At 61.6% G+C, this 57,671-nt stretch carries 34 protein-coding genes and 1 pseudogene (1 of these 35 cut by a window edge); 19 read left to right on the top strand and 16 right to left on the bottom strand.

The features are described from left to right. The 4 genes in view from F8G81_RS06005 to drmB are tightly spaced (at most 46 nt apart) and all read left to right on the top strand, a layout consistent with a single transcriptional unit that may run on beyond the window. Positions 1-1,274, top strand: partial view of a DEAD/DEAH box helicase gene (locus F8G81_RS06005; protein ID WP_267278097.1) — the 3' portion only. It extends 3,376 nt beyond the left edge of the window; the window shows 1,274 of its 4,650 coding nt (coding positions 3,377-4,650); its start codon lies off the left edge, out of view; its stop codon occupies positions 1,272-1,274. Then, on the top strand, positions 1,274-3,079 hold the full coding sequence (locus F8G81_RS06000) for a UvrD-helicase domain-containing protein (protein WP_267278096.1): 1,806 nt from the start codon (positions 1,274-1,276) through the stop codon (positions 3,077-3,079). The genes F8G81_RS06005 and F8G81_RS06000 overlap by 1 nt, the downstream gene beginning before the upstream one ends. 4 nt (positions 3,080-3,083) lie before the next feature. Beyond that, complete coding sequence (locus F8G81_RS05995) at positions 3,084-6,290, top strand: helicase-related protein (RefSeq protein WP_267278095.1); 3,207 nt, start codon at positions 3,084-3,086, stop codon at positions 6,288-6,290. Between the two features lie 46 nt (positions 6,291-6,336). Then, a complete protein-coding gene (gene drmB / locus F8G81_RS05990) occupies positions 6,337-8,376 on the top strand; it encodes a DUF1998 domain-containing protein (RefSeq protein WP_267279134.1) in 2,040 nt (679 codons plus the stop codon). 48 nt (positions 8,377-8,424) lie between these two features. Here the strand turns inward: drmB and F8G81_RS05985 are convergent, their stop codons facing one another. Genes F8G81_RS05985 through F8G81_RS05965 form a run of 5 tightly spaced genes read right to left on the bottom strand, consistent with a single transcriptional unit; the run spans position 8,425 to position 25,614 of the window. After that, on the bottom strand, positions 8,425-9,423 hold the full coding sequence (locus F8G81_RS05985) for a protein NO VEIN domain-containing protein (protein ID WP_267278094.1): 999 nt from the start codon (positions 9,421-9,423) through the stop codon (positions 8,425-8,427). Between the two features lie 43 nt (positions 9,424-9,466). After that, positions 9,467-11,764 carry a 3'-5' exonuclease gene (locus tag F8G81_RS05980; RefSeq protein ID WP_267278093.1) on the bottom strand — a complete coding sequence of 766 codons (2,298 nt, stop codon included), beginning with the start codon at positions 11,762-11,764 and terminating at the stop codon, positions 9,467-9,469. Position 11,765: 1 nt separating this feature from the next. Continuing rightward, a complete protein-coding gene (locus F8G81_RS05975; protein WP_267278092.1) occupies positions 11,766-18,131 on the bottom strand; it encodes a DEAD/DEAH box helicase in 6,366 nt (2,121 codons plus the stop codon). After that, on the bottom strand, positions 18,131-22,753 hold the full coding sequence (locus F8G81_RS05970) for an Eco57I restriction-modification methylase domain-containing protein (protein WP_267278091.1): 4,623 nt from the start codon (positions 22,751-22,753) through the stop codon (positions 18,131-18,133). Before F8G81_RS05970 ends, F8G81_RS05975 begins: the two co-directional genes overlap by 1 nt. After that, on the bottom strand, positions 22,753-25,614 hold the full coding sequence (locus F8G81_RS05965; RefSeq protein WP_267278090.1) for a helicase-related protein: 2,862 nt from the start codon (positions 25,612-25,614) through the stop codon (positions 22,753-22,755). The genes F8G81_RS05970 and F8G81_RS05965 overlap by 1 nt, the downstream gene beginning before the upstream one ends. Before the next feature lie 261 nt (positions 25,615-25,875). On the opposite strand from F8G81_RS05965, the gene F8G81_RS05960 reads away from it, so the two are divergent. After that, positions 25,876-30,537 carry a DEAD/DEAH box helicase gene (locus tag F8G81_RS05960; protein ID WP_267278089.1) on the top strand — a complete coding sequence of 1,554 codons (4,662 nt, stop codon included), beginning with the start codon at positions 25,876-25,878 and terminating at the stop codon, positions 30,535-30,537. 412 nt (positions 30,538-30,949) lie between these two features. Then, positions 30,950-32,890 (top strand): hypothetical protein, encoded by a 1,941-nt coding sequence (locus tag F8G81_RS05955; RefSeq protein WP_267278088.1) that lies wholly within the window; start codon positions 30,950-30,952, stop codon positions 32,888-32,890. 288 nt (positions 32,891-33,178) lie between these two features. Here the strand turns inward: F8G81_RS05955 and F8G81_RS05950 are convergent. Further along, positions 33,179-33,986 (bottom strand): annotated as a pseudogene (locus F8G81_RS05950) (amino acid transporter); the annotation flags it as partial. Here F8G81_RS05950 and F8G81_RS23500 point away from each other — a divergent pair. Further along, positions 33,987-34,505, top strand: a complete 519-nt coding sequence (locus tag F8G81_RS23500) for an amino acid permease (protein WP_323809236.1) — start codon at positions 33,987-33,989, stop codon at positions 34,503-34,505. It begins immediately after the preceding pseudogene. A gap of 1,253 nt (positions 34,506-35,758) precedes the next feature. On the opposite strand, the gene F8G81_RS05935 is transcribed toward F8G81_RS23500, so the two are convergent. The 4 genes from F8G81_RS05935 to hisC form a co-directional block, all read right to left on the bottom strand. Next, positions 35,759-36,316 carry a hypothetical protein gene (locus tag F8G81_RS05935; RefSeq protein WP_267278086.1) on the bottom strand — a complete coding sequence of 186 codons (558 nt, stop codon included), beginning with the start codon at positions 36,314-36,316 and terminating at the stop codon, positions 35,759-35,761. Then, a complete protein-coding gene (locus F8G81_RS05930; RefSeq protein ID WP_267278085.1) occupies positions 36,317-37,093 on the bottom strand; it encodes a TIGR04255 family protein in 777 nt (258 codons plus the stop codon). Between the two features lie 462 nt (positions 37,094-37,555). Further along, positions 37,556-38,968: an amino acid permease gene (locus tag F8G81_RS05925; RefSeq protein ID WP_267278084.1), complete on the bottom strand. Its 1,413-nt coding sequence runs from the start codon at positions 38,966-38,968 to the stop codon at positions 37,556-37,558. Positions 38,969-39,022: 54 nt separating this feature from the next. Beyond that, the gene (gene hisC / locus F8G81_RS05920) at positions 39,023-40,120 is read right to left on the bottom strand and encodes a histidinol-phosphate transaminase (protein WP_267278083.1); all 1,098 of its coding nucleotides are present in this window, start codon (positions 40,118-40,120) and stop codon (positions 39,023-39,025) included. 93 nt (positions 40,121-40,213) lie between these two features. Between hisC and F8G81_RS05915 the strand changes: the two genes are divergently transcribed. Both F8G81_RS05915 and F8G81_RS05910 read left to right on the top strand, forming a co-directional pair. Beyond that, on the top strand, positions 40,214-40,717 hold the full coding sequence (locus F8G81_RS05915) for an Lrp/AsnC family transcriptional regulator (protein ID WP_267278082.1): 504 nt from the start codon (positions 40,214-40,216) through the stop codon (positions 40,715-40,717). 120 nt (positions 40,718-40,837) lie between these two features. Beyond that, positions 40,838-42,508: a thiamine pyrophosphate-binding protein gene (locus tag F8G81_RS05910; RefSeq protein ID WP_267278081.1), complete on the top strand. Its 1,671-nt coding sequence runs from the start codon at positions 40,838-40,840 to the stop codon at positions 42,506-42,508. A gap of 136 nt (positions 42,509-42,644) precedes the next feature. Here the strand turns inward: F8G81_RS05910 and F8G81_RS05905 are convergent, their stop codons facing one another. Further along, the gene (locus F8G81_RS05905) at positions 42,645-43,274 is read right to left on the bottom strand and encodes a hypothetical protein (protein ID WP_267278080.1); all 630 of its coding nucleotides are present in this window, start codon (positions 43,272-43,274) and stop codon (positions 42,645-42,647) included. A 315-nt stretch (positions 43,275-43,589) separates the two neighbouring features. On the opposite strand from F8G81_RS05905, the gene F8G81_RS05900 reads away from it, so the two are divergent. Further along, on the top strand, positions 43,590-43,907 hold the full coding sequence (locus F8G81_RS05900) for a hypothetical protein (protein WP_267278079.1): 318 nt from the start codon (positions 43,590-43,592) through the stop codon (positions 43,905-43,907). A 267-nt stretch (positions 43,908-44,174) separates the two neighbouring features. Here F8G81_RS05900 and F8G81_RS05895 read toward each other — a convergent pair whose 3' ends face one another. Next, positions 44,175-44,819 carry a hypothetical protein gene (locus F8G81_RS05895; protein WP_267278078.1) on the bottom strand — a complete coding sequence of 215 codons (645 nt, stop codon included), beginning with the start codon at positions 44,817-44,819 and terminating at the stop codon, positions 44,175-44,177. Between the two features lie 169 nt (positions 44,820-44,988). On the opposite strand from F8G81_RS05895, the gene F8G81_RS05890 reads away from it, so the two are divergent. Further along, positions 44,989-45,141: a hypothetical protein gene (locus tag F8G81_RS05890; RefSeq protein ID WP_267278077.1), complete on the top strand. Its 153-nt coding sequence runs from the start codon at positions 44,989-44,991 to the stop codon at positions 45,139-45,141. A gap of 145 nt (positions 45,142-45,286) precedes the next feature. On the opposite strand, the gene F8G81_RS05885 is transcribed toward F8G81_RS05890, so the two are convergent. Next, on the bottom strand, positions 45,287-46,363 hold the full coding sequence (locus F8G81_RS05885) for a methyltransferase (protein WP_416377133.1): 1,077 nt from the start codon (positions 46,361-46,363) through the stop codon (positions 45,287-45,289). 368 nt (positions 46,364-46,731) lie between these two features. Here F8G81_RS05885 and F8G81_RS05880 point away from each other — a divergent pair, with 368 nt between their 5' ends. After that, positions 46,732-48,369, top strand: coding sequence for a SulP family inorganic anion transporter (locus F8G81_RS05880; protein ID WP_267278075.1), 1,638 nt, complete (start codon positions 46,732-46,734; stop codon positions 48,367-48,369). A 77-nt stretch (positions 48,370-48,446) separates the two neighbouring features. On the opposite strand, the gene F8G81_RS05875 is transcribed toward F8G81_RS05880, so the two are convergent. Continuing rightward, a complete protein-coding gene (locus tag F8G81_RS05875; protein ID WP_267278074.1) occupies positions 48,447-48,767 on the bottom strand; it encodes a GYD domain-containing protein in 321 nt (106 codons plus the stop codon). Positions 48,768-49,335: 568 nt separating this feature from the next. On the opposite strand from F8G81_RS05875, the gene F8G81_RS05870 reads away from it, so the two are divergent. The 4 genes from F8G81_RS05870 (at position 49,336) to F8G81_RS05855 (ending at position 53,400) form a co-directional block, all read left to right on the top strand. Next, entirely contained in the window at positions 49,336-49,899 is a 564-nt protein-coding gene (locus tag F8G81_RS05870; protein ID WP_267278073.1) for a dihydrofolate reductase family protein, read from the top strand. Positions 49,900-50,312: 413 nt separating this feature from the next. Then, on the top strand, positions 50,313-51,125 hold the full coding sequence (locus tag F8G81_RS05865) for a hypothetical protein (protein ID WP_267278072.1): 813 nt from the start codon (positions 50,313-50,315) through the stop codon (positions 51,123-51,125). 286 nt (positions 51,126-51,411) lie between these two features. Beyond that, entirely contained in the window at positions 51,412-51,858 is a 447-nt protein-coding gene (locus F8G81_RS05860) for an iron chaperone (protein ID WP_267278071.1), read from the top strand. Positions 51,859-52,623: 765 nt separating this feature from the next. Then, positions 52,624-53,400, top strand: coding sequence for a class I SAM-dependent methyltransferase (locus tag F8G81_RS05855; RefSeq protein WP_267278070.1), 777 nt, complete (start codon positions 52,624-52,626; stop codon positions 53,398-53,400). 753 nt (positions 53,401-54,153) lie between these two features. Here the strand turns inward: F8G81_RS05855 and F8G81_RS05850 are convergent. Together F8G81_RS05850 and F8G81_RS05845 are read right to left on the bottom strand one after the other, a co-directional pair. Next, entirely contained in the window at positions 54,154-54,969 is an 816-nt protein-coding gene (locus F8G81_RS05850) for a hypothetical protein (RefSeq protein WP_267278069.1), read from the bottom strand. Next, positions 54,969-55,430, bottom strand: a complete 462-nt coding sequence (locus F8G81_RS05845; protein ID WP_267278068.1) for a hypothetical protein — start codon at positions 55,428-55,430, stop codon at positions 54,969-54,971. Before F8G81_RS05845 ends, F8G81_RS05850 begins: the two co-directional genes overlap by 1 nt. Before the next feature lie 679 nt (positions 55,431-56,109). Between F8G81_RS05845 and F8G81_RS05840 the strand changes: the two genes are divergently transcribed. From F8G81_RS05840 to F8G81_RS05830, 3 genes are read left to right on the top strand one after another with little or no spacing between them, the layout of a single operon-like run. Further along, entirely contained in the window at positions 56,110-56,802 is a 693-nt protein-coding gene (locus tag F8G81_RS05840) for a hypothetical protein (protein WP_267278067.1), read from the top strand. A gap of 32 nt (positions 56,803-56,834) precedes the next feature. Then, the gene (locus F8G81_RS05835) at positions 56,835-57,110 is read left to right on the top strand and encodes a hypothetical protein (protein ID WP_267278066.1); all 276 of its coding nucleotides are present in this window, start codon (positions 56,835-56,837) and stop codon (positions 57,108-57,110) included. A gap of 23 nt (positions 57,111-57,133) precedes the next feature. Beyond that, positions 57,134-57,439 (top strand): hypothetical protein, encoded by a 306-nt coding sequence (locus F8G81_RS05830; protein ID WP_267278065.1) that lies wholly within the window; start codon positions 57,134-57,136, stop codon positions 57,437-57,439. Positions 57,440-57,671: the final 232 nt, after the last annotated feature.

The following is a 57,671-nucleotide window of genomic DNA, read 5'->3' as shown; positions in this document are numbered from 1 at the left end:
AGAAGCCGGAGCGCGAGGAGTTCGTTGGACCGGTGGGTTTGAACCCTCTTCACCAGTACCAGGAAACAACCAGTAAGAAGATCGTTGACCTCCTCACCGGGGGCACAAAGCACAGCCGCGGTCTGGTTCAATTGCCCACGGGTGCTGGCAAGACTCGCGTGGCAGTTGAATCCGTAATCCGGGATATCAAAGCCACGCCAAAGGAGGAACACCGCCTCGTCATCTGGGTAGCTCAATCCGAAGAACTCTGCGAGCAGGCCATCGAAACCTGGACCTACGTGTGGCAGGCGGCGGGAGCTCCCGGCGAGCGGATGGCCGTGAGTAGGCTCTGGGGTGGCAACAGCGCTGTCCGAGAGGAGACCAAACTTCACCTTGTCGTGGCAACCATTCAAACGCTCGCCAGCATCCAACAGACCCGTCGCTCAATGTACGAATGGATGTCTAACCCTGACCTGGTCATCATTGATGAAGCCCATGGGGCGACCGCAACGTCTTACACTCCGGTTCTCTCCTGGTTCGGCCGCTCATTCACCGAAAAGTCCCGGTCGCTGCTCGGTCTTTCAGCCACACCGTATCGGGGCACGAACGAGAAGGAGACTGAGCGGCTCGTTGCCCGATTCGGACGAAACCTTATCGAGCCGGATGAGTTCAGCGCAGAAAACGCCCACGAGTATCTCCAGGGTATGGGCGTTCTGGCCAAGGTCAAGCATCGCGAGCTGAAGGGTATCGAGCTCAAGCTGAAAGACATGCGCTCGGCCACGGACGAGGATTCGCAAAGTGCAATGCTCGAAGCCCGGATCGACCTGCAGCACGTAGCGGACAGCAAGCAGCGCAACGAAGCGATCCTCGACCATATCAAGGCTTCTGAGACGAAGGGGCCCACCCTGGTCTTCGCTGCTTCAGTGGAACACGCCGAAGCTCTCGCAGCTGTCCTGTCCGTTGAGGGCGTTCCTGCAGCGGCCATCTCGGGAAAAACGGACTTGGGCCACCGACGCTCCATAATCGAGGATTTTCGCAACGGAAAGATCCGCGTGCTCACCAACTTCGACGTGCTTACCCAAGGTTTCGACGCACCCAAGGTCGACGCCGTATACGTTTGCCGGCCTACGTTCTCGCCGAACAAATACATCCAGATGATCGGCCGCGGGCTCCGGGGACCGCTCAACGGCGGAAGCCAAGAGGTCCTCATAGTCAACGTCAAGGACAACTTAGACCAGTACGGCGACAAGCTTGCGTTTACCCAGCTCGACTACCTGTGGAAAGACGGTTCGTAGTGCTCGCCGAGATTGAACTGGACGAAAGCCAGCGAGACGTTGCGGAAGCCGAGCCGGATGCGCGAATGTTCGTGACGGCCGCGGCCGGGCAAGGAAAAACAGAGGTCCTTCTGGCCCGGGTAAAGACCTTGGTAGAAGATGGCTTGAATCCCGCCGACGAAATCCTCGTGCTCAGCTTTTCCCGGGCGGCTGTCGAAGCTGTCAGGAAACGGGCACGCATCCATGATCTCGATGGACTTCAAATCCGTACTTTCGACTCCTTTGCGGCGCAGATTCTGATCGACATGGACGAAGAGACTCTGGGCGACAGCTTTGACGCCCGGATCCGAAAAGCCACGAAATATATCGCCGGAGACGAGACGCCCGATCGGCTCACATATCTGAAGCACATCCTGGTCGACGAAGCTCAGGACCTCGTGGGAGACCGCGCGGAGCTAGTCTTGGCGTTGTTCTCCGTCCTGGGTGACGACTTCGGTTTCACAGTGCTCGGCGACCCATTGCAAGGCATTTACGACTTTCAATTGGAAGAATCCGAATCCAAACTCACCTCGGTGGAGCTCATCGAGACCCTCGTCAAGGAGTTTGGCGCCGAGCGACAGACGCTGGCAAAGCACTACAGGGCGGTGACCGATCGCACGAGGGAGCTGATCTCCGTTGGCGACGAGATCCGCAGCCTCGGAGCGCTCGACAACCCAGCGTGCGAAGCCGCGCATAGCCTGCTCGACGACTTCCGCAGGGAAGTTTCCAGCACCTCCGTGCTGAATGAGTCCGGTGCGCTCAGTCCGAATGACGGCGACACGACCGCCCTTTTGTGTTCGACAAATTACGAAGTCCTCATCGCGAGTGAACTCCTGTGGGAGAACGGGTATCCGCACCTGATCCGGCGGAAGGCACAGGACATGAGTGTGGCGCCTTGGGTTCATCAGGTCTTCAAGGATTTGGAAGACAGGACGTACGACGCCGATGAGATAAAGTCACGCCTGCAACAGCTCTTCGGAGACGCAGCTGCCGACCGCTGGCTCGCGTTGAAGACAGCCGAGGGCAACTTCTCAGCGTACGACTCACTAAATGTCCCCCAGCTCAGCCAACGGCTGCGCAGCAGATCGATCCCGTTGACCCTCACGGTGGCCGATGTCGCCCCGTTGATCGTTTCGACAGTACATCGGGCCAAAGGGCTCGAGTTCACCAATGTCCTTTACCTGCAACCGGAGTTCGGATCTCCCGCCGCAGAACAGAACGCAGCTACCTTGAAGCAGAAGTACGTAGCCCTGAGCCGTGCCCGGGAAGAGATCGTCTCCACCAAACTGCCGAAAAAGATCCTCAAGCGCGCCGACGGGTCAACGGGACGATGGCTGGAGAAGGGTTACGGGAAATCCGGTCAATACACGGCGCGGATGGAGTTCGTGAATTCCGACATCGACGACGTTTCGCCCTATTACCCAGCAGACGAAGACGCTCAGGCGGTGCAAAACAGCCTTGTACTGGATGACCTTCTGGGAGAAGTCGTTTCCGGCCGCATTTACTCCCAGCCCGAACCCGGTGACGTTCCCCGCTACACGCTAACTACCAGCGACGGCAGCGTGCTTGGCCGAACGAGTCAATCTTTTGCGTACGCACTGAAGAAGAATTTCGGCTTCAAAGGACACCGCGGCCAAGAGTGGCCCATCGCCTTTACCGGCGCCCGGGTCACTTCCATCGAGTGCGCCACCGGTCATCCGGAGGAGACCAAACTCGCAGGACTCGGTTCCTCCGGAATGTGGCTGGTACCCCGGCTTACCGGACTTATCAGCCGGATCAAGGATTAGGAGAATGAAAGTGTCGAAACTGGACAGTAAATACGCCTTCCGCCGCGAAATCGTGGATCGCCTTGTCACCGACCTCTACGGGCCCGGTGCTTCCGATGAGCTCATCACGGAGCGGCCTTTAGAGCGGTATGTGACAGGAGTGCTTTGGCCGGCTGCAGATGACACGTATGCCGAGGCCCCGGACGAACCGGAGTCCGTAGCTGCCACTTCCGGCGAGGCCTCCGTCGACAGCCCCGTGGCGAACGCACGGCTGACCTACCCGAGCAGCGTAGGCATGACGGTCTCCGTCGACACCACGCTTTCTACCGTCCTTCTCGTCTCGCCTACTGCCGCCAGATATGCGCCAATCCCCACTGTCCGGGACAGCGATAGCAAGCGCCGCGACGTATATGACTGGCAGCGTTTGCCTGCAGAACTCCCCGAGGTGGAAATCGACCTGGCTTCAGCTGGGCCACAAAGGCATCTGTTGGAGGGCGGGGCTTTGGAGCTATACGCCTTGGTACGCATTCCCGAAGAGACTGTCGTCACCGTGACCGTGGTGCTGCGGAACACGCAGCCCAAGCCTGACCCCACATCAGATAAAGACGTGGCGTGCTGGTTTCAGGCCGGCCTTTCCGTTCATACCGAGAAGCACGCTCTTGTGGATCGTTCGAAGCTGCGCACCACCCTTCCCTCGGACCCCGACCTGGCGTCTTCCGAACTCCTCTACCGAAACCACATGGTCTTCGGCGCCGGGCACGGCTGTGCGGTCGATGTGGAGGCGTCCGACGTCGATGGCCGGCTCTGTCAGCGAGTGACCACCACGTTTGTTCCCCGGCAGGATGTCCACCGGTCCATGGCTGGCGTCAGCCATGCCAACCTGTCGCTCTCGTTCATGGGTTCGGCTACCCGCGACGACGTCGTCGCGCAGTTGAACTTGCTCGCGGAGGACTACTCTTCGTGGATCACTGCATCCAGTGACTCTGTGACAGCGGACGGCGCGGCCCAGGTCCCGCCGCACTTGCGAGATGTCGCGGCCGAACACATGAAGCAGGCCGGGACCGCTCACGCCCGCATTAGAGCGGGCATTCAGCTGCTGGTCAACGATGACAAAGCCTTTGAGGCGTTCCAGCTGGCGAATCGGGCTATGCACATGCAGCGTTCGCGCCAGGACTGGGTCCGGAAAGGTGCTGGAGGCGAGTTCGTGCTTGGCGCCCAGGCGTGGCGACCCTTCCAGATTGCGTTCATCCTCATTAACTTGCCGTCAGTAACCGACGATCAGCACTTGGAACGCGACACCGCTGATCTCCTATGGTTCCCCACAGGTGGAGGAAAGACAGAAGCCTATCTGGGGCTTGTCGCATACCTCCTGCTGCTCCGACGGCTGCGGAACACAAGTGTCCGCGGCGTGGCCGTGATCATGCGGTATACGCTCCGGCTTCTGACGATCCAACAATTCGAGCGTGCTGCTATGCTCATTTGTTCCCTGGAATCGGTTCGGCTGGAGAATAAGGACCGGGTTGGCGAAGCACCGTTCGGCATCGGACTTTGGGTGGGCGGAGGCGCAACGCCGAACGACATCGCAACTGCACGAACGAATCTGGGAAAGCTTCGCAACAATCAGGAAGTCGTCGAAGGAAACCCGAAGCAGATCGAGGCCTGCCCTTGGTGCGGCACTCGGCTAACGGTCGACGACTATCGGATCGTCAAAGTGCCGTCTGACCGGATGCTCGTCAGCTGCTCCAACACGGCTTGCGAGTTCGCGAACGGCCTACCTGTTCACATTATCGACACAGACGTCTACCGTGAACGTCCAGAACTCGTGATCGGGACCGTGGACAAATTTGCCGGTATGTCCTGGCGAGGCGAAATCGCAACCCTGTTCGGACGTATCTCGCCTGCCGATCTAGGCCCGGACCTCATCATCCAGGACGAACTGCACCTCATCTCGGGGCCCCTCGGTTCAACCGTTGGTCTCTTTGAAACCGCGGTCGACCTGGCGGCAAGCGGCATAGGACGCGAAGGTGGCTCCGCCAGTCGAAAGCCTAAAATCATTGCCTCGACGGCAACAATCCGAAGAGCCAAGGATCAGATCCGTTCCGTCTTCAACCGCGATTCCAGCCTGTTCCCGCCGCCCGGGCTTGACCCCGACGACTCCTTCTTCGCCAACAAGGCGCCCTCCGATCAGTTCGGAACACGGCAATATGTCGGCGTCCTGGCATCTGGCACGAGCCACGCCACGCTCATGGTGCGCACCTACGCATCCCTACTTCACTCATCCAACGTTATCGAAGGGGCCGCAACAGAGGACCGCGACCCGTACTGGACGCTGGTCGGTTACTTCAATAGCCTGCGCGTGCTTGGCTCCGCCTACCTGCAGGTGTACGACGACGTCCGGGCCCGCTTGAATCTGCTGGCCAAGCGAGACGGCAGGCTCGAGGGGCGTGAAATCCAATTGAGTGAGCTCACAAGCCGCGTGGAAAACCACAAGATTCCGGAGGCGCTCAAGTCTTTGGAGAAGAGCCTGATGAGTAGCCAGAGACCCGAAGACGTGGTGCTGGCAACGAACATGATCTCAGTTGGCCTGGACGTCGACCGCCTGGGTCTCATGGCGGTCATGGGACAGCCCCAATCAAGCGCTGAGTACATCCAGGCCACAAGCCGCGTCGGACGACAGCACCCGGGCTTGGTAGTAACCATCTTCAACGCAGCGCGCACACGGGACCGCTCACACTACGAATCCTTCAACGACTTCCACGGAGCCCTGTATCGGGCCGTTGAAGCAACCAGCGCGACGCCGTTTGCAGCCAGATCGAGGGATCGCGGCCTTCACGCCACGCTGGTCTCGGCGCTAAGAATGCTGGTCCCCGATTTGAGAAGCTCTGCCGGCCACGTCCGGGATGAGTCACCAGCCGTGGACGAAATTATGTCGTGGATACGCAATCGGGTCCTCGCTGTTGACCCGGAGGAAGCTGCGGCCACGAGTGAAGAGCTCGAGCGACTGCTCAACATCTGGCGGAAAGCTGCGCTTGCCGACGATGATCTCCCATACCAAGACACAAAGAAGTCCCCCCGCTCGCTCCTCATCGATTCAAGCAAGGCCCTCGAAGATCCCGACTTCGTCTACAGCACGAGCAGCATTCCTTGGCCGACACCTCGAAGCATGCGCGACGTTGATGCCGAAACCGCCCTTCGGCCAGCCCCTATGAGGAAGGACGCCTCCCTTGGCTAGAAAGACCTACGCTGCACGACGCAGCCAGTTGATCTCCACGTTCGGGGTGGGGAGCCTATTCCCGGCCGAAAACAACAGTTTCATGATCACAAGCATCGATCAATGGGACAGGAAGCACCTGAAACCGGTTAGTGAGCCACGCCTTGCCCGTAGCTTGGGGGTGGCCGAGCTTCTACTGCCGCCAGCGGGCGCGCGCGGGAAGATTCCTGTCGTTCGGTTTCCGCAAATGCTCGTATGCCCTAACTGCAACCGACTAGGACGTATTCAGCAGCTGCAGGCCTCCTACGAGGACCCGAAGTGTGGCTTGTGCAAGTCCTTGGCACCGCTCACCCCGTCCCGCTTTGTCGTCGCCTGCGAAGACGGACATATCGATGACTTCCCGTATTCCTACTGGGTACACGGCTTCACGCCGACTGAAGATGCTAACCATTTGCTCTCCCTTGCTTCTGAAGGCCGCACCTCATCGCTGGCAGACATGGTGGTGCGGTGTTCTTGCGGGAAATCCCGGACCATGGCGGACGCGTTCAATTCCGTGGCATTGAGGGAGATGAAATGCCAAGGCAATCGTCCTTGGCTCGGCTGGGGTTATCGGGAACGCGACTGCGGCAAGGCTCCTAAGACGGTTCAGCGCGGCGCGTCAAATGTCTGGTTCCCGGTGGTTCGGTCGGCAATCTCGATCCCGCCATATTCCGAATTTCTGGCCAAGGTGGTGACGTCAAAAACTTCCCAGCTCAGTCAACCGCAGGCTCTGGAGCCCGGTTCGACTTGGGTTCTCGAGGGCGTGGTTCAGGAATTTGACGGCCGCTTCTCCGTGGACGAACTTCGCTCTGAAATCAGGCGTCAATTCCATGGCAGTGAGGAAACTGAGCTTTCCGAGGACCAGCTGCGAGAGCAGGAGTTCCTAGCGCTGATGAACGGCCGCCGTGACAGCCCGGACACCGATTTTGTAGCTGAGAAAGTCGCTGTACCGGAGGCCCATCAGCACTGGATCAAGGCGGCACGAAAGGTCACCCGGCTCAGAGAGGTCCGCGCCTTGTGCGGCTTTAGCCGTCTGCACCCCAAAAGCGAAGACAAGCCTGACGCCAAGTTGTCGCCGCTGTCACCTGACGACAACCGCCCGAATTGGCTGCCCGCGATTGAGACGCTGGGTGAGGGACTCTTTGTGGCGCTGGACCGATCACAGGTTGAGGCTTGGGCTGAAACGGATTTCGCAGCCGGCAGGGAGAAAACTCTCCGCCTGAATGCGAAGCGCGCAGCTGAGCAGCGCGGCCAGGACCCGATTCCCGTGAGCATTGTTGAAACCCTGATCCACACGCTCTCCCACATCATCATCGACCAGCTTTCGCTGGACGCTGGCTACCCCGCGTCGTCGATTCGGGAACGCCTCTATGTGGGTCCGGATCAAGTCGGAGTGCTTTTGTATACGGCATCGTCCGACTCTGCAGGCAGCCTGGGCGGCATCGCAGCACAGGCGAGCCCCAAGCGCCTCGGCCCTTCCTTGGATGAAGGACTGTTCCGCACGTCCTGGTGTTCGGCCGATCCTGTCTGCATCGAGTCCCGCGGATCTGGTACCGATGCACGAAACCTGGCGGCCTGCCACTGCTGCGTCCTTGTGCCGGAAACAAGCTGCGAACTCTTCAATTCCAATCTCGACCGGGGCTCCCTGTTTGGCGTTCATGGTCAGATCGGGCTGGGCTTCATTGACTGGGCAGCACTAAACCCGGTGACCACCACTAGCGCTGGAAGACCAGGCAGCGTTTCGGACGTTTCCCACGACGACAACGTCCCTGTCAGCGTGCGTCATAGCCCCTGGTTGGCAGTCTTCGCCGAATCCGGTCCCGAGCTCCAGGAACTCATTCCCGAGCTCGTCGAGGTGAATGTGGAGCTTGGAGATTGGGGCGCCGATATCGGCCCCGAGAACCAGTGGCAAGTTGATCTATCGTGGGCACCCTCGCGGGTTGCCGTACTTGTCGAACGGGATGACGAACGCGACGACTGGCTCGCGGAACAAGGTTGGACTACCTACCACACGAACGATTTTGCACCCGCGGACCTCGCGGACAAGCTGGCCGACAAGGTCTACTAGTGCTTGCTTGGGGGGTCGGTCCTCCGACCCCCCAAGCAAACCCGGGTCTCAGTCCAGGAAGTACTCGTAGCTCAGCGGCTTCAGGTTCTCCGGCGAAGGCCGCCAATCCGGGTAGACACTCATCGTCCCGTCGTCGGTGGTGATGGAACCATCGAGGTGGCGCTCCCACTGGATATCAGCCACCACTACCAAGTCCGTCAGGCCATAGTCATTAACGTGCGTAACCTCATTACGCGTCAGGATGACTTTCTGGACGTATCCCTGAGAGCCCTTCACTTCGATGTGACGCTCTTCGCCCCCACGTATTGCCAGTAAATCGTAGGAGCGGAAGGCGCCGACGTCGTCGACACTGTAGCCTGCTGCTTCGTAGTGAACAATCGCCTGCTGGACCGCCTGCATCTCGATGGCTTTCTTGAGGACCGGATCGGCGCAGAATCCGGCGTAGCGCTGCCTCACGCCATTTTGTCCGCTTACAGGCGGTGCGACGAGTGGCCGGTCGAATCCGGCCCAGTCGCTATCAGGAAGCAAATCCGGGGCAGCCTGGAGGACCTCCGCGGGAAGCTTGAACAAATATCCCTGGTTCGGTTTCAGGCCGCTCTTGGGGTGTTTCTGGAAGGGGAAGTAAATTGTGAATTTGCCGCGCCCAGTAGGATATTCGGTTTCGAGGTTCCCCTTGATGCCAAGGATGTCCGATTGATGGTCAGCACGCAGATCCGTCAAGAGATACGGGCGCGGCAGCGGAGTGTAGTCCGTCAGCGGGATCGTGTTCGCAGGCTTGCCGAACCAGTCCCCCGCCCGTGGCTGCAACTCGCCCGCCACAATGGAGGCGCCGTACATCCCCGATTTGAATCCCATCGGATTGTTTTTCCCCACCCAGTGAAGCACGACATCGCCGATTCGGACGTCATGCATCAGGTCGTATCGGGATGTATCGGGAGCGATGAGCTCACTCCCCCACGTGTCTACGTTTACCAGCTCCATCCAGTAACGCTGCGAGGCGTCGCCGTCCCACCAGCGCGCCTTTTTCCCAGCCGTGCTGACCGCCATGGCTCCCCCAAATGTTTGTGACCGATCCTTATAAGTAATGAAACTACTTTGTACCAAGCAGCTCAGACGGTTTTCCGCTCCAGGACACGACCAAGCCGTCGCGGGCGCGTGTAGCTGCTACATATAGCAGCGACCGTTCACGTAGGATGGCGTCTGCCTGCTCCGCCGGCGCCAGGCCCTTGACCTGATAGGAAGCCGGCAGGGTTTGGTCCGAAATCCCGAAAAGAACCACTCGCGTGAATTCCATACCCTTCGACCGGTGCATCGTCATCACTGACGGCACGCCAGGGACCGTCGCTGCACTAGCTGTCCTGGCTTCGAGATCGCGTTCGTTCAGCCCGTTGACGACTTTGCCGATTTGAAAATTGGAGCGGACCAGGATTCCGACGGTCTCCAGAGGAACTCCCTCGTCTTTCCACTTCCGCAAATACTCCGCGAGGTTGTCCAGTTCCTGAGCGATCGACACAGCGGCTACTTCTTCCGGCCGCGGCCCTACCCGCGATGAGGTATAGCCATTGATCGACTCCTGATCGCCTTCAATATCCGTCACCGGAGCTCCGCTAAGTAGACCGACGGCGTAGGCCAGGTTCTGCCGGGTAGTGCGGTAATTGAGCGTCAACCGGCGTGAACGGCCGACGATGCCAATTCCGAAACGGGACAACGGGACCTTCTGGCCATAGATGCGCTGGTGCGAATCCTCCGCGATGAAAAGGTCATCCGATCCCTGCTCGACCAGCTCCCGGAGGAACAACCAGTGGCCAGCGTGCAGGTCCTGCGCTTCATCGATCAGCACATGGTCAACAAGACGTGCCCCGCTGGCCTCTGCACACTGGCGAAGCACCAGCGCTGCGAGGTGCGCCAGCTCCACGAACGAGGCATGCATCTCGATGCGGTTGTAGTACCGGTAGGCTTCCACGACTTTCCAGACAGCAAGCCGCTTCGCACGGTTCAAGGCTGTGCCGCGGCCGGCGCGGGGCACCTTTAGGTACTCGTCCTTGCCGCTGATGAAGTTGGGCAGGATCACCGTCTCGTACTCCTGCTGGAGGAATGTCGGATTGGCGAGCTCGAGTTCTAGCTGAAGATCGACGTCGGCCAGTGCTGACTCCCATTGTTGGCGGGCACCATCCGCGTCCAGAATCTTGCCCGGAGCAGCGACCTCCAGCCCGAAAAGATCCTTCATGGCGAGGCGCTGCGCAGATTCCTGTGCACCGCGAAACACCTTGCTGACCAGCGAATCGACGCCGGAGACAAAGATGCCAGCTGCGCCTGGCTTTGCAGCCCGGGGAAGGTCGGCATCCAGCTTCAATAAGCCACTTTCCAACGATTCAGCAAGGGTCGTGGTGTAGGTCGTCAGAACGATCCGGGACGCCGGTTCAGCGGCGGCCAGCATCCGGGCGCGGTGGAGAAGGACCACGGTCTTGCCCGTTCCGGCACCTCCGGAGAGGCGGAAGGAACCGTTGTAGTGGCGTTCCGAATAGACACGCTGTTCCGGATGAAGGAACGTCCGCCAGGAATCGAAATCTCCACCTTCGATGACCTTTTTGAGCTCGTTGGAGTTGTCGCCCACGAACGTAAATTGCATCTTCGTGGCGGGATGCTCCAGTGACTTCCGGATCTTCTCCTCTTCGGTCGCCTGCGGATCGTCCACGTAGCGGCTCAGCGCGAGCTTGTCTTGGACTTCCTGGACGGAGGCGCCTGCAGCCAGTTCAAGGAGTGCAGTTGCTTGCCACTCCGACGCGTCGTCCAAGACGTTCAGGAGATACTCGTCCGAGGACGCGGCGAATGCCCGGCCCACAAGATCTGCGGCGAGGCCAAGTTCTGAAACCAATCCAGCTGGATCCATGCCGCACCCAAGAAGCGGATTGGTCCAGGGTTCAGCGGTCCCGCCGCGATGGGACTCCGGCACCTCCACCGGGACCTGAGTCTCGACGTCAGGCTCCGGCCTCGGAGCATCGGGAACTACCGGAGAAACAGGAGGAAAGGACGGGGCGGCGGGTGTGTCGCTGTCGGGCGTGGAGGCCCGGATCACCTCGAGGACGCCGTTGACGGAGTTCACCTGAAGCACGCTGGAGCGGGCGATCTCGATTGCCTCGTCATGCGGCCAGGCGCCGTAATAGAAGTAGTGCGGGATGGTATCGAATGCGACCTTGAAAAGCACCGCCCGGTAGTTGAGGTCGATCCGGCCAGTTCGCACGCGGGGGTCCGCGGGCGTATGCATGGGTTCGATGTGAAGCCCGGGCGCGGTGTCGTCCTTCTGGAGCTTCTCGAAGAAGGAGTACACCTTGTTCTTCATGGTGCCGTCGATCTTGTCCTTTTGCTTGATCCATGTCACCAGCGCCATATCAAGCTCCCTTCGTCTTCAGCAGTTCGCGAATATCGTCAACGTCAGTTCCCACGAGGGTCCAGCCGGCGGCCTCAAGTTCAGCGCGCCCGTCGTCGCCGTCCAGCACGACCGCGATCTGGTACTGAGGCCAAGCGATCGAGACCGGCAGGCCGTCAACCTCGAACCCAAGTTCCGGCAGTACACCGATGTCCACGTTGGCAATAGCCAGCAGAAGAGTCTTCTCGAACTCGGTGGCTTGCTCCAACAGCTCGTTCCAGGCGGGGCTGAGCCCGCCGGACATCTCGAGGCGGGCAGCTTCTTCGTCTACTGATCCACCGGCACTCACGGTAGACATCACCGACCCAATCGTCAGACCGATGGGCTTGAACGCCAAGAGGTTTGAGAGCCGCAGCCACTCGCGCCAGGATGCTTCGTGCGCGGGCGAGCCGACAGCTTGCTCCCGGTCGTCCAGACACAGCCCGACGGCAATCGTGGACAGGCTCTTGGGGGACCCGGCCGCCGCGAACCCAAGGCTCCCCGAGCTGTACGTCCAGGCCGTGACCCCGCCAGGAGGGAGAGAGGGCTTCGCTCCTTGCGACAGCGCCGCGGCGTGCGAGTACATCACGTCGGCGTTGCCGGGCTCGGGCCGTTGCGCCACCAGCATGAGCGGCACCAGCTCCGAGAAGTTCGCCCAGGCTTCGGGATCAGGCCGGTTGACCCATTCCCAGAGCATTGTCATCGAGTCCCGGCCCAGCAAGTCCATGATCCCGGCGTTCACGGGGTAGTTGGCCATGAGCTGTGCATTGAGCTTGGCATTTGCCCAGGATGGCAGCTCAACTGGAACGTCGCGGCCAGCTTCGAATGCTTCCACGTCCTGCCACGTCACGGCCCACGGCACGGCGGCCCCGGACAATTCAGAGCTGTGACGGAGCTTGTCACGTTTGGTGGCGTCGTCCGCGATTCTGTTCTGTTCCGGGGACGCATGGAAGGCGAAGCCATCCGTGTAGATCGCCAGCACGGGGAAGTCCGGGTCCGGCGGTCCCTTGAGCAGGAAGTCGGGGCGGGTTCCGGCGACGTTCACCTGTGGGATGAGCTGCCATTGGAACTGCTGCCCGGGGATCCGGAAGGTGATGGTGTCAGCCAGCGCTCCGGGTGTCACCTTCGTGTGTGCGCCCACCGCTTTCAGCCGGTCCATCCAGGCCTTCCGGAACCGCTTTTCGAGCAGCGACTCGATCGAGGTCTCGGCGTCGGGCGCCTCTTCGGTGACCGTCCAATCGGAGAACGACGGCGGGACGGCGCCATCCGAGGCCGCCTCGCCGGAGCGCAGCAGCAAGCCAAGCAGGCGTTCGGCGCTGGCCCGCGCCACCTTGTCCACCATCCACGGATCGGCGAAGGGCAGCAGGCAGTAGTGGCACGCCAGCCGCTCCTCGACGCGGCAGCTGCAGTCCCGTACGGTCTGCCACGCGGCGTGCAGCAGCTCCCAGACCCGTTCGGGGTTGGCGAACTCGGCCAGGTAGCCGGTGCCGCCGGGCACTTTGTCGTGCAGCATCAGGGCAATCCGGCTCCCGCCGTGCCCCGGATCGTTGATCCGCAGCACTCCCAGATGGTCCGGGGCCCCGCCCAGGACTATCTGGAGGCCAAGCAGCATGGCTGCCTGGAGACTCGGCACCGAGAAGTCATCGCCGTAGGTCACGTCGAGGGGCAGATGCAGTACCACGCCCTGGGTGTTCAGTTCCCGGGCCAGCACAACTTCCCTGACGCTTTCTTGGGCTGCCTTGCGGTATTTGCACCAGAAGCGGTGCTCGGTGGGCAGATTCTCCTTGGAGGACTGGTCCAGCTGGCCGCAGTAGGAGCATAGCCGGAACATGGGTGTCCGGACGTCGTCGCCGGCGATGGTCCGCACTCCGCCGTTGGAGGCAGTCCGGCCTGTGTTGAGCCACCGGATGTCCACCCGGTTAAAATATTCGGCGCCGAAGTCGTAGCCCTCCACAAACCAGCGCTTCTGCAGGTGCTGCGGATCCACGTCCGCGGCCGCGACGATCGTGAAGCGTTCCCGCACGCGGTTGTCCCGGCGGTCGTTGATAGCTGCCTCGTCCCGGCGGACTTCGGCGGAGACCTTCTTCATGACTACGACGTCGAGGACCTGGCCCATGTCAGCGATGGCCGAGGTGCCGCAGCGCGCACAGTTCTGCACGGCCGCGGCGGCGCCGAGATCAGTCTTGATCCAGCCGCATTGCGGGCAGACCTGCCACTTTTGGATATGGCTTTGCTGCGGGCCCAGGTCCACGGCGTCGATCAGGATTTCCATGCCCTGCGCGTAGAACGTGGCACCCGGCGCGAATTCGCTCAGGGCAACCGAAGCTCCGCGGTTGTACGTAACCGTGTCCGTGACGAACTCCTGCGTGTCCGCGTCCTTCCAGGACAGCCCCACGTCCAGGCTCACCGAGTCGTCCAGGAGCGTGTAGTTCGGGAGCACACCGTAGGCCTCCAGGACCGAAATCCAGTACTGACCGCGGAGCTGCTTGAGCTGGTCTCGGATCATTTTGAGCGTGGCTTTGGCCGTCCGGACGGCCTGGTGCGCATCGGAGGTTTTGTCGTCCAGACGCTCCGCCAGGGCGGCAGCCTCCTCAAGCTCAGGCAGGGCGTTGCCGATTTCCTTGCGGCGGGTGTCCAGTTCGTCGACGTCGGCCTTCCACTCCCCCGCCGCCCGGATCAGCTGACGGGCGAGACCGCTCGGCTCGCCGTCGTCGGGCCGCGACGCCCACGCTGTCAGGCGGGCGGCGCTGTCCAGGGAAATCCGTTGGCCGAACTGGTCCAGGAACTCGGTGAGATACGCGGTAGCGTTCGTCGTGGCGTCCTCGATCAGGTCCCCGATGAACGATCCGGGCGCGACGTTCCCGAGGGCCTGGATGGCGTCCACGGGGTGCGGCCGGGCCACAGCCCGGGCGAAGCGGTCCGCGACGTGGGCCACATACTGGCGTCCCAGGATTTCTTCGGCATCCAGGTACGTGGCTGGTGGCCGGACCTCGCCGTTGATCACGGAGAGCGGTTCGTGGAGTTTGGGCAGGTGCTCGCCGCGGCCGCGTACGAAGGCAAGGACCAGCGAGTTGCCGGTCAGCCGGCCGGCGCGGCCTACCCGTTGCAGGTAGGAGGCCACGGACGTCGGCAGCGAGGCAAGCATCACGCAGGAGAGGTCCCCGATGTCGATGCCCATCTCCAGAGTGGGAGTGGCGACCAGGACGTTGGGAGCCTGCGGGTTGTCCGCGCCGGACTTGAACTGCGTTTCGTAGAGGATCCTAGTCGCGTCGTGGAGCAACGATGTGTGTTCCCGGGCCACCACCCGCTTACTCTCGCGTGAGGAATAGAGGTCCCGGTAGAAGTTGCGGGCGTCGGCGGCGTGGCGTTCCAGGGTCCCGCTGCAGCGGACCAGGGTGCAGGGGCCTCCGACCAGCTGGTCGATGACAGTGAGACTCCCGGGGGTTATGGCCTGGCAGACCTTGCACTGGACGGTGTGGCGTCCTGCGGCCAGATCCTCGGCGTCCGGTAGGGAGAGCACGATCTTCTCCGGGTCGAGCCAGTAGACATCGGCGCCGGAGTTCGTCTTCGAGCTGCTGAGAGTTCCGTCGTCGGCGAGTGCGGTGATAAGTGCCTTGGCAAGGTAGCCGCTGTCTGCGGGGGCGACGCCGAGGCAGCGGCCTGTCCATCGTGCGTACCAAGATGCCGAGGACGTGACTCCGTCCAGGTTGTCGGTGGCTGCGGCGGCGCTGCCGATCCGTGGGAAGGCCGGGGCCGGCCGGCCGGAGGGGAACGCCGGCATACCTTCGCCCTTGGGCCGCCCGCCCCAGATTTGCCAGCGCTTGCCGTCAGTCGCGATGTAGCCTTTGAGCCATTCGTGGTGGACGCCGCCCTGGAGCCGGACCCTTTCCACGGTGCCGCGGATCCACTGCAGGAGCTGCTGCTGCGTGGGCGCGGTCTCCCCGACCATGGTCTGGTGGACGGCCGAGTCGTAGGCCTTCCGGGCCACGGAGAGCATGCGGGTGGGGTTGCCGGCGTCGGTTTCGACGGCCAGGGAGCCGGTGAGTTCCAGTGTCCTGCCGGTCCGGGACTGTAGACCGAGCTCCAGGAGGGCGTCGAACTGCAGCCGGCGCTTGGCGAAGCGCCGGGCCCGGACGCGTTCCGCCGGGGAGGCCTTCGGATCCCAAAAGGGGCGGAAGCTTTGCCGGTCCACGAATTCGGGCGCGATCAGCTGGTACCGCGCACCGGGTGTGTCCGCGCGGGCAATCGCGGCGTCCACGAGTTCCGAAAGTGTGGCGGGCTGTTCGCCGAGGGCGCGCCGCAGGGCGGTGCGGAGCGTCATGGTGTGCGAGCGGGACTGGACGTACCCGGCCCGGTGCGCGGCGTCCTGGACGCTGTCGGTGAAGACGAGGGCTTTCTTTTCCTCGTCGTTCAGGCCCTCGGCGCCGAACAGGTTGGAGATACTCACGGAGAGCATGGTGGCGATAGCGCTGCCCATGAAGGCGATGCCGTCCTTGGCCAGGCAGGACGGGCAGACATCCTTCTTGGAATCATCGTCGGCGTCTTTGCCGGTGAGCATCAGGACAGGGATAACCCGCCCTTCGGCGAGGTCGGCGCTGTCTGCTTTCGGAGGGGTGGTGGAGAGGCCGCGGTTGACGGTGTGGAGCCAGTGCAGGCCCTGCACCTGCTCCGAGCCGTCCTGATGGAATTCGATGATGTCAGCCTCGGCAGCGGCCGAGATAAGAGTCCGGAAGCGCGGGTTATTGGTGACGCGCGCTTCACGGATCTTCGAATCATCCAGCTCCAAGTCCAGGCCGGTGGGGGCCAGGACAGCGCCCCAACCCGAGCGGCCGCAGTGCCGGCAATAGAGCGCCGGGAGAAACATGTCATGAGACTGGTCCACGCCGTCGTCAGCCCAGCGGAAACGCGACGACGTGTCCACAGCAGCGTCCACACGGGACATCTCACGGATCCACAAGTGCGTCTCCACCGTCAGAGCGGCCCGGCCGTAGCGGGCGCGGATGTGGCTGAGCAGAGCGATGACATGGGAGATAAATTCTTCCGCGGCGTCCGACCTTACCCCGGCGGGCAGCGAGTGGGCCGGGAAAATCGCATTGGTCAGGTCCGAGAGCGCGACGGCGGTGCTCGCATGTCTCAGCAGGGCGGCGGTCAGCGGGTGTGTGCGTATTGCGTCCAGAAGGTCTGTGGGGCGTTCGGTGAAGAGTGCGTCCAGGACGGGCCCGACGACGGCTTCCGGGCCGTCGCCGATCTCGCGCAGTTCAGCGACAGCGTTGTTGGTGGTGGTGATGTCGAGGGCGACGGCGTGAAGGTCCCGACCCTGAACTGTTCCGCTGCCGGCCCCTGTCCAGGCCTCCTGGGTGAAGCGCGATTCGGTTACGACGGAGTCGAGTGGGAACACCTCGCCAAAGACAGTCTCGGCGAAGCGGAGCATCGCGTCTGGGTCGCCTTTGCTGCCCAGGGTCGCGGACGTGGCGACGGGCGTGGCCCGGCCGAGCGGCCGGGCGCGGTCTTCCCCACTCAGCCCGTGGGGATGGTCCGTCAGGTCGTCCGGCCAGTAACTCTTGAGCGTCAGTCCGAGCCGGCGCAGCAGCATGGCTACGTCGGTGCCTTGGGCGCCGTCGTAGGTGTGGAATTCGTCGAGGACCACGTATTGCAGGCTGGTCGCGGACTTCTGCCAGAGGGGCGCGTCGGTGTGACGGAGCAGGAGCATGTCCAGCATCTTGTAGTTGGTCAGCAGGATGTCCGGCGGGTCCTGGTGGAAGACGTCACGGTCATTGATCAGGCCGTCCGGCGCGACCCGGGTGCGGTTGGTGTCCTTTTGGCCGGTGTAGATGCCCGCGGTGACCCCGGAGAGCTCCGGATGCGTGGTCAGCAGATCGGCCAGGCGCTTGGCCTGGTCGTTGGCCAAGGCGTTCATCGGGTAGAGGATGAGAGCCTTGATGCCGGTGATTCCCTCCCGTTTGGCGCGCAGCACATGGTCCAGGATCGGGTAGAGGAACGCCTCCGTCTTGCCGGAGCCGGTGCCTGTGGTGACCAGTGTGGGTTCCGGGCCACCGTATCCCCCACCGGCGCCCTTGCTGCTGAGCCGTTGGAAGGCCTTGGCCTGGTGGCCGTAGGGTTCGAAGCCCTCGCACCAGTCCAGGCAGTCATGCCAGCCAGGCACGGCAGTTTCGAAGGGAAGCCGCAGCCGGACATAGGCACCCTTGAAGAGCCCCTGCTCCGGGTCGGCGAGGAAGCCTTTGATGGCTGCCTGCGCGTTCCCGTCCGTGAGCGCGAACGTGGTGGCGAGGTAGTCGGAGAGCCCGCGGCGCAGGTCCCCGGCCTGGGACGTGGGCAGAAGCTCTGACATCAGGACCTCGCCTCCATCATGCCGGAAAAGTGCGCATAGGCCTTCCGCATGTCTTCCTCGCGGTCGAAACTCTGGAACGGAAACTCAAAGACGTACTCGACACCGCTGTGGGGGTGCGTCCAGGTGCGTTCTTCGAGGGTCAGGCTCTCGCCGACCTTACGATAGAGGCGGTTCATGTCGCCGGGAACTTTGCGGCCGTTGGCGTCGTAGAGGTCGTTCTGTTCGTAGCTTCGGAGGACCGGGAATTGAGTTCGATATATGGTGCAGAGTTCGTCGGCTGTTACCCCCAAGGACAGAGCCGTCAGCACATCCAGCTCCACTTGCAGGGCGCGCCGTTCAGCTGCTCTGCGGACAACGGATTTGCCAACCGCGGCACTGCCCGCCTCAACCCTCAGAGTCGCGAAGACCTCGGTAAGCGAGATAAGCCTCAAGAAGTTCTCCACAATAAAGTCGACAAAGGGCGACTTCATATCGATTGGAAGCCGACCGATGTCGTCGCCGGAAATTTTGGAAGCGCCGACGACTTTCATGAGGAAGTCAGCGACCAACGATGATGAAACACCAGCTACGGCCACTAGCGTTCGAGCGTCGTCCGCGACAACCAAGCCAGCAGCGTAGACGTTGTCGACATGCGCAGCGCCTGGCGGGATAACCGAAGGATGCAGCGTTCGAGCCCCCGTGACGGCGGCCATTCTTCGCCAGACCATGCGGTATTGGCTCCGTTGCTGAAGGGGTCGTCCATCGGCTGACACCCACGACCCGAAGCTGGAGTTATAGAGCGGCCCGTCGCCCACGCGTTGATAGCTAGTCCGCGGAATGAAGTCCGAGGGTAGTTCCTCAAGATCAATCTCGGTCCAGTCTTGGTTGCTCCGCATTGTGGGGTTTGGTTCCTTGAAAAACGGATTCGCTACGGAGAAGTGCGGGCCCTGCAGGATGACATCGTCCCAGCAATCAGGAACTGCTGAGCCAACCTCGAAATACCCGTTCTTCCGGTCTGTCGTCTCATTCCATCCGGATGAAAACTGAAGCCCAAGGTCCCGTATGCGAGGCGCTTTGCTCAGTTTTTCGAGCACTCGGGAGCTTGCCCGGTTGACGGGATATACCATTCGGGCCTGCACGGCGGGCGTTCCCGGCTCGTCCACGATATCCGCCCAGACGGCCAATACGGATTCGTCCACGTTAATGATGCGCTGGGCATGGGGCCTGGTATCCCAGTTGCCCTCTCCGTCCTTAAGACCAGGCACCTCTCCCGAGCCGTCGTGGACCTCTGAACGTGGGACTGTGTCGGGGTGGTACAGCGAGGCCGCCATTCGGAAGTGTGGAGACTCCTGACGCGCACCGTAGACGTGCACCCCGAAGAAGACACCGTCGTGAACTTCGTCAAAAAGAAACATCGCGTTCCTGAACTGCCAGTGCCTTCGGAGCCGGCGGTAGGTCTCGCCCCTAAGATGTGCGGCCTTCTTCTCGGTGAAATGCGATTCCGGGTGAAGAAGAGCAACGACCCCGGTCTTCGAAATTGAGACCCACGTCCGCTCCATGAAAGACCTATAAAGGTCCGGACGGAGGCCAGTCAAGATCGGGTAGGAAGCGGGCGACGTAAGAAACTCACGAACCGACACGATTCCGGCAGCTTGCGAACACATGAACTCGATCTGGGTAAGATCCGCCTTGGCTAGGCGCTGCTTTTCGGCCTTTTGCGCTTGCGTCTGTTTGTCGTTCAGCTGCCACCACGGATCAAACTCTGAGTAAATGGCGTTCTCGTCCCAGTCGGGTCGAACCCAAGGCGGGTTACCCACCTGAAGATCGAAGCCACCGCGTCCAAACACTGAAGCGAAGTCCAGCTCCCAGTGGAAGAAGCCCTGATCGGCTGCGATATCCTCGCACACCTGCAGCCATGAATTTTGTTTCTTTGCGATCTCGATGTCGGACACCAGAGCAAACTCAAGGTCGGCCCTTTCGGCGTCATTCAGTTCCGCCCAGGTCGATGCAGCGCCAAAGGTCTGCTGCCCTGCCATCTTCGACTCTTTGCCTTGCAGGCCTAGGATCATTTCCAATGCTGCGAGCCATTCGTCCAGTGTCGGCGGTTTTGCCCCGCCGGTCGCGCGATCGGTCAGAGGCCAGAACCACAGCGCGTTCCACGCATCCATGACCCGGCGGAGGCGCTGGTATGCACCGTTCGCGTCGTTGAGGGTTTCCTCGATCTGTTCGCGGGTGACGGCCTGTACCCGAGTGCATGCATCGCCAGGCTCAACAGCCGAGGGGTGTTTGCCGAAGTAGTCGATGTCCCGGCGAGCCTCAGCCTCGGCGACCTGTAGCCGGCGCAGCGTGAGCTTCCACAGGGATTCGACCCGACGCCCGAGGTTCACCATGCGGTCGATCTGCGTCTTGCTGGGTTTGGACTTGATCTTGGTGCGCCAGGCCTTGAGTTCTTGCTGGGCTTCCCCCGCTAGGTCCTTGACTTCCTTGGCGTCGGCAGCCGCGCCCCAGCCCTCGGCCGCGAGCAGGAAATGGTGGATGCGGCCCACCACATTGGGATCGTCGGTCTCGGCCGTCATGGCTTCGACGAGCCCGGTCAGGGGCGCATCCTGCGGGGCGCTCTTCAGCCATGACTTGTCGCTGACTGCCTGCCGCAAGTACGTGGCCCGGCGGGCGCCGATCAGCGAGTTTCCGCGGCGCAGACGCAGCCCGAACCACGGCGCCTGCAGGTCCTTCACCATGGTGTCGAGCCAGAGCGAGACTTCGGCGAGTTCCACCGCGGTCGAGTTCAGGTCCACGCCGTGGACCTGGTGCAGAGCGATCTGGGCCTTGACCTTCTGAAGTTCCTGCGGGTATTCGTCCGCGGGGATCCGGACGTCCAGCTCATCCTGTTTGCGCTTCAGGTACTCATCGGCGAGCTGGCGGACAGCTTCCAGGGCGAACGCGCCGGATCCCAGGGCAGGCTCGCAGACCGTCAGGTTGAGGATGTCGTCCGCTGCAGTCTTCTGGTTGTTTTGGTCCAGCAGCTCTTCGAGCGCCTGGGAGACGACGAACTTGGTCAGCACCTCAGGGGTGTAATAAGAGGCAGACTGTTGGCGTTCGCGGCCGGCGAGCCGGAAGACGAACGAGCCTCCGGGGTGCAGCACCGGGCGGCGCTCACCTGTCCGTTCGTCCTCTTCCACCACGAAGTGCTTGGCGTCAATGGACTCGGACCGGTCAACGGGGACCACCCAGGAACCCTTTTCTGGATTCCCGTCTTTGGCCACCTCGTGGAGGGGCTCTGCGGCAATGAACCCCGTGTAGGACATCAGGCCCTCATAGACGGCTCCGAGCTGGTTGATGCCCAGTTCCGCGTAGGAAATGAAGCCCCGGTCCTTGCCCTTGGCTTCTTTGCTGAGGAGCAAGTGCTGGAGGACTCGTTGCAGCTCGGCATTGCTGAGCTTGGTGCCGTTGATGAGCGACGTTGCGGCCTCGTGGAAGAGGTCGGCCTTGAGCGGCTGGAAGACCAGGCCTTCGTTCTCGCCGGAGGCATCGTCAGAAGGGTCTGATCCTGCAGGGGCGTGGCCGTTGTCCACCAGGTGGAACAGCTGGGCGAGGGATTCGTAAATGTGGGTGCCGCGCCGGGACGCCGGGGACTGGATGTTGACCAGGGTCAGTTCCCTGAGACGGTCCAGGCCGTAGCCCTCGTTGTATTCGCCCGCGCCGACGGGGAGAACGCCCATTTCCGAGGAGGCCTCCGCGTAGAGCAGGAAGAGAATCCGGTAGAGGAACCGCAGGGACTGGCGGGCCAGGACCTGGCCGTCCACGTCTTCGATGCCCAGACCTGCTGCACGGCGGCGGTTCAGGACATCGTTGGCGATGATTTCGATGGAGCGCCGGATGCCTTCGCGAAGATCCTGGGAGACGCCGACGGTGTGTTTGACGGAGGCCTCGAGGACAGCCTCCCACCAGATGGAGCCGTCCGGTGTCGGCATGAGAGAGTCACGGCCGAAGATCGCCAGGAACCGGTCCGTCTCGGCGTTTTTCTTGGTGTCGTTGCGGTCCGCGACCAAGAGCGCGTCTGCTGCGAGGTAGCGGCCCTCGGCCCAGCGTTCCTGTTCGGTCAGCACCAGCCACCGGCCGGCCATGATGACGACAAACTTCGGCGCCTTGTCCGAAAGGTAGGCCTCGGACACGGCTTTCGCCACCGTCAGCGCCGGGGACGGCTCTTTTCCATCCACTTGGACCCGTCCGAGCGGCAGAGCCGTGGACAGGACGTCTTCCAGCGCGTCAGCCGGGGCGGCCTCGACGAACAGGACCTCGGAGTTCTCCGTGGCCCACACGCCGGGGACGAGCGTTTCGGTGCCGCTGCGCTCGAAGGTGACGGCCGCCGTCGTGCCCGTGAAACCCAGGGCGCCTCGGAGGAGAGCGTAAGCTTCGGACGCGCCCGCCGGGTCTTCCGAGAGCCCAGCGAGCAGGATCTGGAGGCGTCCGCGGACCTCGGCGAAGCGGGTCGGGGTGGTTGAGTGGCCTTGTTTGCCTTCCTCGTCCCAGTGCTTGCGGAATTTCACGACCTCGGCCTGGAAGGATTCCTTGGTGGAGTCCGTGGTGAAGAAGTGTTCGCTAATCCAGTCTTCGCCTACAACGATTGAATCAAAGGACGGCATTACTGGTCAGCACCTTCCGGGATGGCGACAGGGGTTGCGCGGGGAACAACGATCAGGAGGGGTCGGACCAGGCGTTGGGCCGGGGCGAGCGACTCCGCGATGCGCTGCTCCTCGCTGACACGCTCGCGTTGCTTTTTCACTTCAGCCCGCTGCGCGAAATCGAAGGACAGCTGGGTCCAGCCCGTGGCGCGGTCTTTCCAGGCCTGCAGCCGCTGGTTGGCGGAGTCGGCGGCGGCTTCAAAGGTCAGCTGCATGGTCTGCCGGGCGCTCTCCACCGCCTGCGGCAGCAGGGCCTGCAGTCCGTGCACCGTGACCGGTCCGGGGTTGTTCGCTTTGGCGTTGACGCCGATGCTGCTCAGGTGCTCGCCCAGATCCTCGAGGGGTTCGGAGAGACAGAATGTCGGGTTGGCGGGGTCGGGGAAGTCCACCGCGATGAAGGCTTTGGAGACCACCTGCCCGCGGCGGTTCATCAACGTTCCCATGAGCAGGACCTGGGCGGCGTCGACGTCGCCGCGGACAACGAGGACTTCGCTGCGTGACATCGAGGACAGGGCCCGGTCACTGGCCCAGTCCAGGACCGGGTGGAGCGGGCCGAGATAGTGTGCCTCGGGCCAGCTCATGTCATCGGATTCGCGGGCGCGGTTCAGTTCCCGGGTGCCGGCGTCGACGGTTGTGGCGAGTTTGAGCCGCTCGGTGACCCGCCGCTCGGACAGGTAATCTTGCGGGAGGTAGCCCAGGCGGTGCTGAAGGTCGACAGGCGGGTTGAGTTCGGCGAGTCCGTGGCCAGCGTGGACGGTCCAGCCGAGGACCTTGTGTGGATCACCGAAGGCCTCGTTGAGGGCTTCATCCAGGAAGTCCAGGTCCGTGGAGTAAAGGCCGAGCGGTTTCTCGACCGGGACGGTCTCGGTTTCCCCTCCGTCCTTCATGGCCTCAAAGTCGAGAAAGTCCCAGAGGTCGCCCGAGTCCGGATCGGCGTCGGGCTCCCCGACAACGTCCTCGAAGTCCTTCTTGCCGAGCAGGACGTCGCGGATGGCGTCTTCCTCCTGCTTGACGCTGTACTGCCCCATCAGGGAGGCGACGTCGTTAAGGACCGTGTGGGCCTCGTACTCTCGTTCCATCAGGCGCGTGAGGACTTTGATGTCGCCGGAGAAGCGGGTGTTGTGCGGGTTCAGGAGCAGGGTGGTGATCTGCGGTTTCTGGCGCTGGCCAAACCGGTCGATTCGGCCGTTCCGCTGTTCGATCCGGATCAGGCTCCAGGGAATGTCGAAGTGGATCAGGTGATGGCATTCGGCGTGCAGGTTCACACCTTCGGACGCAACGTCGCCGGTGACCAGTACACGCAGCGGGCTGTTCCCGCGCTTGAACTGGTCCACAATGCTTTGCTGTTCGACGTCACTGAGGCCGCCGTGCAAGAGGCCGACGTTCTCCGGTTTGAGGCCGAGGGCCTTGGGCAGCGTCTCCTGCAGCCATTTGAGGGTGGCGACGCGCTCGGCGAAGACAACTGCCCGCATCGGGGAGCCCTTGCCGACGCCGATCTTCTTCAGGTAGGTGACGAGCTCGGTGTACTTGGCGGATTCGCCTGTGTTGGCGGCTTCGGCGAGCTTGCTGAGGCGTTTGAGGGCTTCGGTTTCCTTGGCTTCGGAGGGGGAATCGGCGTCGATCTTCCTGAGACGCTCGTTGACCGTTTCAAGAAGCGCGGCGGGACTGGAGAGGAACGCCTTGGCAAGGATCCAGGAGAACAGCGCGCCGTTCTGCCCCGAATAAGGCGCCGGTCTGCCTTCGGGGTAGAGCCAGACGTCGGAGAGTTCCTCGGCAATGCTGTTCTCCGCCGCGGATGCGGACACGAGCCGGTTGTCCGGTTCCTCCCGCTCGGCCCAGTCCGCGCCGACTTCCTGGGCGACTTCCGGGCTGTGCCGGTGCCGGCGGATGATGAGGTTCTCGACGTGTTTAGGTTCGAAGGTGCCGTCCGGGCGGACCGCCGTGGGATCCAGCAGGCGCAGGATTTCTGCGAACGACTCGTTGCGTCCGTTGTGCGGGGTTGCGGAGGCCAGGATGAGGGCTTCGGTGTTGGGCGCGAGAACCCGGGCGAGTTCGTTGTTCATGGCTTGGGTGTTAGTGACGTTGTGGGCCTCGTCAATGACCACCGCGTCCCAATGCAGCTTGCCGAGCTGAGCCCTGTAGCGCGGGCTTTTGAGCGTGTCCATCGAGATGATGGCGCGCTTGTAGTAGGTGAAGGGGTTGCGGGTGGCCGGGAGCTTCTGCCGGATCTTCTGGATGCCTGCGGAGTCGAGGCGGACGAACGGCAGCGCGAAGCGGCACCAGAGCTCGTGCTGCATCTGCTCCAGCACGTGGCGCGGGGTGACGATAAGGATGCGTTCGCCGCGGCCGCGTTTGACCAGCTCGCTGAGGATCATGCCGATCTCGAGGGTCTTTCCGAGGCCCACGGCGTCTGCGATCAGGATGCGCGGGCGGATGTTCTTGGTGTCCAGGGCCTTCGCGACGGCGATCTGCTGGTACTTGAGGTTCCGGGACAGCATACGGGGGGAAACCGTCAGGTACTCCGCTGACTGCGGTGTCGGAGTCTTGCGAAGAGTGGTCTCCAGGAACAGCCGGGCCCGACGGTAGTTGGGGGTGTCATCGGCGACGACCTTGGACTTGGCTGGGTCAACGACTTCGATGGTGTCCAGTGCGGAGTAGAAGGCGGCGGTGGTGTCCCTGACAAGCTCGCTGAGGCCCTGGACCTTGATGAGGGTGCCGTCTACCGATTTCTCGACGCTGGTGACAAGCCAGTCCTCGTCACGGACACGGACTACCGAACCGGGTGCGACGTTGAGTTCCCGGTGTGTGGCTGTAACTGTCAAGACCTGGCTCCTGTACTTCGTGGGTTCCCCATGGGAGCTTTCTTCCGGCTTGCTGCCGAAGCCTCCCGACGAAAGGCCCCTCAGTCATTATGTACTGAGGACCTTTCAGGTTGCTCATACGGCATGACCACGGCCGATGTCTCGCGGTTGTGTAAAAGTCCAGATCCGCCCCGCGCTCCTCGGATCCAAGCCCGGCACCATATAGTCTGGGCCAAACGCGGTTGCCAGTGGTTCAGGGGGAATGGAAGCCAGATGTCCCAAATGAAAGAATCCGAAGCCGCGATCCGCTTAGCTGTTGATTGGGCTGGCAGACCCGAACTTCAGGAGTCACTGGAGCGCGAGCAGAATGAAACAATCAACTCGTACGCCGCCAAACCCAAGCTTCTGCTGGAGCATTTCAATGAAGAGGACGGGTACCGAGCCGGAAGCTACGGGCAACGGCTCATCCCAGAGCTCATCCAGAATTCTTCCGATGCAATGTCTGGGTCATCAGCGGGAAGGCTTCAGCTGCTTCTCACAGATAAGTACCTCTACTGCGCAAACGACGGCGAGCCGCTCACCGAAGACGGAATGATTGCGATCCTAAATGCGCACTTGAGCCCGAAGTCCAATGAGGATCTTGGACGATTCGGCCTCGGATTCAAGTCCGTCCTAGCTGTGACCAGCAAACCAGAAGTCATCAGCCGATCCATCAGCTTTTCGTTCGATCGTGAAGTATCGAGGCAGCGTCTATCTGCCGTTGGACTCAGTGACCGGGCCGTTCCGTTGCTTCGCTTAGGATGGCCGCTCGACCCCTCGCGAGCGTTTGAACACGATACTGATTTGGCCCAGCTAGCAACCTGGGCTTCGACGATCATCAGGCTTCCACTGGAGTCCGGCACAGAACTCGTGACGACGGGCATTGAAGATCTGGACCCCCACATCCTGCTATTTTTGCCAATGGTCCGGACTCTGACCGTGACCGTACGCACGGCACTCGCGGAATCGGAAAAGACTCTGACCGTATCAACTGACGCCAGTGGCTGGGCCACCATAAGCCGCAACGAGGTCCAGCAGTCGCGCTGGCGGGTTCAGTCCAAAGTTGTGTACCCGTCCGCGGACGCTTTGTCGGCTGTCCCGAAGGCCATTGCCCGCCCAAAGATTCTTCTGTCCTACGCTGCACCGGCGGAGACAACCACCCGGGGCCATTTTTCCGCCGTATTCCCTCTCCGAGATCAGACCACCGCACGCGGAATTCTGAGCGCCCCGTGGCATGTCAGTGACGACCGCAGCGGCCTTCTGGTCAGCAAGTTTAACGACGAGATTATCGCTGCCTTTGCACAGCTCATTCTTGAGACTCTCCCCCTGCTGAGTACGGATGACGATCCAGGTCGTTCGCTTGAGTACCTACCAGTTGACCCTGCCGAATCTTCATTCCACTACGATCGCGAGCTTTCCAGACATATCAGGATGGTGGCACGAGAATATCCGTGCATCCCTGACTGCAGTGGAAAATCTCAAATACCTGAGAGGCTAAAGCTACCCAACCTGGACTTGAAGCTGGCGGAGAATCACGTAAGAGAGTGGGCCTCGAGCCCTCATACGCCGAAGTCCTGTGCTCACTGGACTTGCTACCGCAGTGATACTCGACGTTCACGGCTACGTGGTCTGGTTCGCGGCTTCGGCGCCAAACAATCGAATGAGACCAGACTCGCGGAATGGCTCGACATGATGGTCCGTCGAAACAATCACCAGTCCTGCCTGGATGCGCTGTTGCTTCTAACTACTTTCAGCGATGACAAGATGGCTGCACAGGGATCCAGGGTGCTCGCGATTCCCACATCTGACGGGGCATTGGCCAAGGCCGACTCGACCGACAGTGTGTTCATTGCGCAGAATTTGCCGCAAGCTCTCACAGGTATTCGTCTCGTTCATCCGGGTTTACTGGCCCTGCCGGGTTCAGTGGATGCGCTTGAGGTCTTGGGATTCGAACACCTTACAGTCCAGCGACAACTCAGCCTTCTGTTGGCGAGGAACAAACGATCCTGGACACACCTGGAATGGACCGTGTTCTGGCGAATCGCCAGCAACCTCACGAAAACAGAGTCTATCTCGGTCATCACGGAATACTGCAGCGAACAAGCCGACCTTCGCGTTCCGGCCAGCGACGGAACATGGCGCATTCCTCAGAGAGTTATCGGGCCGGGCCTGGTTTCACCACGGAACGCATCCAGCAAACTGGACCCCACTTTTGCTGCAGAATGGCATTCACTATTGACAGTCTTAGGCATTGCCACCATTCCGGAGGCCATGGAAGTTAAACGGCTTTCTGGGGACATAGTTTTCAATGAATACAAAGAATTCGCTGATCATGTTTATTCCACCAAATTTGAGAAAACCAGCCCCTTTTTAGAATTTGACCAGATCAACGGGGTCGGGCCCCTCTGGCCACTAGCCACGTTTCGCAACGATCAAGACTGGGAGTCGTTAGCCCTGTGGACGCGCAGTCTGCTAAAGATTCCTGTGGAGGAATCTTGGACCTATTCCCCATTTCTCTCCCGCAACGCCCACGGCGCGAAGACCGTCGTCCTTCCAGCGCCTCACCTTTGGGCTGCAAGCACTTACGGCTCCGCGCCGACGACGTGGGGCGAGCGTCCGCTCGCTACGGCTGTTGCGCACAGCCTAAGCAGATTCGGTCAGATCCTCCCGGTGGTTACAGATCCAGAATCTTCCACAGGATCCATGCCAGCCGCGTTAGCGGCGGTGCCCCCGGATTTAATCCGCGAAGCCTTCAAACGAGGGACGCCCGAATCGGACCCTTGGATTCTGGGAGAATTCCTCGCCGCAGCGAGCCGACTACCACTCGATACTTTGGCCGATATTGACGTCGCCAAGTTTCTGATGCCTAGCTCCACTGCTCAGGAGGTCGTACTGGTGGCCCGATCCAAGGCAGAAGTCACATTCGTAAAGGACATCGGAGTCCCGTACGTCGCGTGCCAGAGGCCGGAGGATTTTGAAGAATTGACAAGGCATCCTCGATTTTCCGACATCCAGTCCGGGTTATCGCTGGCGATTATGACAGCAGGGGCGGGAGCTCCCGAACCGGTGTTCAACCGGTTTGGAAGACTTCGAACCCTCAACAAGACTCGCGACATTCTCAAGTCGATATTGTTGGTTCCTTGCAAAGAAATTCAGGTTGCCTGGAAATCTGCCGCGGGCACCTTATCAGCATCCTTCGATTCGGTCATGGAAAAGGATACCTTCTTCTTTTCTGAGGAACTTGCGGACAATGAGATCCTTCAGCAGCTGGTCAGTTCAACGAACGTCGATCTGGATGAACATAGTCAAGCAGGCATTCTCCAATCCTCTCTGAGCATCGACGCTGAGCGCAGAAAGCGGCTTTGCAGACAAGCTCTAGACGTTCCCTCAAAACTCCAGGCTCTAATCTCAGTCTCTGCCATGAAGAAGATACTCCCAGTCGGACTCGTTGACCTTATCGGGGCGCCGGCACTCGCCGAGGAGCAGTCCTCCATCCCCCAGCTCTTCAGCAACGTCTTCGGCGAATCAGCGCTGGAGGAGCTTTCCAGCGAGCTGACAGCCGTAGGATTTGAGACCCCCTATCACTGGAGCGGCAGCACGGCGGCGAGACGCTTCGCCCTCGACCTCGGATTCCCGGAATCCTACGCGGGTGAGCCAGGGAGACCTCGGGACCCACTTCTGTCTGTTCCTGGGCCGGGCCAAGTCAAACCGCTTCATGACTACCAGCGACAACTAGTCGACGAACTTAAAGAACTCATTCAATCCGGGGAAAGGGGTATGCTGCACCTTCCCACGGGCGCTGGGAAGACGCGAACGGCCGCACAGGCCGTCGTGGAGATGGTGCGATCCGGAAAGATCGACTCGACCGTCCTGTGGATCGCCCAATCGGACGAACTTTGCGAGCAGGCCGTATCAACCTTCGAGTCGCTTTGGCGGACATTCGGTGACGAGCGCCAGATAGATATCCACAGATTTTGGGGAATCAACGATCTGGGTGACCCTGAGAGCGGGGGGCCTCGGATCGTGATAGCGACCGACGCCAAATTAGCCCGGCAAATTGATGTGGACCGCAACAGCTGGTTACAAGAGACAACGGCACTGGTCATAGTTGATGAAGCTCACCTGGCTATGGGAAGAAATTACGCCGTGGCACTGCGAGCGTTGGGCATCGACGAGGAGTCATGTGCGCGGCCATTGATCGGACTGACGGCGACGCCTTATAGGGGTAAGAATCTGACTGCGACATTCGAGCTTGCAGCATTCTTTGGGCATCGAAAGCTTGCCATGAACGCCCCCGACCCAATGGCGGAACTTCAGTCCAGGGGGATTCTTTCCCGGGTTGATCACGACGTCCTTCCTGGTTCGCACGTTGAACTGGTTGGAGACGAACTGACACGGCTCAAGGTGCAGGGGATGATTCCTCCTTCTGTCATGAATCGCATCGCGCAGGACCAGAACCGAATGCACGCGCTCCTTGAACACATAACTGGGCTCCCGGAGGACTGGCCAGTAATTGTCTTCACACCCTCGGTCCAATCCGCTCGCATCCTTGCGGCGCTGCTGCTGTTTCGCGGCGTCCCGGCCGTTGCCCTCAGTGGTGAGACGTCACCGGGAGTCCGTAGAAGGGAGGTTGAAAGGTTCCGTCGCGGCGACACTCGGGTACTGGTTAACTGTGACCTGTTCACACGAGGTTTCGATGCCCCCAACGTGCGGGCCCTATACGTCGGCAGGCCCACGTTCAGCCCCAATGCATATCTGCAGATGGTGGGGCGCGGACTGAGGGGGCCAGCAAACGGAGGCAGTGAAAAGTGCCTGATTGTCAACTTCACAGACACATTCGGAGAGTTCGGGGAGGATCTCGCGTTCAAGCACCTTGACTTCCTTTGGTCGCAAGGCAAAGTGTAGAGCCCTTCGACTGAGCGTCCTGTTGCCGGATCCCCATTATTCTTAGTCGCCGAGTCAGGCTATTTCGTGAAAATGAGAAGTGCAATCGACATGAGGCATGGTCCTGAGACAGAGTCAACTTGGAATCGCCTTTGATTTAGAGGATTGTGGTGGGGTGCCCCTAAACAATGAAACTAGCGAAGTTGAAGATCTCTGGACAAGCCGACTAGTAAGAAGTATCGAATCTGGTGAAGTCCTGGATCTTGCTCCTGGAGTACCCGATACACTAATTGATCGCCCTTGGCTTCTGGCGCACCGCAGTGGATCGACGATACCGGCCAGTACATTGCGAGAAGTGCTAAGGAATCCTCCACTCAAAGCAGATCCCCGAGGACTGCGGATTCGCGCCGCATACATTTCGGGTACTTTTGACATGGACTACACCAAAGTCACCACTCCACTTTCCATAGCCTATAGTCTCTTTGAAAGCCCACTGTCCTTTCGCTATGGGTCCTTTTCAACGATCGACTTTTTAGCCTGCAATATATCTGGGGCGCGGCTTGATTTTGCCAAGATCTCGGGCAGCCTCGGATTTTTTGGTTCACACATGTCCGGCGAGACACGGCTGAGTTCGGCAGAAATCCGCGGGCGGGTCGTGTTAGCTAAAGCCACACTAGATGGCGCGGGTGGTAGGGCCTTGAATCTTGATGCTGCAAGAGTTACCGGAGACGTTCTCATGGACAATTTGACTGCCAAAGGAGAAGTTCGAGCCCAAAATGCACAGCTGGCAGGGCGACTCGTGCTTGAAAACGCTTCCCTGAAGAACAACTTCGAATGCGCTGCTCTTGACTTGGATGGGGCTCAGGTCGCGGGCGATGTATTCTGCAGAAATCTCAGTTCGGAAGGGGAAATACGTGCCGTGGGAGCCAACTTCGGTTCACAGTTTCACGCGACCGGATCCACCTTCAAGAACCTCGAAGGACCCGCTCTGAACCTCGATAACGCATCTCTAGCCGGCAGTTTCGTTGTTGAACGGGTGCGATCGAGAGGCGAGCTGAGGGCCGCAGGCGCGCAGCTAGGCGGCCAAATTCGACTCAGTGGCGCGAAGATAAGCGCCGATAATAGTCCAGCGGTGAACTTCGATGGCGCCGATATTGGGGGCGAAGTCTTCCTCGATGACGCAGCATCAATAAAGGGCGAAGTCAGGTTTCATAGCGCACATTTCCGGAAGCAAATAAGTCTTGCCGGAGCATCGTTGGTTGCGTCGGAGTATGGCTCAGAACCTATTGGCCTCAACATGTCGTGGGCCACTGTTGAGGGTAGTGTTTTTCTTACCGACGGGTTCAACCTTGATGGGCAAATGAAGGCGTTTGGTTGTGACATAAGAGGACAGCTTAACTTTGCGGGTGCATCTATCAATAACCCGAAAAAGGTTGCAGTCGATCTCGACTTTGCGAATATCTCCGGCAGTGTGCTCTGTAATGACGGTTTTGCCATAGATGGAATGATGCGAGCCCACCGAGTGCGAATTGGTGGGCTGCTCAGTTTTGTTGACGCCAAAATTCGTAACCCGGATGGAGTTGCATTGCGTGTTACGAATTCAAAAATTGACTCACTTCACCTTGCTAACGAAGCATTCGAAGGTAGGACAAATCTTGCATATGCGCAGATCGGCACCCTTGTAACTACACAGGATCGGCCCGTGAACAAACCATATTTGCCAAACCTCTTGTCAGCGCAAGGATTAGAATTGGGGGCATTTCATGGATTCATAAAAGAGGACCGCGACGCTGCGGCCAGTTGGCTTGACTCCATTCCGCGGGGCAGCAAGAAGGAATTCATCGCTCAACCCTGGAGAGCGCTCGCCACAGTCTTCGACAGCATGGGGCAGAGCAGCGAAGCGCGATGGTTGCGGTACCAAGCTGCGATACGTACCACTAGGTCGTCTCATTGGCGGTCGAAACCCTTCCACTGGCTTTACCGATGGCTCGTTGGCTATGGGTACCGCCCTTTGCGGCCGTTCATCTGGTTGGGTGCGATCCTTGTATTATCCTTCACCCTTGCGGTTTGGCACGCTAATGACTTCACTCCAACTAACCGCGAAGTTGCCAAGATCACAGTCCTCGATGGTTCAGGAAATCCGACACCGCTAAACGGTTCCACAAATCCGCATGTCCCCGGCTACCCAAGCTTCAGCCCCTATTTGTTTGCCATCGATACGGCGCTACCGGCGGTTGACACAGGGCAGGCCAAGAGTTGGCAAATTACCAACAGCGTGCTACTTCCCATGGCATTTGCTGGTATCAAGGGCCTTTCGTGGCTCTTAGGCGCCCTTCTGCTGGCCGGACTTACGGGAATTTTGAAAAAGGAATAACGGTATTACTGTGCGGCAGTTAGGGACGGACATTGCGCGATGGATATATGAAAGACAGTACTTCTAACGGGGGAATTTTCCGTTCCGCCTGCACGAGTGGGAATTTCGTCCCTCCCGGCACCGCGTAGCTCAATAGGGTCCCATCGGGACAAAGCTTCATCGGGCCTGGCATCTATCATTGACAGCAGCAGGGTCGTGGAACTTTCCCCACGTGAGGTAGGTGCGTCCATGCGAGGCCGGACGCACCCTCTTCATGCGCCGAACCTGAGGTGGTCCAAAAGCGCATGATCAGTCGATAAGAATAGACTGCTTGGCACCCTCCGAAAATTCAGCACCGGTCGAAACGTTCCCTGACCGGTGGTGGAGCCAGTTCGCCAGCGCCACCAGGGCGAAAGTGCTCAGGAGCTGCGGGCGTGAGTCCTCGCCGATGAAGCCCACGGTGAAGATCGCCGCGAGGATAACCAGACCCAGCACCATGGAGCGCGGACGTCCATACCAACAGGCAGGTCGGGCCCACGATGTTGAGCAGAATGGGAAGGACCATCTCGGGGAAGGCCAGTTCCAGCACAACCGTGACAACGCCGAAGGCAACGCGGCCAGGACCGCGACCACCGGAACCTGTGCCTTGGACACGGAAGCGAGCAGGCGTGGCGCTTCACCGCGCTCGGCGAGGGAGAACGCCATGCGGGAGGCACCGTAGAGGTTGGCGTTGAGGGCAGAAAGCCTTCACACTGCGGGCCAGCTCCGCCGTTGTTTCAGCTGCGGCAACCGAGACGATCTCGGTGCCGCCGAATGCGAACGTCACCACGAAGAGTGCCCCGGCGATCCCGGCGAAGCCGTCGGGCGCGAATCCGTCGCCGGTGAAGTTGGACAGGCCCGGCGACTGCACTCCCGGCAGCCAGCCCAAGAGCAGGGCGGCGCCCACTAGGAGGAACCCGACGATGGCCGCCACCTTGAGCAGTGCGAACCAGAACTCGAACTCGCCGAAGTTCTTCACGCTGGTGAGGTTCACGGCGGTGAGCACCACGATAAACACGAAGGCCAGCAGCCACACCGGCAGGGCCGGGAAGATGGTGGCCAGCAGGCCCGCCGCCCCGTGGCCGGCTCCGCGTACACCTACGTCCGCAAGTCCATCGATTCCCGGGTGGGGTTCCTGGAGGGCTGGGCCATCCTGCTGGACTACCTCTTCCTGCCCATGGTCATCTGGCTGATCGGCGGCTCTTACCTGAGCGCACAGTTCCCCGGCAGCCCCATCGCGGTGTGGATCGTGGGCTTCATCGTCGTCACCACGCTGCTGAACATCCTGGGCATCAAGGTGGCGGACAAGGCCAACTACGCGCTGATGGCGTTCCAGCTGCTGGTCATCGTGTTCTTCGTGGCAGTGAACACAGCCATCGAGGTCTACCACGAGACCCTCGCCGAGCTCTACGACTACTTCATCCCCTACCCCATCGAGAAGCTGCACACGTCGCACCGGGACCACATCGCGCTGGTTGTAGCACTGCGCGCCCGCAACGTTGAGGAAGCGGTGGAGGTCTCCCGGAAGCACGTGGACATCCTGCACCGGACGATGTTTATGGGGCTGGCGCAGAAGCCCAAAGTCACGCGTGACTGACAACGATGGGCGACTATCAGGTGTGAAGGGCTGGCGCCGTAGCCTCTTCTACTTCGTGGTTGCGTTTGAGTAGGCCTATGTCTTCTGGAGCATCGAGAAAATGCACTGAGACTTGCACGGAGCTTACACCAGACATGGGACGCAGATACCGGGAGATAAACTACCGATACGCGCTATTTCGTTGCTGGCACTAGCCCTGAGCTTAGGTGTTGAGGCTCACCATAGCCTTGATTGCATCGTAGACAAAACAGGAGATAACACCCATAAAGACCACCGTTCCATTCGCACGTACATTGTCAGGTAGAAGTTTCGTTAGAACCCTAATTTTTGCAACAACGACGGGAATGACATTCACTGCAACCACTAGCAGTACCGCGATGGCAGTTGCCCACCAAAGCGGCCCCGGAATCGAACCGGTTACGAAAATCGCAGCTAGCAAACACCAACACCTAAAATCAGGGTTAGCGCGTAGAAAGTATCACAAGGAGCGTGCCCTATACAAATCAGCACTGGCATCTCAAGATCGCTTCACTCGTTTTGTCGCTCAAACTTCCCTGATTGCTGAATAAGTGTCCATCCCCCGATAGCGCGAAAGGCCAAGCGGTAGAGAATGCCTATGATCGGGAATAGAAGACTTATCGGTGACAGGAAGCATAGCTCGTAAGCTAACGCCGTGGCAGCCGCCCCAGCGGTGGACCGTTGCAAGCCGCAGAACTAAGCAGCGCGTCGGCGGCAGCGGAGATGGGTGGAGGAGTCTCTGGCTGTATACAAGAACTCCCGAGTTTTACCGCATAAACACTAGACTCATCCACAGTTCCCTTGGTCGCTCACGGGAGGCTGTACCCACTCGCTACTTGCGGCGATCACGTTGACGACGGTTCTCCAAAATACCTTGTCGTGACTGGGCGTTGGGGGTCGAACTTCCGTGTGAGCCGCCCGCAGATCTTCATCTCTTTCTTCGGGTGCAGGCGTGGGCAGTACACCTGCACCCGCGCTGCGCGGCACGGCTACGACGAACTTCACCGATCCATATCGCGCTGCGTCATAGAGGGTAGTGACGTCTCTCCCCCTTGCGTCGATGATCGATTGAAGGTGGGTCGACATCCCCTCGTTTGCTGCTCTGCGTAGACCTCCAGGACTCACCTTGTAGGTCTCAGTCAATGGATCAAACGTCTGGCAATTCGGGTTGCTGGGGACCCTTCGGAACAACCTGTCTTGGTCGTCAATCTCCGGATCATCATATTGCCATTCGTTCATAACCGCCGCATACGCTCGCGCCAGGCAGGGTTGACGGCCGTTACATCCTCTGCAATTCGACGTACATTGACCCTTGCGCAAACCGTGATAGCACTGGCTTCCGTCAACACGACCGCCTCGTGGCCCGGCTCCTTGGCCCAAAGGTATGTTGGACCAGACTCTTCAACATCAACCTGAAGAGACCTCTCCCCCGCGACCCAATGCAGAACGGCCACACCGTCATCGTCGGGGACTATAGACGGGAAGGTCGACGCTTCTGTTGTGGTTGCATCAAGAAATTCTAGGACTCGATCCTGCACACCTTGCGTCAGGCCAGAAGCACCGAGTTCATCAACAGAGAGACTGCGCATAGTGTTGCGGGCTTCCGCAACGGCAGGCGTCTCCTTTTCCTCGCCGCTGGACTGTTCTTCGCTGCCGGAATATTCCAAGGACCACTCGAAGGGTTCAGCATCTCTGGAGCGTGGGGCGTACAACAGAACGACGGCCTTTTTTCTCCACGTCCGAGACGTCCCAGACGTTCCAATATCCGGCTCAGGCCATGCAAGCTCACTCATTCAAATCCTTCCCCACGATTCATGCTGAGTCGGCGAAGTGTAGCTAAGAAATTTATCAATCACTTCATCGTGAGCCACTGCGATGCCATTCAACTTTTCCGTTTCCCCAGACTGAGTCACGGAAATGGTCAGCATAGGGTCCTGACCTACATGAGCGTCTACGCTGACAAGCGAAGCACAGTTTCTTCTATTGTCATCATCTGAGTGCAGACGGACACCAACATAGTCAGAGTCCATATCTGCGACATCCAGTTGCCCTTTCCAGCGTGTTAAGACTCCGACAGCTAACTGACTTGCCGACAGCCCCTGAATTCGGTTGGAGTATCGACAATTAGAACGCACGATCCCTATCTTGATGTCACTCCGCATTAGGACATCGGAGAAAACGCCGAATTCCTCTTGCATGGTCTGAAAAAGACTGTCGAACCCCGGGTAAGGCGCACCGGACTCTTCATCAAATCCCCAACTTACTGTGAAACGGTCCCCTTGATAGGCAACGGACCGACGATTCACGCTGCTGGAGTATCTCGTGTAAGGGATGGGCCAATGAGACTCTTCGTCGACGACCGAAATGCGGTCTGACGGTACATCATCTGCTGGTGTAGGAGCACGCTCGGTGACCTTCGGGTACGACCCTATCCAAAGTTCCCTCAGCGGAGCCACGTGGCTAGCCTGGACAGCATCACTGGCAACAAAATGCACAGTTAGCTCAACGCGCTGCACTGGAGGCTTCAGGAACCTAACCGGGATCAGACTGTCTTGTCGTTCGTCGGGCATGACGCCACTGTAGTACACCGCTCAGCAAACTTCGGGACTAACGTCGAAAAGGAGTATTTGCGAAAATGCACGGCTTCCCAAACGGGTGTTTCATCCGGTAGAAAGCCAGTCGCCAGTCGCGGCCCGCCACCCTGGCCATCAGCGCGTTGCGGTTGCGACGGGCAATGCTGGCGAACTTCCGGCAGACGGACCGTCCAGCGGCACCTCTGCGCAGAAAGAGACCTCATGACCAAAGCTGCAGCGCCCTCGATCCTGTCTAAGCAATCCCGAATAACGTCGGCGCTTCTTATGTCACTTAGCAACTTGGGGGCGGCATGCACAACGAAGGGCGCGTCTGACGAAGTTGAATTGTTCCCCGGGAGTTAGACTGAAAAAATTCAGTTCCGACTCCCGGGGACCAGTTCACAAAAGTTAACGCGCCCCAGTTGCGGCAAACCCTCGAAACGGTCAGCTGCACTTAGTTCAGTCGACGAGCACCGTCTGCTTGTCACGCTCCGTAGCGTCGACACGGGACGCAACCTTCCGGTTCCGGTGGTGAAGCCAGTTCGCCACCGCCAGAAGCGCCACCAGCGCGAAAGTGCTCAGGAGTTGGGGACGGGAATCCTCGCCGATGAAGCCCACCGTGAAGATCGCCGCGAGGATCACCAGGCCAAAGCACGTGAGCCACGGGAAGCCGGGCATCCGAAGGGGAAGCTCCGTTCCCTCCCGGTCGGCACGGAGGCGCAGCGCGAGCTGGGCCAGGAGCGCGGACGTCCACACCAGCAGGCAGGTCGAACCCACAATGTTGAGCAGGACGCCAAGGACCATCTCGGGGAAAGCCAGCTCCAGCACAACCGTGACAACGCCGAACGCGACGCTGGCCAGGACAGCAACCACCGGGACCCGGGCTTTGGACACCGAGGCAAGCCAGCGTGGTGCTTCGCCCCGCTCGGCGAGGGAGTACGCCATCCGGGAGGCGCCGTAGAGGTTGGCGTTCAGGGCGGACAGCAGAGCTGCTACGGCCACCAGGGTGATGGCGGTGGCTGCGCCTGGCATGCCGGCGGCCTCCAGCACGACGGCAAACGGGCTCTTCAGCCCTGCCGAACCCACAGGGACCACGGCGGCGATGATGAAGATGGCGCCGATGTAGAAGACCAGGATGCGCCACAGCACGGTCCGGACTGCCTTCTTCACACTGCGGGCCGGTTCAGCCGTTTCGGCTGCGGCCACGGACACAATCTCGGTGCCCCCGAACGCGAAGGCCACCACAAAGAGTGCCGTGGCAATTCCGGCGAAGCCGTCGGGCGCGAAGCCGGCACCGGTGAAGTTGGCCAGGCCCGGCGACTGGACGCCCGGCAGCCAGCCGAAGAGCAGGGCAGCGCCCACCAGGAGGAACCCGACGATGGCAGCCACCTTGAGCAGGGCGAACCAGAACTCGAACTCGCCGAAGTTCTTCACGCTGGTCAGGTTCACGGCGGTGAGCACCACGATGAACACGAAGGCCATCAGCCACACCGGCAGGGCCGGGAAGATGGTGGACAGCAGCCCTGCCGCACCGAGCGCTTCCGCGGCGATGACCACCACCAGCTGCAGCCACCAGAGCCAGCCCACGGTGGCGCCGGCCACCGGCCCGTAGGCCTTGGCGGTATAAACGGAGAAGGCGCCGCTGTCCGGGTTGGCGGCGGCCATCTCGCCGAGAGCCCACATCACCAGGATGATGAGCGTGCCGGCGACGAGGTAGGAGATCAGCACGGCCGGGCCGGCAGCCTGGATGCCGGCGCCGGAGCCGATGAACAGGCCCGCGCCGATGGCGCTTCCGAGCCCCATCATGGTGAGCTGACGGGGTTTGAGTGCCGCGCCGAGGGCGCGGCCAGACGTCTTTGTCTGTTGTTCCATGGGGAGTCCTCTGGTTGTAGGTGGAACGGGTTGGGATTTCAAGTCAGTCGGTTGTCAGGCTGCGTGGGCTGCCAGGAGCCGGAGCACACGGTCGTTGGAGGCGGGACTGGCAACGGTGATCCGCACGCCGTCGCCCTGGTACGCCCGGACCAGGATGCCCGCGCGGTCAAACGCGTCCACCAGCCTCGTCAGGAGGTCTTCATCCGCACGGACCCACAGGAAGTTGCCCTGGCTCGCCTGCAGTTTCCAGCCCTGCGCTTGCAATGCCGCGGCCATGCGTGTGCGCTCCCGCTTGACCGCGGCGACCCGGGCTTCCATCTCCTCCCCCGCGTCCAGCGATGCGATGGCCGCCTTCTGGGCCAGCGCGCTCACGGAGAAGGGAAGAGCCGTCCGGCGCAGCCCCTCGGCGATGCCAGGCGCCGCCACAGCGTAGCCCACGCGCAGGCCGGCGAGTCCGTAGGCCTTGGAGAAGGTGCGCAGGATGCAGACGTTCGGGTACCGGCGGTAGAGCGCCAGCGAATCGGGGCCGCTGCCCGCTTCGGCGTATTCCACATAGGCCTCGTCAATCACCACAAGGATGTCGGAGCGGACGGACTGCAGGAAGGCCTCGATGCGATCGTGGCTGATCGGCACCCCCGTGGGATTGTTGGGGGTGCAGAGCAGGATCACCTTCGTGCGGGCAGTGACGGCCGCGGCCATGGCGTCGAGGTCGTGGCCCTCAGCATGATCCAGCGGGATGCGGACGGGCCGGGCGCCTGCCAGTTCAACCAGGATGGGGTAGGCCTCGAAGGAGCGCCACGCGAAGATCACGTCATCCCCGGCATCGCACAGTCCGGTGATGATCTGCTGGAGGACGCCCACGCTGCCGGGTCCCACCGCGACCTCTCCGGCCGTGACGCCCAGGTGCCCGGCAAGCCGTTCACGGAGTTCGACGGCGGCGCTGTCCGGGTAGCGGTTCATCGTACCGGCCGCTGCGGCCACCGCAGCGGCTGCGGCGGGCAGGGGCTCGTAGTGGCTTTCGTTGCTGGCGAGGGCCGCGATGTCCGTGCCGGCGCTGCGCCGGCCCGGAATGTAGGGCGGAAGGCCGGCCACCGCGCCACGAAGCGTGGGGAGGGCCGTTTCCGGTGCGGTCAGGAGTTGATCAGGGGTCATGAGCACCGATCATGGATGTGACCCGGCGCACAATGCAAGATACCCTCAACCCATTGGGACTTCTGCTCAACTTCAACTGACTGTGGTGAAAATATGACCATCCCGAACCCCTGCACCCTGGATTCCCTCGACGGCAGGATCATCCTGGCCCTGGACAAGGACCCCGAAGCCAGCGCCCTGGCACTCTCCCGGACTCTCGGCGTCGCACGCAATACGGTCCACGCCCGGCTGGGACGGCTCGAGCGCAGCGGCGCCCTCCGCTCGTTCAGCCGCAGGCTGGACCCCGCGGCGCTGGGCTATGACCTGATGGCCTTCCTCTCGCTGTCCATCAGCCAGACCCGGACAGGGGCGGTGGAGGACGGGCTCGCCGCGATTCCGGAGGTCATCGAAGTGCACGCCACCACCGGCGACGCGGACCTCATGGCCAAGGTGGTGGCCCGCGGTACGGCAGATCTCTACCGCATCACCAACCAGATCCTGGAAATCGAGGGAATCCAGCGCACCAGCACAGCCATTTCCGTGCTGGAACTCATGCCGCCCCGCTACGACGGCCTCCTGAGCCGGCTGTCGAAGCAGGAATCCCGCCCGTCCGACTAAGCGCGGGTGATGCACACCACAAGTGGGCATATTTTCACTTGAACCGACCCGGTTCTGCCAATTGTCCCAACTGAAACGGCCTCTATTGCCTACTTGGAGACTAGGGCAGAAGATTCCTGCATGACTTCACTTACCGTTTCCGGCCGCGTGGCGCAGGTTCTCAGCAGCTACCTCAGCGACGTCTTCGGCGTCATGGGCAACGGAAACGTCCACTTCCTGGACGCCGCGGAAAAGCTGGGCCTGCGCTTCTCCCCCGTCCGCCATGAAGGCGCCGCCCTCGCAGCGGCCGACGCCTACTACCGGGCCTCGGGACGTCTCGCAGCGGGCACCACCACCTACGGCCCCGGCTACACCAACGCACTCACCGCCCTCGCCGAGGCGGTCCAGGCGCAGATCCCCGTGGTGCTGGTTACCGGGGACGCCCCGACCAGCGGCGCCCGGCCCTGGGACGTGGACCAGACAGCGATCGCCGCGGGCCTAGGCGCGGCCACCTTCACCGTCACCCGCGAAGCCGCTGGCTCCATCACCCGGCAGGCGGTGGAGTACGCGCTCACCAAGCGGACCGCCGTCGTGATTGCCATTCCCTACGACCTCGCGGCATTGGAGGCTGCGGAAGAAGACCTCGTGGAGCCGCAGGCACCCCAGGTGATGGACGACGTCGACGGCGGCCTTGGGCAGGTGGCCCGCCTGCTCGCCGGGGCGAAGCGGCCGCTGGTCCTCGCCGGCCGCGGTGCGCATCTCGCCGGAGCCGGCCCGGAGCTCCGGGAGCTCGCCGACCGCCTGGGCGCGCTGACCGCCGGAACCGCCCTGGCGCTCAACCTCCTCCAGGGCGACGGGTACCTCGGCGTCGCCGGCGGCTTCGGCACGGATACTGCGGCCGGGCTCATGGCTGAGGCCGATGTGGTCCTGGTGGCCGGGGCCAGCCTGACCCCCTTCACCATGCGCTTCGGGCACCTGCTCGGCCCGGACAGCACTGTCATCCAGATCGACACCGCCCTGCAGCCGACGCACCCCAGGGTGGACACGTTCGTCAGCGCGGATGTGAAGTCCGCGGCGGGCCGCCTCCTCCGGCTGCTGGATGACGGCGTTTCGGTGGACGCCCGCTCAGAAGCCTGGCGCGCCGAAGCCCAAAAACGCCTGGCCGAAGGACCGGGCCACGAGGCAGGCTCAGCGGAGACTCCGGACGGCCGGCTGGACCCGCGCTCCCTTGCCACGGCATTGGATGCGATGCTGCCTGAGCGCCGCACGGTGGTCCAGGACGGCGGGCACTTCATGGGCTGGGCACCCATGTACTGGCGCATCCCGCGGCCCCAGGACCTGGTCATGGTGGGCACCGCCTATCAGACCATCGGGCTGGGCCTTGCCAGCGCCGTCGGGGCCGCCCGCGCGGTGGAGGACGGCCGCACCCTGGTGCTGGCCTCCGGCGACGGCGGTTTCCTGATGGGCCTGTCCGACCTCGAATCGCTCATTGCGGCGGCGAGCAGCGCCGTCGTCGTGATCTACAACGATGCCGCCTACGGAGCCGAAATCCATCAGTACGGCTCCCAGGGCCTGACCGAAAAGCCCATGCTGATCCCCGAGGTGGACTTCAGCGGCGTCGCCCGCGCGCTCGGTGCCAGCTCGGCGGTCATCCGCTCGCTGGCGGACCTTGCCGCGCTTCAGGACTGGATCGACGCCGGCGCCAAGGGAACCTTCGTGGCCGACTGCCGGATCACCTCCAGCGTCCGGGCCCCGTGGATGAGCGAGTGGATGAAAGCCAAGCAGGAGGCGAAGGCGGCGGTGGCCGGGTAGCGGGTCCTGCCCGCCGCACCGGCGCGGCGGGCCGCCGTCGTGATTTACGACGGCGGCACGCTGGCTGGGTGCCAAAATCTCTCCTAGTGTCCCGGCTATGAGATCGCTACCTTCCAGTGGCGATTGGGGCCACAGATTACCCGCCGCCAGGGTTCTGGTGGTCCTTCTGCACGGACGGCCTGTCCAGCAAGTGCCCGACTTTTTCCACAAAGCTTCGCTCGTACTCCCGTATCGCCTGCTTCTGGACAGCCGACATTGGTACCGGGAAGTCAATCAGGGTTTCCATCGTCAGCCTGCAACCAACCGTGGTGGGTTCCAGGATGTACGTCGTAATAGCGGACGGGAGATCTGGCGAACAGACCGCTCTCGTCACGGCGGAGCGACCAGGAACTTCACTGAGAACTTCAATGACCGAAACTTCGCCATCTGCCGAGATGAAGCACTGCCGCTCGCCTTCCCCATCCGGGGTACCCGGCACTTTGAATGCCTGGGCAGCACCATCTATGAGCATGGCAGCCTCGGCGGGCCTGATCAGCTGCCAAACAGTCTCGGGCGCATGTCCGTACTCTGCAGCGGCATGTGAATGAAAGGTGTGCGCACGGAACGATTCTCCCGCGGCCATCCGGCGCATGTTTCTGACATTGCGATAGTGCCACCCGGCGTAGGCCAGCGTCAGTAAAAGGCCGCACCCTAACAGGGTAAGAACAGCTACGCCGCGGGGGTCCTGGCTTTGGAATCGGGACACTCCATACAGGCCGAGTGTCATAAATCCAATTATCTGGAGGATAGCCGCATAAAAATCTACTGCCCGCTTCACTCGATAACTGTGGCACGTTGACGCCGGTCCAGGGAGCAGGACGATATTGAACCGCCGCCGCCGTCGTCAATCCGCTCAATTACAAGGCAGCCCGGATCATTAAAACGCGGCGAGTGCGTCCCACAGCTTTAGAGGGATCACCTCCAGACAGCGGAAGAACCACGCGCAGCAGCTGGTCTGAATAGGGCATTTCTCCCCTTTGCACCGTCCGCCGTGGGGACTAGTGTGATCTGCATCACTGTCCACCGCCGTCGAGGAGCTGTCATGGCCGGGTTTGTGCAGATCATCGAATTCAAGACCTCCCGCATCAAGGAGATCGAAGAGCTGGGCCGTCCCTCAAGAACCGAGGGCAGCACCCAGCCCACGTTCCGCCGCATTGTTGCCACGGCAGACCGGGACCACCCGGGAACCTATTTCACCATCGTCGACTTCGATTCCTTTGACTCCGCAATGGAGAATTCCGGCCGGCCGGAAACGTCGGAGTTCGCTGCCAAGATGGCGGCACTGTGCGATGGACCCGTGATCTTCCACAATCTGGATGTCATGTGGGAGGACACCGGAGACGGTGCGCAAACCGGCTAGGCGCAGGACACGGTTACCCTCAGTCCCGTTCCGGAGCGGGCCGCCGTCGTGATTCACGACGGCGGCCGCCGGCAGGGTGTCACACTCCCCCTTGGGAGCTGAGGGCCTCCTTCAAAGCGTCGCGGCGCTTGCTGCCGCCTTCCTGCATGAGCCCCTTGATTCCCGGGCCGTCAAGACACGCGGATACCTTCCGGGCCCGAACCTCGTCCCGGGCACCTACGAGAGAATCAGCATCGGAGCGTTCCACCTGTGGTGGCGGCCCTTGCGTCAGTGCTGTGGCATCGGGGAAGATCCAGCAGCGGCTTTCCCCAAAAGCCAGCCCCACCAGATCAGGACGGCGCCGAAAAGCACGCCCGCGAGCAGGCCAAACACCGGAACGAACGGACCCTCAAGGGCGAGGAACAGAACGCTGCTGACTGCCAGCAGCACCCCGGCTGCGCGGGGGAAAACGGAGCAGCGGGCCGCCGCGGCACCGATCATCGCCAGACCCACAAACCATCCGAGAGCTGCAACGCCGACGGCGATCATCGGCCAGGAAGCCAGCAGCGGTCCGTCCAGCCGAAGCAGGTCAGGAGCCCGCTCCGCAAGCACCGGGAATGCTACCGCTTCGACGGCGGCAAGACCGCTGGTACAGCCCGCACCCACCAGAGTGACTACCAGGCCCGCATGTCCCAGCCGGCCCATTTGCTCCCCATGGGCGGCAACAAGGCCGGTCGCTCCGAAAACTGTCAGAACAAAGACAACCAAGCCAGCCAGGTGCACGGGAGCCCACCACGCCGCGGATTCCAGGACCACGTCACCGATCGGCCGATCGAAAATACTCGGGTGCAGGAACGTCACGGCGATGAGCAACACACCGGTTACCGCAAACGACACCGCTGATAAGCGAAGCGAAACCCTCAACATGGCCATGTCCCACTATAGATTTTGGCGCCGCCACTGGGAACGGCGACGGCAGGGAAGGACGTGCAGCTCGCGCTGGTAGTCCTTTCTTTGAGCCCGAATTGAGCAATCCCACAGATGGGGCACAACGAACTCTGTTTAACAACGAAGACAACCTGCAGGGAAGGAAGTAGCCAAATTGCCAAAGGGAATCGTCATCAGCAGCCGAGGCAACTCAGCCTCCGTCCTCGTCGACGGCGTCTTCGCCCTCTTCTTGGTCACTGTCGCTGAGGCCGAGGCCTACGTCGCCAGCCTCCGCCCCCTCGACTCTCTCGACGCGCCAGCCCCTTAAGGACTGTCAGGGGGCGCCGTCGTGGGGCACATTGACGCTCACACGGCCCCGAACCTGCTCAATCCGCGGCGTGTCCGTGTCAAAGTGCCCCAGTTCGGCTACTCAAAGCGGCCATCAGTCTGACCTTCGTTGCGGGACCTGGCAACTATCGGCGAACAAGCCGCCACAGCGACGTGACCTCGGCCGTGCGCGCCGCGAACAGCGGGTCGTCGCGGTCCGACGCCTTCGGATGTGTTGGCTTGGTGTCCAGCCGGTCCACCGCCTTCAGCCCGGCCGCCGTGATGGCGTCAAGCAGATCGTCACGTGTCCGCAGGCCAAGGTGCTCGGCCAGGTCGGAGAGGACAAGCCAGGCCTCACCGCCGGGCTCCAGATGGTCGGATAGTCCGTTTAGGAAGCGGAACAGCATCCTGCTCCCGGGATCATAGACGGCGTTGTCCAGGGTGGAATGCGGCGTGGCCGGAATCCAGGGCGGGTTGCAGACGATGAGGGGTGCCCGCCCGGGCGGGAACATGTCGGTCAGGACCGCCTCGGCACGGTCCTGGACGCCGAGGTTCCGGAAATTCTCACCAGCGCAGGTTATGGCGCGCGGTTCATTGTCCGTCGCCACCACGCGGCGGACGCCACGGCGCGCGAGGACGGCAGCGAGCACCCCGGTGCCGGTTCCGACGTCGAACGCCAGCGTGTCAGAGGGCAGCGGAGCGGCGGCCACGAGATCCACATACTCACTGCGGGTGGGGAAGAACGTGCCGTAGTGCGGGTGGATGCGGCCCTGCAGGGCATCGACGTACACGCCCTTCCGCCGCCACTCGTGGGCGCCAATGGCCCCGACAAGCTCATGCAGGGATACAACGGAAGGTTCGCCGATCTCGCCGTACGCTTCAGCGGCGGCCTGCCGGATGTCCGGTGCGCGGCGCAGCGGCACCACCGGACCTGGATCCAGGGGAATCAGCAGCAGGCCGAGAATGCGGGCACGATGCGAGGCTGACTGGCGGTGCCGATAGAACTTTTCGGCCGGAGTTGCTGCGGTCTCTTTCTTTCCCGCGCCGATCCGCCGGTCCATGGCGTTGAGGATCTGGCGTGCGTTGTGGAAGTCACCGTGCCAGAGCATCGCGATCCCCTGTGACGCCATCCGGTTCGCGTCATCGGCCGTGAGAGAGTCGGAGACCACTTCGATGCGCGTCGGCGCCGGTCTGCCGTTCGCCGAACGCCATCGCGCGGTCATGCTGACACCAGCCTCGGCCCAGGTCACGACGGCGGGCTCATCCGCCGCAGCTCCGTGTGAGGGCTTGAGGACCGACGTCGGGATTTCCCCGGGAGCTGGCTTGTTGGTAGTGATAAAAGGTCCACTCCAAGAGTCCATTGGGCCGATCGGAGACTGACAATCGCGGCGGTGATTCGACGACCTGGAAGGCGAGGGCCCAGGATTCCGGACCGTCATCCGGCCGCGAACCGAGCTTGGTTGAGGGCTGCTGTAGCCATTCAACCTGCCTTGTCAGGATACAGGTGTGCCATGATCGGGAGATGCGCCGCTTCGGAAAGACTCGGGCCTGGTGGGTCCCGCCAGCCTTGCGTGGTTACAGGATCGAGTGGATGCGCCACGACCTGGTGGCAGGCATCGCGCTCTTCGCAATCCTGGTCCCCGCGGGCATGGCGTACGCTCAGGCGGCCGGCCTTCCGCCGGTGACCGGTCTCTACGCGACGGTAGTGCCCCTGCTTGTCTACGCGGCAGTAGGGCCGTCGCGTGTGCTGGTGCTGGGGCCGGATTCCGCGCTCGCCCCGATGATCGTTGCGGCGTTGGTTCCCTTGGCAGCGGCCAACGAACAGAGATCCGTGGCCCTGGCCGGCCTCCTGGCCATACTGATAGGTGTCATTTTGCTGTGCGGCTCGGCCCTGCGGCTAGGGATCGTCACTGGACTGCTGTCGAAACCCATCCGGCTCGGCTACCTCAATGGCATCGCCTTGCTGGTAGTTGTGTCCCAGCTACCCACCATCTTGGGGATATCCGTCGAAGACGGCACGCCCTGGGAAAAACTTCTCGCCGCCGTGCCAAAGGTGCTTGCCGGCGAGACCAATGTGCCGGCAGTGCTGCTCGGCCTGGCCTCGCTGGCGCTGATCTGGGTTCCCCGCTGGCTGAAATGGAAGGTTCCTGGCGTGCTCATTGCGGTGGTTGTGTCCTGCCTCGCCGTGGCCCTGCTGGGACTTCAGGAGCGCGTGAAGGTCACAGGCGCACTCCCGCAGGGACTCCCCGCACCGGCCCTCGGCGGAATCGGCTGGGCCGACGTCCTCACACTGCTGCCCGCCGCCGCCGCGATCGCCCTCATCGTGTTTGTCGACACCGGAACCCTGTCCCAATCCCTCGCCGCGGCAGAGGACGGCAAGGTATCCGGCAACCACGAAATGGCAGCCCTGGGTGCGGCAAACGCTGCCAGCGGGCTGCTGGGTGGCTTCCCCATCTCGGCCAGCACATCCCGCACACCGGTGGCCGTGGAGTCCGGGGCGAAATCCCAACTCACGGGGGTGGTCGGCGCCGTCCTGGTGCTCGGCTTCATGCTCATGGCGCCCGGCGTCACCGAGTTCCTGCCGGCAGCCACCCTTGCCGCCATTGTCATCGCCGCAGCCGCAGCCATAGCCAACCCCGCCGGCGTATGGCGGCTCATCGGCATGAGCCGCAGTGAATCGTTGGTGATGCTCGCGGCGTTCCTGGGGGTCGCCATCCTGGGGGTCCTCCCGGGCATTGCCGTCGCCGTTGGCCTGGCAATCCTGGACTTCCTGCGGCGGGCCTGGGACCCTTACCGTGCCGAACTGGTGGACGTGCCTGGGGTACCGGGATACCACGACGTGAGCCGCCATCCGGAAGGGGAACGCGTCCCTGGCCTGTTGATCCTGCGCTTCGACGCACCGCTGTTCTTCGGCAACGGATCCTTGCTGGGAGCCTTCGTTCGCAGCGAACTGGACCAGGCGGCGCCTGGCACCGAACGCGTGGTTCTGGCGGCGGAGCCCGTGACAGGGATCGACACCACGGCACTGGACGAGCTGGTGCAGCTTGACGAATGGCTGGACAGGCACGGCGTGGACCTGGTGTTCGCCGAGCTAAAAGGTCCGGTTAAAGACAGATTGCTGCAGTACGGCATGGCCGCCCGCTTTTCTCCCGAACACTTCTACCCAACGGTGAGCGAAGCTGTGAGGGCGTTCCAACGGGAGGGGAGGAAGCCTAGGGACGCTGTGTAATCTGCGCAGCGGCTCAAAGCCGCCGGCCGCCGTCGTACTTCACGACGCCGGCCTGCCGGCCTTGGTGCCGGGCTCCCCTACTGTCCCGGGGCGCGGTAGGACGGCGACTTCTTGGCGGCTTCGTCGAGGTCTTCGACGGTCAGGAGCGGTTTCAGGCGGACATTGACGTTTCCCGTCGAATTGATCAGCAGCGACAGTGCTGCAGCACTTGCATCGTCCGGTGCCTCAAAAACGCCAAGGACGTCGTAGTAACCAAAGGCGTAGTAGAAGCTCTCCAGCGATCCTCCGACCGAGCTAAGGGCCTCCGCCAGAGCGTCACGCCGCTTGGTGCCGCCTTCCTGCATGAGCCCCTTGATGCCCTGGCCCACGTATGTTCCTTCAAACAGATACTTCGGCATGGTCATTTCCTTTCCTGGATTCCTATCCCATCGGCCGCTCATGGCGATGTAACTGCGGTGCAGGATGACGTCCACACAGAGTCCTCCTCTGGCTCCATCGCAATGCAGGAGCGGCCCAGATCCGGCCCCTTATCCCGTGGAAAACGGGGTGGATGACCCCGCTAAGGCAGACGTTATTCCTCGGGCTACAGGCAGTCAATACGCGGGGATATCTCCTGGCAGGTGGGACGCCCCGGAGTGGACTGTTCCCGAATTGCATCGCGATGAAGCCTAAGCCTCTTCGGTTTCGGGCGAACCGATGACAGCGCTGCAACCGAAGACAATGGTTACCGTCGGGATCACGAACGTAGACGTTCTGAAGGCCTTGATCCTCCACCGGGCTGGACGTATTCATGTTGGACAGGGCGTCGCGCGGCGGGAGGCGGGAGGCGGGAGGCGGGAGGCGGTCGAGTATGCCACGCTGACCCCCGAGCATGAGGACTGACCTGCGATTCGATCGCGCACCGACGAGTTTCCCGCGCCGCGCCCGGACTATACGCTGGAGACCGACTGACGGAAGGCTGGCGCCATGCGGAAACTGATCTACGGCATGAATCTGACCCTGGACGGCTACATCGCCGCGGCCGGCGACGACATTGGCTGGAGCGGGCCGAGCGACGAATTGTTCCAGTGGTGGCTCGATCAGGAGCGGGCGAGCGGCCTATCGCTGTACGGGCGCAAGCTCTGGGAGACCATGAGCTCCTACTGGCCCACTGGCGACCAGCAGCCCAACGCCACTCGGGCGGAGATCGAGTTCGCGCGGAACTGGCGGGACACGCCGAAGGTGGTGTTCTCCTCCACGATCGACAAGGTCGACTGGAACACTCGCCTGGTCAGCGGCGACGCGATCGCCGAGATCACTAGGCTCAAGGCAGAGGACGGCGGCCCGATGAGCGTCGGCGGCGCAACGCTCGCCGGGGCGGCCATGCGGGCCGGGCTGATCGACGAGTACGTGCTGGCCACGTATCCGGTCCTGGTGGGCGGCGGCACGCCGTTCTTCACCGCGCTGGACCGCTGGGTGAACCTGGACCTGGTGGAGACGCGGACGTTTCCCGGCGGCGTGGTCCTGACCCGGTACGAGACGAGGCGCTGAGCGCAATTCCTCCGGGCATGGGGAATAGATCCACCACCGGCGGCCCCACGTCGGTGGCCAGAACTCGTCTGACTTCACGGAAATTAAAGGTGATTGCCCTTTTCGTAATGCTCAGTCGGCGAGACGTCTCGTTTCCCAAGGGTTATGAGACGTAGGCTACCGCCAGATCTCTCGAGCTAGTTAGACCCGGGCGGGGAAAAGCTGCCTCAAATTTGGCGTTTCCTCCACACGGCTTCAGGGCGCTTCCTGTCATTTCGGGGATTGCATGAGTCGAAACTGATCACCGTACAACTCGTCATTGTCACGGGTACTGTGCTGGAGGAGACTTGAGGCGACGGCATCCCATCTCGGGCCGCCCGCGGGGCCATCCGGCTGCGGGGCCTCACAGTACCCTGTAGCGGCTTGGAAAATCGATGAGCTCCATGACACCCCTTGGAAAGGCCGATCAGCGGTCGCGCCATCTCTTGCCCCTGGTGGTTATGGCACTGATTGCAAGTCTCGGCGGGTGCGAGTATGAGTCCGACGACGTCTCCCTCCCGTCCGCCAGTATTCCGACTACGGAAGCCAGTTTTCCGACTACGGATGCCAGCGGCATCCCACCGCTCCCTGAGAGCGGCGACGTCGACGCCGGCACATACCTCGTCACCAGCTTCACGGAGCCTTTCGAGATCACCGTCCCAGACGGCTGGTCGGGCGGCGAACTCGGCCTCGGCAAGGACGACCCGGATCGGCCGGGTAAAGCGGCGGTCTACGTGGGTTGGTGGCCCTCCGACCATGTGCCGACGGACGCATGCGCGTGGCAGGACGCACTCGTCGAGGTCAATCCGTCGGCTGAGGCCTTCGTCGAGGCGCTGACGGCGCAGACGTCCACGGCGAGCACACCTCCCGTTAAGGTCGTGGTGGGCGATTACTCCGGCTTCGAGTTCGACCACTCCGTCGAGGGCGACGTGGACATAACAGCCTGCGACAGCGGCAGGTTCTGCATCCACTCAGAAATGTTGTACCACTGCACACGCTGGTACTCGAGTCAGGATGAACGCGAAACCTACCGGGTGGTCGACCTGAACGGCCAGCGCGCTATGTTCTGGGTGGCCCAATACCACTCACCCGCCCAACCGGAGCTGACGAGAGAGGAGTGGGTGGCCGTCCACGCACCCATCAATCCGGAGCTGACGAGAGAGGCACGCGCCGTCTTCGACTCCATCGTGTTCAGGTCCGACAAGTGACCAGCTGATGCGATAGGGAAATTCCAAGAGTTTTCCATAGATGGCTATCAGTTCGGGCTGAGAGAGGCCAAAGGATCCGGCGCTGGCACGACAGTTCTCAACAACGAGACCAAGACTTGGGAGAGTCTCAGCGGGCTTGTACGGCTGCCTTAGCTTTCGGGCTTTCATAGGGTGGAGCATGGCTGCCCGTACTGTCGCCGCGACGTTCTTCAAATGTTGGATGCTTCCGGCATGGCCGGACCGGTCATAGACTCGGGGCGCGCACATCATCACGAAAGGTAACCCCATGAACGCGAGCGGGTCAGGAGGCTTCACCGAGGTGGAGCGGGCAGCAATGAAGGAACGCGCCGCAGAGCTGCGCGCTGAGAAGGGCGGCAAGAAAGCGGCCGCCGCCCTTGAGGACCTGCTGGAAAAGATTGCAGAGATGCCGGACGACCAGCGTGTGATCGCCGAAAGGATACACGCGATCGTGGCCGAGGCAGCACCGGCTTTGATTCCGAAGACCTGGTATGGGCAGCCCGCGTGGGCCAATTCCGAGGGTAAAGTTGTCCTGTTTTTTCAAGCGGCCGCCAAGTTCGGAACACGGTACTCAACCTTGGGAGTTCAAGAGGCCGCCGCCCTTGATGACGGCAATATGTGGCCGACAAGCTGGGCCATCACACAACTGGATACAGCCGAGGAAGCCAGAGTTGCCGAGATCGTAAGAAAAGCCGCTGACACCGAACTGCAGTAGCGCCCCCATAACTACGCAGCACGCTTCGATCCACCCCTGTTAGCCGGGTTTGAGATAGCCTGCGGCTGGCTAGGAGCGGCCCGGGCTGATGGTTCCCTCGCGGTAGCCTGACTCGGCATAGGCTGCGGTCTCCTGTGAGCGCGAATCGGTAGCTGCACTAGTTGCACTACTAACCCTCGAGGTCGTGGGACCGACGGCGGGCCGGGCGTCGAGCGGAGTGGGGGAACCAATGGAGTCCGCCGTCGGCCAGGTCCCGCTTTACGCCCGGGCCGTTTACGGGGTACTGGATTTTCCCCGCATTTCTTCCTTGAAGCCGTTAGCCCAGGCTGTCAAAAACGGTTGTGGAATCGAATTGAGCACGAGAAGATGCCTGAATTCTGGCGCTGCGTGACCCTTTCCTCCAATTTGGATCGTTCGGTCCCAAATGGTCGTTTTTGACCGTGCGAATAGGGCACCTTGACCGGAAGCCCGCACTTTTGAAAGAGTTCAGCATGTTTTCCTGCTGCGTCCTTGGAGGACCGGTTTTGGGGCGGACCATGCACGAGCGCTTGAGGCCTCTCGATTCGTCTTCAGTGGATCGGGGTATGCGATGGCCAGCAGCCCGCGCATGGCCCACCGGTGGAGGAAGAGCTTTGCGCCGCTAGGCGCGATCGAGCCTTGAACCTTGAACCTTGAACCGAGCATCCGCGCGATCTACGATGAACGGCCAGGAAGGCAAACAAAACGACAAGGGGCCTGCCCCGATGTGCGTGGGGAGGGATCACTGTGGGTGAGGCTGCTTACGGGGCATTGGCGTCCGTGTATGAGTGGCTGGTACCGGATGCTAAGGCGTCCCCGGCGGGCAATGCGCAGGCGTTCGAGATGGTGACGGCAGGGCTCGACCCGGGGGGACAGATCTTGGACTGCGCCTGCGGGATTGGGTTGCTGGCGGTGGGGCTGGCTGAGGCCGGGTTCCGGGTCACCGCGTGCGATGCCAGCCCGGCGATGGTCGAGCGGACCCAGGTGCTGGCTCGCGCTCACGGAGTCGAGCTGTCGACGCGGGTATGCCGCTGGGACCAGCTACCCGATCAAGGCTGGCAGGACCGGTTCGACGCTGTGTTGTGCGTCGGGAACTCGCTCGCGCACGCGGTCGGACGCAGTGGCCGGCGCGCCGCACTCGACGGTATGGCATTCGTGTTGGCGCCAGGTGGGATGCTGGCGCTGAACTCCCGCAACTGGGAGCAGATCCGCTCAGCCGGCAGCAGGCTGGACGTCTGGAACCGGCTCGTGGAACGCGCCGGCCGCAAGGCAGTGGTTGTGTACTCCTGGCAGGTGCCGCCTTCATGGGACGCCGAACACCACCTACAGATCTCGGTGGCAGCACTCCAGGACGGTGACCAGCTGCAGGTGACGACCGAACTGCTGCCGATCTGGCCCTTCCACCATGCGGAACTCCTAGCCGATGTCGCGGCCGCAGGTCTAAGCCTCGCAGGGTCCACGTACGACGCGACCCAACCGAATTACCTCGTCACCGCTCAGCGACGCCCAGGGTTGCCGACCTGACCCACATTCTCCTCGTCGCGGCGTCGAGTGCGGTACGGCGAGTCATAGAAGTCGTCTCGAATACGATCGATTAACGAGACAGCAGGCCACTCCCCCACTGACTTCCAAGATCCAAGTAGCGACACGGACATGGATGTCTCGAAATGCTGTCTAACAACCCATAGTCTCTCAACTGCAAATCGTTCGGGATTAAGAGAATATGGGGACGGCCATCCATTAGTACGGGATCCACGGTGCAGGTGGTGCAGTTCGAGGACCGACTCAAGCGACTTCAGAACCGCGCGATTAGTACCAGTACTTTCTTCCGGCAAGAGGGCGTCCGACTGCACCGAGCACCAAAAGCACGAGGCCGATAACAGCCAGAATCCACCCAATAGTTATCAGGATTCCAATGTTGAAAATATAACCAAGGATTAGTAGAACAACTCCGAGTACAAGCACTTTAGTCCTTACCTTTCCAAATATTCGAACCAACCTTAAAGTGCAAGACGGTTCCTTGCGCTCGTCCCATTCGTACCACACCGGGTTGTCGAGTGGAACAGGAACCTTACTGGCCCCACGTCGTCGCCGCGAACCTGCCCTTCACCACTGGTCTTCGGGCGATCTAGGGGGGATCCGGAACCTTCGGAACCGCGCGGTCGGTCACACCATGTCGCGGGAAACGATGCGATAACCGGTCTGATCTTCGGAGATTTTTGGCGCTCTTCTGTTCAGGGCATTTGAGCCGGCGGCCCGTCTCTCCGGGCCCGCGCCTCATTCTGCCTCCGACGATGCGGGGTAGAGGAAGACGTCTACGGAGTCGCCGCGGTAGTGGAACCGGACGACGCTCCCCTTCGGGAGGCCCATCACGGCATCATCACCCGAATGGGTTTGCCCGCCGACGTCTGCAAAAAGATCGACCCCGGGCGGCACACAATTGGCGCCGTCAACAAAAGGACCGGAACGATCGATGAGCATGAAGCACCGGTAGCCCCGTCCGTCCACGAAGAACCAGGGTTCGAATCCCCGATACTGTTGATAGCCGCGGAAGCTGGATTGGCCGGCAGCTTCCCCCCAAGGGAATTCCAGCGTTGAGAGGAACGACAGCATTGTGAAAACGGCGCTGTCAGCCTCGTCTGCGATCGGACGCAACGTGGCATCGGGATGCGGTCTAACGATCCATGCCACGGTGAACACAGCGGCAACAAAGACGGCAACAAAGACTGCCAGCGCGGTGGCCGTAAATGAGTAACGGCGGACTTGTGTCGCAATGCGACGACGCCAGGCTGAGGACATCAATCCAGTGCTGGGCTCCGCCACGGGTGCGATGCTGGTTGCTGGTTCCGGCCATTCTTCAATGAATGTGTTCCAGGTGGAGTGAGCAACTGACCCGGAATCCGGGGCTGCAGCGGGTGCTGTGACTTCGGTGCCGGCGGCGGCGCGAAGACTCGCAGTGCGTGCCGCCTCCAGTTCCGCCAGTCTTACCAGTGCTGCAGGGTCGGACTGGATATCTGCCTGCGGACCGTATGCCCTCCTGCGGAGCTCGTCCAGCTCCCGCTGAGCGTCGGACCGGGGTGAGGATGGGTCCATCAGCCCTCCTCCGGAGTGAGGTAGACGTAAGCGTCCACCGTGTCGTCACGAAGTACGAATCGGATGATGCCGTCGCCGGCGCGTCCTTCGAATCCTTCAAACCCATCCCGGGATGAGGCGACGTCCATCATGAGATCTGCTGGAGCCGGAGCACAGCGAACGTCTGAGAGATTACCGCTCGCCTGGTGCAGTGCCACGAGACACGGCGAGTCGAACGCGTTCACCCCGGAATAGATCTCGAGACCGAGATACGACCCGTATCCGCGGAGGGTTGAAGCCTCGATCTTCAACAGGGGTGCTCCCCTAAGCAGCAGTCCGGGGAGCCGGTTATCGACCGCGGCCCCGCTCGGATGAAGAGTGGCATCAGGACGCGGCGCGGATAACAGCAGAGTCGTCGTAACGATCCCTCCCGCGAGGACCAGTGCGGCACCGGCCCAGTACAGGCGACTCCACCTTGGCACCGGATGTTCTATCGAGGCAGCGTCCGCGGGGGCCTCCGAATCAGCCGCATTCCCGCTCGCCGGGGCAACCGGCAGAGAATCGACGCCAGCGCGGTCCGCCGCCTCAAGTTCGCGCAACCTCGCTAGGCCCGGAGGGTCGACACTTATGTCTGGATCCGGACCGTATGCCCGCCTGCGGAGCTCATAAAACTCACGGTCGGCGTCCGAAGAGTGCCTGAAGCCTTCCACAGCTCAAAGTACACCCATCTCGCGGAGCGGGTCTATACGCTCAAACATGGCTCGCCGGACGGTCGGTCCCGCAGTCATGGTCCGGGTAGGGGTGTCTGGAGAAGCCAGGACACAACATGAATGAAGAGGAGCCATTCTGGCGATCCCAACGCACCTACGCAAAGACAGTTCCATCACAAACCAGCCAGCGGCATAGGGGGCAAAGTTCCCGACTGCTGTTCTCCCGGGGACAGGGGCTGCAGTAATGCTGATGAGGATGGAAATGTGGCGATCGATGAACGCTTTGTCGTCGGAACAGGCACTGGACCGCTGTCCTTGAAAAACCTTGTTTGGCTTCAGCCCGTTGTAGATGCTGCGGCTACACCGGGCAAGCAGGAAAGCCGCCCGGAAGTTACGAGTCAACGGCGCCTGTGTACATTTGATCAGGCGGAACCTACCATGAGCCATGCCCATGACCGGCCGATCCGTCTCTGCCGTGGTGCTGCTCGTCATTGGGGCAGGACTGGCGCTGCTGGCTGTGCTGGTCCACTACGGATTCATGAGCATATACGGCGATGTCACCGATACCGCATTCGAGGCGCTCACCTGGGGGTTGACGTCCGGCCCCTCCGGATTGGCGTTCGGTCTGGTCGCGATGTTCGCCCTGATCGGCTTGATGCTCTCAACACGACGGTGGATGCGGCTGACGGCCGTGGCCATCCCGGTCCTCATGCTGGTCGGGATGTTCGCTGTCACCCCCTTGGCAGTTGGACAGAAGCTTGAGGTGCACTACGAATCGGCTCCGCAATGCGTGATCGAAGGCACGGAAGAGCCCATGGCCAGTGCAGATCGTGAGTCCCAGCGCGCGTTCGATTCCATCAGTCATGTCGGCGATTTCGGTGGCGGCGGCGTAAGTGGTGTCGGTGGCTGTGAACGAAGGTTTGTGCTCACGGGAGACGTTAACCTTGATGTGATGCGGCACTATCGCTTAGCGCTGCCAGCGGCCGGCTGGGAAGTGGTCGAGGATGACGGGCGCCACTTGCGGGCCCTGCATGACGGCCAGGCGTTCGAGGTGATGCTCTGCCCTGGAGGCGGTGTCATCTGGACCGGAAGCGCCGCCGACTCCCCAAGCGGAATACGAATGGGCTGTGATAGCGGGCACTGAACGAGTAACGCACCATTCTTGGCTGCATCGGGATGCACTCCGCCAACCGCCAATCCCAGCTACATGTTGCATCCACGATTCTGCATTACTGGTTCAGTATCCGCGCCCGCCAGGCGAAGGAACTCTCTGGCGGCAGGATCCTCATTGAACCGGTGTGGAAGGCAGTGGGCGAGGACAAAGCCGACTGGGATCAGGCCGTGGCACGCGGAGTGATGACCGGGGACTTCGATATGGCCCTCGTTCCCGCCCGCGCTTGGGACACCGAGGGCGTAACTTCGTTCACGGCCCTCACGCCCCGTTTCTCGTGACATCGAATGCAATGACTGCAAAGGTGACTGCCAAAACCTTCCAGTCCCTGAGCCAGGCCCAGCGACAGGTACTCAAGGACGCCGCGGCAGCCACCCCTACTTGGGCGGCCGGCGCCATGACGGCCGCGGCGAATGACGCCGCTAGCTTCTGCAAGGAGGGAGGCACCATTGTCACTGCGACCGAGGACGAGATTGCCGTTTTCAAGGCCGCGGGCGCCCCGGTCTACGCGATGCTCGAGGCAGACCCAGAAACCAAAACCCGCATAAGCAAGATCAGGGACCTGGCAGCCGCCGACCCTGCCTCAAGCGTCAGCAATGGTCATTTTTGACCTGCACCTTCGATCAAAGCCTGGGGCGCACTTCACAATGCAGCAAGACGTTCAGAAGCAGTCGCTTGTGCCTGGATTAATTGACTTTCAGCCGAAAGAGGCACACAGTGACGTTACGCACCACGTCGTTGGTGATATCCGTTCATGGTGGGGGCTGCAGAACGGATTTCTTATTGCTCTCACGCGATGAGCCGATCAGCAGGCTGGAAGCGGGCAACCAGCAAGTAGCTGG

Source organism: Arthrobacter sp. CDRTa11 (assembly GCF_026427775.1).
Classification (GTDB): domain Bacteria; phylum Actinomycetota; class Actinomycetes; order Actinomycetales; family Micrococcaceae; genus Arthrobacter.
The sequence above is the reverse complement of the archived record's forward strand: the minus strand, read 5'-3'. Positions and strand labels throughout refer to the sequence as shown.

Excerpts from the sequence above, each read along its gene's own strand:
- F8G81_RS05875 (WP_267278074.1), bottom strand. The coding sequence starts at position 48,767 with ATGCCGAAGTATCTGTTTGAAGGAACATACGTGGGCCAGGGCATCAAG.
- F8G81_RS05880 (WP_267278075.1), top strand. The coding sequence starts at position 46,732 with ATGCGCCACGACCTGGTGGCAGGCATCGCGCTCTTCGCAATCCTGGTC.
- F8G81_RS05915 (WP_267278082.1), top strand. The coding sequence starts at position 40,214 with ATGACCATCCCGAACCCCTGCACCCTGGATTCCCTCGACGGCAGGATC.
- F8G81_RS05895 (WP_267278078.1), bottom strand. The coding sequence starts at position 44,819 with ATGGCCATGTTGAGGGTTTCGCTTCGCTTATCAGCGGTGTCGTTTGCG.
- F8G81_RS05980 (WP_267278093.1), bottom strand. The coding sequence starts at position 11,764 with ATGGCGCTGGTGACATGGATCAAGCAAAAGGACAAGATCGACGGCACC.
- hisC (WP_267278083.1), bottom strand. The coding sequence starts at position 40,120 with ATGACCCCTGATCAACTCCTGACCGCACCGGAAACGGCCCTCCCCACG.
- F8G81_RS05840 (WP_267278067.1), top strand. The coding sequence starts at position 56,110 with ATGACCGGCCGATCCGTCTCTGCCGTGGTGCTGCTCGTCATTGGGGCA.
- F8G81_RS05955 (WP_267278088.1), top strand. The coding sequence starts at position 30,950 with ATGGACTACACCAAAGTCACCACTCCACTTTCCATAGCCTATAGTCTC.
- F8G81_RS05900 (WP_267278079.1), top strand. The coding sequence starts at position 43,590 with ATGGCCGGGTTTGTGCAGATCATCGAATTCAAGACCTCCCGCATCAAG.
- F8G81_RS05975 (WP_267278092.1), bottom strand. The coding sequence starts at position 18,131 with ATGTCAGAGCTTCTGCCCACGTCCCAGGCCGGGGACCTGCGCCGCGGG.
- F8G81_RS05860 (WP_267278071.1), top strand. The coding sequence starts at position 51,412 with ATGAACGCGAGCGGGTCAGGAGGCTTCACCGAGGTGGAGCGGGCAGCA.
- F8G81_RS05985 (WP_267278094.1), bottom strand. The coding sequence starts at position 9,423 with ATGGCGGTCAGCACGGCTGGGAAAAAGGCGCGCTGGTGGGACGGCGAC.
- F8G81_RS05905 (WP_267278080.1), bottom strand. The coding sequence starts at position 43,274 with ATGACACTCGGCCTGTATGGAGTGTCCCGATTCCAAAGCCAGGACCCC.
- F8G81_RS05885 (WP_416377133.1), bottom strand. The coding sequence starts at position 46,363 with ATGACCGCGCGATGGCGTTCGGCGAACGGCAGACCGGCGCCGACGCGC.
- F8G81_RS05850 (WP_267278069.1), bottom strand. The coding sequence starts at position 54,969 with ATGGACCCATCCTCACCCCGGTCCGACGCTCAGCGGGAGCTGGACGAG.
- F8G81_RS05925 (WP_267278084.1), bottom strand. The coding sequence starts at position 38,968 with ATGGAACAACAGACAAAGACGTCTGGCCGCGCCCTCGGCGCGGCACTC.
- F8G81_RS05960 (WP_267278089.1), top strand. The coding sequence starts at position 25,876 with ATGAAAGAATCCGAAGCCGCGATCCGCTTAGCTGTTGATTGGGCTGGC.
- F8G81_RS05930 (WP_267278085.1), bottom strand. The coding sequence starts at position 37,093 with ATGCCCGACGAACGACAAGACAGTCTGATCCCGGTTAGGTTCCTGAAG.
- F8G81_RS05995 (WP_267278095.1), top strand. The coding sequence starts at position 3,084 with ATGAAAGTGTCGAAACTGGACAGTAAATACGCCTTCCGCCGCGAAATC.
- F8G81_RS05835 (WP_267278066.1), top strand. The coding sequence starts at position 56,835 with ATGCACTCCGCCAACCGCCAATCCCAGCTACATGTTGCATCCACGATT.
- F8G81_RS05865 (WP_267278072.1), top strand. The coding sequence starts at position 50,313 with ATGAGCTCCATGACACCCCTTGGAAAGGCCGATCAGCGGTCGCGCCAT.
- F8G81_RS05910 (WP_267278081.1), top strand. The coding sequence starts at position 40,838 with ATGACTTCACTTACCGTTTCCGGCCGCGTGGCGCAGGTTCTCAGCAGC.
- F8G81_RS05870 (WP_267278073.1), top strand. The coding sequence starts at position 49,336 with ATGCGGAAACTGATCTACGGCATGAATCTGACCCTGGACGGCTACATC.
- F8G81_RS05970 (WP_267278091.1), bottom strand. The coding sequence starts at position 22,753 with ATGCCGTCCTTTGATTCAATCGTTGTAGGCGAAGACTGGATTAGCGAA.
- F8G81_RS05935 (WP_267278086.1), bottom strand. The coding sequence starts at position 36,316 with ATGAGTGAGCTTGCATGGCCTGAGCCGGATATTGGAACGTCTGGGACG.